This is a genomic window from Denitrobaculum tricleocarpae, assembly GCF_007004665.1.
Lineage (GTDB): Bacteria > Pseudomonadota > Alphaproteobacteria > Kiloniellales > Kiloniellaceae > Denitrobaculum > Denitrobaculum tricleocarpae.
Genome location: NZ_ML660060.1, coordinates 170,408 through 226,740 on the forward strand (window position 1 = coordinate 170,408; position 56,333 = coordinate 226,740).

At 60.5% G+C, this 56,333-nt stretch carries 54 protein-coding genes and 1 riboswitch (1 of these 55 cut by a window edge); of the genes, 33 read left to right on the forward strand and 21 right to left on the reverse strand.

What is annotated here, in order from left to right; all coding sequences use genetic code 11:
* The 5 genes from FKG95_RS23075 to FKG95_RS23095 form a co-directional block, all read left to right on the forward strand.
* Positions 1–274, forward strand: the 3' portion of a protein-coding gene (locus FKG95_RS23075; protein ID WP_246116881.1) for a GlxA family transcriptional regulator. It extends 689 nt beyond the left edge of the window; the window shows 274 of its 963 coding nt (coding positions 690–963); its start codon lies off the left edge, out of view; it ends in the stop codon at positions 272–274.
* Positions 275–355: 81 nt separating this feature from the next.
* Positions 356–1,237 (forward strand): pirin family protein, encoded by an 882-nt coding sequence (locus FKG95_RS23080; RefSeq protein WP_142898786.1) that lies wholly within the window; start codon positions 356–358, stop codon positions 1,235–1,237.
* A gap of 47 nt (positions 1,238–1,284) precedes the next feature.
* Positions 1,285–1,914, forward strand: a complete 630-nt coding sequence (locus FKG95_RS23085) for a MarC family protein (RefSeq protein WP_142898787.1) — start codon at positions 1,285–1,287, stop codon at positions 1,912–1,914.
* Positions 1,915–2,186: 272 nt separating this feature from the next.
* Positions 2,187–3,794 (forward strand): HAL/PAL/TAL family ammonia-lyase, encoded by a 1,608-nt coding sequence (locus FKG95_RS23090; protein WP_142898788.1) that lies wholly within the window; start codon positions 2,187–2,189, stop codon positions 3,792–3,794.
* A 35-nt stretch (positions 3,795–3,829) separates the two neighbouring features.
* On the forward strand, positions 3,830–4,222 hold the full coding sequence (locus FKG95_RS23095; RefSeq protein WP_142898789.1) for an SMI1/KNR4 family protein: 393 nt from the start codon (positions 3,830–3,832) through the stop codon (positions 4,220–4,222).
* A gap of 16 nt (positions 4,223–4,238) precedes the next feature.
* Here FKG95_RS23095 and FKG95_RS23100 read toward each other — a convergent pair whose 3' ends face one another.
* The 3 genes from FKG95_RS23100 to FKG95_RS23110 form a co-directional block, all read right to left on the reverse strand.
* The gene (locus tag FKG95_RS23100) at positions 4,239–5,111 is read right to left on the reverse strand and encodes a sterol desaturase family protein (RefSeq protein ID WP_142898790.1); all 873 of its coding nucleotides are present in this window, start codon (positions 5,109–5,111) and stop codon (positions 4,239–4,241) included.
* A 25-nt stretch (positions 5,112–5,136) separates the two neighbouring features.
* Positions 5,137–5,739, reverse strand: coding sequence for a TetR/AcrR family transcriptional regulator (locus tag FKG95_RS23105; protein ID WP_142898791.1), 603 nt, complete (start codon positions 5,737–5,739; stop codon positions 5,137–5,139).
* A gap of 309 nt (positions 5,740–6,048) precedes the next feature.
* Positions 6,049–6,555: a 6,7-dimethyl-8-ribityllumazine synthase gene (locus tag FKG95_RS23110; RefSeq protein ID WP_142898792.1), complete on the reverse strand. Its 507-nt coding sequence runs from the start codon at positions 6,553–6,555 to the stop codon at positions 6,049–6,051.
* 84 nt (positions 6,556–6,639) lie between these two features.
* Positions 6,640–6,793, reverse strand: a riboswitch (FMN riboswitch).
* Between the two features lie 222 nt (positions 6,794–7,015).
* Here FKG95_RS23110 and FKG95_RS23115 point away from each other — a divergent pair.
* Both FKG95_RS23115 and FKG95_RS23120 read left to right on the forward strand, forming a co-directional pair.
* Entirely contained in the window at positions 7,016–7,429 is a 414-nt protein-coding gene (locus FKG95_RS23115; protein WP_218940333.1) for a MerR family transcriptional regulator, read from the forward strand.
* Between the two features lie 149 nt (positions 7,430–7,578).
* Positions 7,579–8,064: a RidA family protein gene (locus FKG95_RS23120; RefSeq protein ID WP_142898793.1), complete on the forward strand. Its 486-nt coding sequence runs from the start codon at positions 7,579–7,581 to the stop codon at positions 8,062–8,064.
* Here FKG95_RS23120 and FKG95_RS23125 read toward each other — a convergent pair.
* Complete coding sequence (locus FKG95_RS23125) at positions 8,061–8,774, reverse strand: glutathione S-transferase family protein (RefSeq protein WP_218940334.1); 714 nt, start codon at positions 8,772–8,774, stop codon at positions 8,061–8,063. The two genes, FKG95_RS23120 and FKG95_RS23125, sit on opposite strands and share 4 nt — an antisense overlap.
* 152 nt (positions 8,775–8,926) lie before the next feature.
* Between FKG95_RS23125 and FKG95_RS23130 the strand changes: the two genes are divergently transcribed.
* Entirely contained in the window at positions 8,927–9,358 is a 432-nt protein-coding gene (locus FKG95_RS23130) for a winged helix-turn-helix transcriptional regulator (RefSeq protein WP_142898794.1), read from the forward strand.
* Between the two features lie 105 nt (positions 9,359–9,463).
* Here the strand turns inward: FKG95_RS23130 and FKG95_RS23135 are convergent, their stop codons facing one another.
* Complete coding sequence (locus FKG95_RS23135; protein WP_142898795.1) at positions 9,464–9,757, reverse strand: hypothetical protein; 294 nt, start codon at positions 9,755–9,757, stop codon at positions 9,464–9,466.
* 453 nt (positions 9,758–10,210) lie between these two features.
* On the reverse strand, positions 10,211–10,816 hold the full coding sequence (locus FKG95_RS23140; RefSeq protein ID WP_142898796.1) for an OsmC family protein: 606 nt from the start codon (positions 10,814–10,816) through the stop codon (positions 10,211–10,213).
* A gap of 163 nt (positions 10,817–10,979) precedes the next feature.
* Between FKG95_RS23140 and FKG95_RS23145 the strand changes: the two genes are divergently transcribed.
* The gene (locus FKG95_RS23145; protein WP_218940335.1) at positions 10,980–11,612 is read left to right on the forward strand and encodes a TetR/AcrR family transcriptional regulator; all 633 of its coding nucleotides are present in this window, start codon (positions 10,980–10,982) and stop codon (positions 11,610–11,612) included.
* 133 nt (positions 11,613–11,745) lie between these two features.
* Here FKG95_RS23145 and FKG95_RS23150 read toward each other — a convergent pair whose 3' ends face one another.
* Positions 11,746–12,639 (reverse strand): PEP-CTERM sorting domain-containing protein, encoded by an 894-nt coding sequence (locus tag FKG95_RS23150; RefSeq protein ID WP_142898797.1) that lies wholly within the window; start codon positions 12,637–12,639, stop codon positions 11,746–11,748.
* Between the two features lie 483 nt (positions 12,640–13,122).
* Here FKG95_RS23150 and FKG95_RS23155 point away from each other — a divergent pair, with 483 nt between their 5' ends.
* The 4 genes from FKG95_RS23155 to FKG95_RS23170 all read left to right on the forward strand — a co-directional run bounded on the left by FKG95_RS23155 (position 13,123) and on the right by FKG95_RS23170 (position 19,492).
* Positions 13,123–13,842, forward strand: coding sequence for a LysE family translocator (locus FKG95_RS23155; protein WP_142898798.1), 720 nt, complete (start codon positions 13,123–13,125; stop codon positions 13,840–13,842).
* Positions 13,843–14,002: 160 nt separating this feature from the next.
* A complete protein-coding gene (locus FKG95_RS23160) occupies positions 14,003–14,662 on the forward strand; it encodes a TetR/AcrR family transcriptional regulator (protein WP_142898799.1) in 660 nt (219 codons plus the stop codon).
* A 157-nt stretch (positions 14,663–14,819) separates the two neighbouring features.
* The gene (locus FKG95_RS23165; protein WP_142898800.1) at positions 14,820–16,055 is read left to right on the forward strand and encodes an efflux RND transporter periplasmic adaptor subunit; all 1,236 of its coding nucleotides are present in this window, start codon (positions 14,820–14,822) and stop codon (positions 16,053–16,055) included.
* Between the two features lie 272 nt (positions 16,056–16,327).
* On the forward strand, positions 16,328–19,492 hold the full coding sequence (locus FKG95_RS23170; RefSeq protein WP_142898801.1) for an efflux RND transporter permease subunit: 3,165 nt from the start codon (positions 16,328–16,330) through the stop codon (positions 19,490–19,492).
* Between the two features lie 14 nt (positions 19,493–19,506).
* On the opposite strand, the gene FKG95_RS23175 is transcribed toward FKG95_RS23170, so the two are convergent.
* A complete protein-coding gene (locus FKG95_RS23175; RefSeq protein WP_142898802.1) occupies positions 19,507–20,418 on the reverse strand; it encodes a LysR substrate-binding domain-containing protein in 912 nt (303 codons plus the stop codon).
* A gap of 132 nt (positions 20,419–20,550) precedes the next feature.
* On the opposite strand from FKG95_RS23175, the gene FKG95_RS23180 reads away from it, so the two are divergent.
* From FKG95_RS23180 to FKG95_RS23195, 4 genes are all read left to right on the forward strand, one after another.
* Positions 20,551–21,003, forward strand: a complete 453-nt coding sequence (locus tag FKG95_RS23180; protein ID WP_142898803.1) for a (2Fe-2S)-binding protein — start codon at positions 20,551–20,553, stop codon at positions 21,001–21,003.
* A gap of 2 nt (positions 21,004–21,005) precedes the next feature.
* On the forward strand, positions 21,006–23,189 hold the full coding sequence (locus tag FKG95_RS23185) for a xanthine dehydrogenase family protein molybdopterin-binding subunit (protein WP_142898804.1): 2,184 nt from the start codon (positions 21,006–21,008) through the stop codon (positions 23,187–23,189).
* Between the two features lie 151 nt (positions 23,190–23,340).
* Complete coding sequence (locus FKG95_RS23190; RefSeq protein WP_142898805.1) at positions 23,341–24,123, forward strand: sulfite exporter TauE/SafE family protein; 783 nt, start codon at positions 23,341–23,343, stop codon at positions 24,121–24,123.
* Complete coding sequence (locus FKG95_RS23195; protein WP_142898806.1) at positions 24,120–25,163, forward strand: D-cysteine desulfhydrase family protein; 1,044 nt, start codon at positions 24,120–24,122, stop codon at positions 25,161–25,163. Before FKG95_RS23190 ends, FKG95_RS23195 begins: the two co-directional genes overlap by 4 nt.
* Here the strand turns inward: FKG95_RS23195 and FKG95_RS23200 are convergent.
* The 7 genes from FKG95_RS23200 to FKG95_RS23230 all read right to left on the reverse strand — a co-directional run bounded on the left by FKG95_RS23200 (position 25,139) and on the right by FKG95_RS23230 (position 29,213).
* Positions 25,139–25,474, reverse strand: a complete 336-nt coding sequence (locus FKG95_RS23200) for a PEP-CTERM sorting domain-containing protein (protein ID WP_142898807.1) — start codon at positions 25,472–25,474, stop codon at positions 25,139–25,141. The two genes, FKG95_RS23195 and FKG95_RS23200, sit on opposite strands and share 25 nt — an antisense overlap.
* Positions 25,475–25,515: 41 nt before the next feature.
* Positions 25,516–25,974, reverse strand: a complete 459-nt coding sequence (locus FKG95_RS23205) for a GNAT family N-acetyltransferase (RefSeq protein ID WP_142898808.1) — start codon at positions 25,972–25,974, stop codon at positions 25,516–25,518.
* Positions 25,975–25,988: 14 nt separating this feature from the next.
* Positions 25,989–26,573, reverse strand: coding sequence for a TetR/AcrR family transcriptional regulator (locus FKG95_RS23210; protein ID WP_142898809.1), 585 nt, complete (start codon positions 26,571–26,573; stop codon positions 25,989–25,991).
* Between the two features lie 84 nt (positions 26,574–26,657).
* Positions 26,658–27,395 carry an SDR family NAD(P)-dependent oxidoreductase gene (locus tag FKG95_RS23215; protein ID WP_142898810.1) on the reverse strand — a complete coding sequence of 246 codons (738 nt, stop codon included), beginning with the start codon at positions 27,393–27,395 and terminating at the stop codon, positions 26,658–26,660.
* Positions 27,396–27,465: 70 nt separating this feature from the next.
* Positions 27,466–27,864: an MAPEG family protein gene (locus FKG95_RS23220; protein ID WP_142898811.1), complete on the reverse strand. Its 399-nt coding sequence runs from the start codon at positions 27,862–27,864 to the stop codon at positions 27,466–27,468.
* 394 nt (positions 27,865–28,258) lie between these two features.
* A complete protein-coding gene (locus FKG95_RS23225) occupies positions 28,259–28,606 on the reverse strand; it encodes a hypothetical protein (protein ID WP_142898812.1) in 348 nt (115 codons plus the stop codon).
* A gap of 4 nt (positions 28,607–28,610) precedes the next feature.
* Entirely contained in the window at positions 28,611–29,213 is a 603-nt protein-coding gene (locus FKG95_RS23230; protein WP_142898813.1) for a TetR/AcrR family transcriptional regulator, read from the reverse strand.
* A gap of 150 nt (positions 29,214–29,363) precedes the next feature.
* Here FKG95_RS23230 and FKG95_RS23235 point away from each other — a divergent pair, with 150 nt between their 5' ends.
* The 3 genes from FKG95_RS23235 (at position 29,364) to yghU (ending at position 31,867) form a co-directional block, all read left to right on the forward strand.
* Entirely contained in the window at positions 29,364–30,104 is a 741-nt protein-coding gene (locus FKG95_RS23235) for an SDR family oxidoreductase (RefSeq protein WP_142898814.1), read from the forward strand.
* Between the two features lie 134 nt (positions 30,105–30,238).
* A complete protein-coding gene (locus FKG95_RS23240; protein WP_142898815.1) occupies positions 30,239–30,934 on the forward strand; it encodes an SDR family NAD(P)-dependent oxidoreductase in 696 nt (231 codons plus the stop codon).
* Between the two features lie 60 nt (positions 30,935–30,994).
* The gene (yghU, locus tag FKG95_RS23245; protein WP_142898816.1) at positions 30,995–31,867 is read left to right on the forward strand and encodes a glutathione-dependent disulfide-bond oxidoreductase; all 873 of its coding nucleotides are present in this window, start codon (positions 30,995–30,997) and stop codon (positions 31,865–31,867) included.
* 105 nt (positions 31,868–31,972) lie between these two features.
* Here the strand turns inward: yghU and FKG95_RS23250 are convergent, their stop codons facing one another.
* On the reverse strand, positions 31,973–32,731 hold the full coding sequence (locus FKG95_RS23250) for an SDR family oxidoreductase (RefSeq protein ID WP_142898817.1): 759 nt from the start codon (positions 32,729–32,731) through the stop codon (positions 31,973–31,975).
* Between the two features lie 164 nt (positions 32,732–32,895).
* Here FKG95_RS23250 and FKG95_RS23255 point away from each other — a divergent pair, with 164 nt between their 5' ends.
* Positions 32,896–33,789 carry a LysR family transcriptional regulator gene (locus FKG95_RS23255; RefSeq protein WP_142898818.1) on the forward strand — a complete coding sequence of 298 codons (894 nt, stop codon included), beginning with the start codon at positions 32,896–32,898 and terminating at the stop codon, positions 33,787–33,789.
* Here the strand turns inward: FKG95_RS23255 and FKG95_RS23260 are convergent.
* Together FKG95_RS23260 and FKG95_RS23265 are read right to left on the reverse strand one after the other, a co-directional pair.
* Positions 33,765–34,151 carry a hypothetical protein gene (locus FKG95_RS23260; protein ID WP_142898819.1) on the reverse strand — a complete coding sequence of 129 codons (387 nt, stop codon included), beginning with the start codon at positions 34,149–34,151 and terminating at the stop codon, positions 33,765–33,767. The two genes, FKG95_RS23255 and FKG95_RS23260, sit on opposite strands and share 25 nt — an antisense overlap.
* 53 nt (positions 34,152–34,204) lie before the next feature.
* Positions 34,205–34,894, reverse strand: a complete 690-nt coding sequence (locus FKG95_RS23265; RefSeq protein ID WP_142898820.1) for a DUF2161 domain-containing phosphodiesterase — start codon at positions 34,892–34,894, stop codon at positions 34,205–34,207.
* Positions 34,895–35,019: 125 nt separating this feature from the next.
* Between FKG95_RS23265 and FKG95_RS23270 the strand changes: the two genes are divergently transcribed.
* From FKG95_RS23270 to FKG95_RS23295, 6 genes are all read left to right on the forward strand, one after another.
* Entirely contained in the window at positions 35,020–36,078 is a 1,059-nt protein-coding gene (locus tag FKG95_RS23270; RefSeq protein ID WP_142898821.1) for a DmpA family aminopeptidase, read from the forward strand.
* 195 nt (positions 36,079–36,273) lie between these two features.
* Positions 36,274–38,610, forward strand: a complete 2,337-nt coding sequence (locus tag FKG95_RS23275) for a BTAD domain-containing putative transcriptional regulator (RefSeq protein WP_142898822.1) — start codon at positions 36,274–36,276, stop codon at positions 38,608–38,610.
* Positions 38,611–38,773: 163 nt separating this feature from the next.
* A complete protein-coding gene (locus FKG95_RS23280) occupies positions 38,774–40,231 on the forward strand; it encodes a hypothetical protein (protein WP_142898823.1) in 1,458 nt (485 codons plus the stop codon).
* A gap of 176 nt (positions 40,232–40,407) precedes the next feature.
* A complete protein-coding gene (locus FKG95_RS23285; RefSeq protein ID WP_142898824.1) occupies positions 40,408–40,839 on the forward strand; it encodes a hypothetical protein in 432 nt (143 codons plus the stop codon).
* Positions 40,840–41,020: 181 nt separating this feature from the next.
* Positions 41,021–42,262: a mandelate racemase/muconate lactonizing enzyme family protein gene (locus tag FKG95_RS23290; RefSeq protein WP_142898825.1), complete on the forward strand. Its 1,242-nt coding sequence runs from the start codon at positions 41,021–41,023 to the stop codon at positions 42,260–42,262.
* A 443-nt stretch (positions 42,263–42,705) separates the two neighbouring features.
* On the forward strand, positions 42,706–44,763 hold the full coding sequence (locus tag FKG95_RS23295) for a methyl-accepting chemotaxis protein (RefSeq protein WP_142898826.1): 2,058 nt from the start codon (positions 42,706–42,708) through the stop codon (positions 44,761–44,763).
* A 66-nt stretch (positions 44,764–44,829) separates the two neighbouring features.
* Here the strand turns inward: FKG95_RS23295 and FKG95_RS23300 are convergent, their stop codons facing one another.
* Entirely contained in the window at positions 44,830–46,143 is a 1,314-nt protein-coding gene (locus FKG95_RS23300) for an Hsp70 family protein (protein WP_142898827.1), read from the reverse strand.
* Positions 46,144–46,863: 720 nt separating this feature from the next.
* Here FKG95_RS23300 and FKG95_RS23305 point away from each other — a divergent pair.
* Complete coding sequence (locus tag FKG95_RS23305; protein ID WP_142898828.1) at positions 46,864–47,586, forward strand: sulfite exporter TauE/SafE family protein; 723 nt, start codon at positions 46,864–46,866, stop codon at positions 47,584–47,586.
* Positions 47,587–47,931: 345 nt separating this feature from the next.
* On the opposite strand, the gene FKG95_RS23310 is transcribed toward FKG95_RS23305, so the two are convergent.
* Positions 47,932–48,507, reverse strand: coding sequence for a rhodanese-like domain-containing protein (locus tag FKG95_RS23310; protein WP_142898829.1), 576 nt, complete (start codon positions 48,505–48,507; stop codon positions 47,932–47,934).
* A 616-nt stretch (positions 48,508–49,123) separates the two neighbouring features.
* Between FKG95_RS23310 and FKG95_RS23315 the strand changes: the two genes are divergently transcribed.
* From FKG95_RS23315 to FKG95_RS23330, 4 genes are all read left to right on the forward strand, one after another.
* Positions 49,124–50,017, forward strand: a complete 894-nt coding sequence (locus FKG95_RS23315; RefSeq protein WP_142898830.1) for a glycosyltransferase family 2 protein — start codon at positions 49,124–49,126, stop codon at positions 50,015–50,017.
* A 504-nt stretch (positions 50,018–50,521) separates the two neighbouring features.
* A complete protein-coding gene (locus FKG95_RS23320) occupies positions 50,522–51,607 on the forward strand; it encodes a glycosyltransferase family 2 protein (RefSeq protein WP_142898831.1) in 1,086 nt (361 codons plus the stop codon).
* An 81-nt stretch (positions 51,608–51,688) separates the two neighbouring features.
* Positions 51,689–53,269: an alkaline phosphatase family protein gene (locus tag FKG95_RS23325; protein WP_142898832.1), complete on the forward strand. Its 1,581-nt coding sequence runs from the start codon at positions 51,689–51,691 to the stop codon at positions 53,267–53,269.
* Positions 53,270–53,305: 36 nt separating this feature from the next.
* Positions 53,306–54,811: a lipopolysaccharide biosynthesis protein gene (locus FKG95_RS23330; RefSeq protein ID WP_142898833.1), complete on the forward strand. Its 1,506-nt coding sequence runs from the start codon at positions 53,306–53,308 to the stop codon at positions 54,809–54,811.
* Between the two features lie 52 nt (positions 54,812–54,863).
* Here the strand turns inward: FKG95_RS23330 and FKG95_RS23335 are convergent, their stop codons facing one another.
* Positions 54,864–55,268, reverse strand: a complete 405-nt coding sequence (locus FKG95_RS23335) for a rhodanese-like domain-containing protein (protein ID WP_142898834.1) — start codon at positions 55,266–55,268, stop codon at positions 54,864–54,866.
* 99 nt (positions 55,269–55,367) lie between these two features.
* Between FKG95_RS23335 and ftrA the strand changes: the two genes are divergently transcribed.
* On the forward strand, positions 55,368–56,333 hold the full coding sequence (gene ftrA / locus FKG95_RS23340) for a transcriptional regulator FtrA (protein ID WP_142898835.1): 966 nt from the start codon (positions 55,368–55,370) through the stop codon (positions 56,331–56,333).

Sequence of the window (56,333 nt, forward strand, 5' to 3'; positions counted from 1 at the left end):
GGGCGTGAGCCTGCGCCAGCTGGAACGCCTGTTCAACCGGCATCTAGGCTTGTCTCCCGCATCTTATTACAAACGTTTGCGCCTCAATAAGGCCAAGCAGCTTTTGCACTATTCGTCGCTCTCCATCACGGAAATCGCGATCATCTGCGGCTTCACCTCCATGTCGCATTTCTCCAAGAGTTACCGGGAGTTTTTCGGTATCTCTCCAAAGTTCAGCCGGAAGGTCGGGCCGGTCATCGGGGGCCAGCGGCAGGAACTGCGCAGCGGTCTCTGAACGTCCTCAACCTCGTCTCCATTGACGAACAGGCCGCAGAACTGCATCTCTTGTTCTTAACGACTGAAGCGGGAGTGCGAGATGGACAGCAGTGAACTGGTTTCTCTCATCATTGAGCCAAGGGCCAAGGACGTCGGCGGGTTCGATGTCCGGCGTGTTCTTCCCTTCAGGAACCGCCGCACAGTCGGTCCTTTCATCTTCTTTGATCACATGGGGCCGGTCGATTTTCCCTCCGGACAGGGCATTGACGTCCGCCCGCATCCCCACATCGGCCTGGCCACCGTCACCTATCTCTTTGAGGGCGAGATCTTTCATCGCGACTCTCTGGGCGTTGAACAGGCGATCCAGCCCGGCGCGGTAAACTGGATGGTGGCGGGACGCGGCATCGTGCATTCCGAACGCACGGCCCCGGAAGAACGCGCCAAAGCAGGCCGCCTGAACGGCATCCAGTCCTGGATCGCCCTTCCGCTGTCCCATGAGGAGAGCGAGCCGTCGTTCCAGCATCACCCTGCCGACAGCCTGCCGGTGATCGAGGGCGAGGGTGTCCGTATGTGCCTGATCGCCGGTGCCGCCTATGGCAAGCGCTCTCCGGTCGAGACGCCTTCGGAGATGTTCTATCTGGATGCCCAGCTCTCGGACGGTGCCGAGCTGGTGCTGCCGGACGCCTACGAGGAAAGGGCGCTTTACGTGGCGGAGGGCGAGGTGCGGCTCAGTGATGGCAGCCTGGTCAAGGAGGGCACCATGGCGGTCTTCCATCCTTCGGTAAACGTCGGTCTCTCGGCCAGGGAAAAGACCCGGGTCATGCTGCTTGGCGGCGCGCCGCTGGATGGAAAGCGGCATCTCTGGTGGAACTTCGTGGCCAGCACGCCGGAGCGTCTGGAGCAGGCCAAGGCCGACTGGAAGAACGGCCGCTTCGATAAAGTGCCCGGCGACGATGAGTTCATTCCCTTGCCCGAAAACTGAACGCGTGACGTTCAACGGGCCCTGAAATGAAAAGAGTAGGCTGAGCTATGGGCGAAGCGGCACTGAGTACCTTCGTTGCGGCGCTGTTTTCCATGATGAATCCCATCGGCAACGTCGGAATTTTTGTTGGGATGACGACAGACAGAGACGCTGCCGAGGTGCGGAAAATCGCCTGGAAATGCGCTTTGGCCTGCGCCGTGACTCTCCTGACTGTCATCTGGACCGGTGGACTGCTGCTCACATTTTTTGGGATCACTGTCGACGAGCTACGTGCGGCTGGTGGGATTATTGTTATGCTCATCGGCTTGCACATGCTCTTCAACAAAAGTGGCCACAAAACCAGTGCGACCGAAACCGACGACGCCAAGACCCGGGACTCGATCGCCGTTGTGCCGCTTGCCATTCCGATTGTTGCCGGTCCGGGCACCATCGCCACGGTTCTGGTCGCGGCGGAACGCCACCCGGGCCTCATGGCGCGGGTCGATATCTCCTTGGCGGTGATCCTGCTTTCAATTCTGACCGGACTGCTGTTTGCTTACTCGAAGCCGGTCGCGGCTTGGCTCGGTGAGAGCGGAATGGCCGTGGTGACGCGCATTATGGGTATGGTCCTGGTTGCGATCGCCATGGGCATGCTGGCCTCCGGTCTTACTGGTCTGATCCCGGCATTGGCGGGTTAGGTCATGAGCTCGTAAAACGCGATTGTAATTCGCTTCCCGGAGCATCGTCATGTCGCCCATCCTGGATACACGGGGTCACGATGCTTTAGCGTCGCTCCGCTCCTGACTCCTTGCCAGAACAGGAATTATAACCGTCAGGACAGCCGCAGTTTACGGGTTCATGATCTGGAGCCTCACTCTCGGGGACACGTTGCCACTTCGACGCAAAGTGGCTTATCGTCTGCGCGGGTCCGTTCTTCGGCCCCAAATACATCCGAGTTCGAGGCAGTTTTATGATTCTGGACGGCGGCACTGTGACTTTGGAGCAGGTTATTGCTGTTGCCAAAGGTGGCGAGAAGGTCGAGCTCTCGGCGCAGGTTGCGGCAAGCCTCGCCGAAACACGTGCACTGATCGACGGTGCCTGGATGACGGACGATGCGCCCCTGATCTATTCCTTCAACACCGGGGTCGGGGCTTTCAAGGACCGCCGGATCGCGGTCGAGGACATCAAGCGGTTTCAGACCAATCTGATCCTGGCCCATGCCACCGGTTTGGGGGAACCTCTCACAATCGCCCAGAGCCGCGCGGTGATGTTCCTGCGTCTCAATGCTTTCTGTTCGGATCATTCCGGTGTGACCCTTCCGGTCGCCCAGCGTTTGATCGACTTTCTGAACAAAGGCCTGTCTCCGGTTATCCCCGTCCAGGGCTCGGTCGGCGCTTCCGGCGATCTGGCACCCCTGGCCCATATGACCGGAGCGCTCTGCGGCTTCGAGGAAGCCGAGGTGATCTTCGAAAGCCGCCGCCTGTCCGCACGTGAGGGGCTCGAGGCTGCGGGCCTGTCGCCGGAGCTCGACATGCAGTCGAAGGATGCTTCGGCGCTGATCAACGGCTCGACCGTCTCGCTGGCGGTGGCGGTCCTCGCCTTGGCGGAGGCGGGGGAGATTGCCCGTAACGCCGACATCGGGCTGGCTCTGTCGCTGGAAGCCATGCGCTGTGAAACCGATGCCTTTATCGCGCCGCTGCATGCGGCCCGTCCGCACCCCGGTCAGCAACTTGTGGCGCGGAACGTCTCGGCATTGGTGGCAGGCTCCAAGCGCATGTCGGAAGCGGCCCGCAAGACGGTCTTCCCGGAAGAAGCGCGTACAGAGGGGTGCGATCCCGCCCCGCGCGTTCAGGACACCTATTCCCTGCGCTGCGCGCCACAGGTTCATGGTCCCGCGCGCGAAGCTCTGAGCTATGCGAGGACCGTCATCGAGCGGGAGATCAACTCGGCGACCGACAATCCCCTGATTGTCGACGATGGCGGTCAGCGCCGCGCGGTATCCGGCGGACACTTCCATGGTCAGTACGTCGCCCAGGTGATGGACTTGCTGGCCATCGCCATGACCGATCTGGGTTCGATCTGCGAACGCCGTATCGCGCGCCTGATCGACCCCAACATGAGCTACGGACTGCCGCGCAACCTGGCGTCCGGCATTCCCGGCCTGAACACCGGCTACGGCACCGTACAGTGCTCGCTTTCGGCGCTGGTCATGGAAAACCGCACGCTCTCGACACCCGGCTCGGTCGATTCCATTCCCGGCAAGGGCAACGCGGAAGATCATGTCTCCAACTCCATGTGGTGCGCCCGCAAGGCGAGCCAGGTGGTCGAGAACCTCCGCGCCATCGTGGCCGGCGAGATCCTGGTTGCCGCCCAGGCCTTATCTCAGGTCGCCGAGCTCGCAAAAGGTCACGAGATTGCGCCCGCGACCGCCGCGGTCGTCGCCGCGGTGCGTAACGAAATCCCCGCGCGCCTCGAAGGCGATATCTGGTTCGCAAAGGATATGAACGCCATCATCGATCTGGTGTGCGACGGTCGCGTCGTCGCGGCCTGCGAGTCCGTCATCGGAAGGCTGGAGTAACAAAGAATATTGCTTACAAGTCTACGAGGAGACTGATGGCTTTCAATCTGGAAGAGAAGTATGTCGCCGCCGCCGAAGAAGCTCTCCAGGCCCGACTGCCTGACAGTTATCGGTCAGCGTTGCAGACGGAAAATGGCGGTGAAGTTTTTGCTGGAAATGATTGGTGGGAACTCCATCCCATTAGCGATTCGTCGAACCGAAAAAGACTAAGCCGGAGTTCCAACGATATTGTCAGAGAGACTGCCTCGATGCGGGAATGGACAAATTGGCCGGCGGGTGCCCTGGCGATTGCGCAAAACGGAACTGGCGACGCACTTGTGTTGCTCAAGAAAGCATCGAGCTTTGAGCCTCAAGTTTATGTTTGGAAACACGAAGATGGAGACCTGACCGAAGTTGCTGGGGATTTTTCGGAGCTTGAGCGTGCCTAACATGCGCTTTGATGGCTCATGATCGGCGGCGGGTGGTTGCTGGCGGCTCCCAACCCGGGCGCCTGACGGTGTAACCCCAGGCGTCACCCAGTGATTTTGCCCGTAGGCAATCGCGCGCGATGGCGAGGAACTCTCCGAAGTTGATGGTGAGCGGGTTGGCGGTCTCCAGCGGTTTGGTGATGCCGAAGGTCACGGGTTCGGTTTCCGGCTGATAGGTTCCGAAAAGCCGGTCCCACAAGATCAGGATGCCGCCGTAGTTTTTATCCAGGTACTCCGGGTTCGCGCCGTGATGTACCCTATGCACCGACGGTGTGTTGAAGACTCTGTCCAGCCAGCCGAGCCGCCCGATTTTCTGGGTGTGGATCCAGGTCTGATAGGCGACCACGACAAGGATCGCGACCAGCGTCTGCACCAGATCGAAACCCAGCAGGATCATGGGCAGGAAGAAGACCCACTCCACCAGACCTTCGACCCAGGCGAGCCGGAAGGCCGTGGTCAGATTGAATTCGGGCGAGGAGTGGTGGACGCTGTGGTACGCCCAGAGCGCGCGGATCTCGTGTTCGAAACGATGCATCCAGTAATAGGTAAAGTCGGCCAGCAGAAGGGCCGCGATCCAACTCCAGGCGTTCACCGGCAGGCGATACGGTACCAGGCTCTCCGCAATGGCCAGCGCGACGATGAAGACCAGGCCGTAGGCCGTGCGTTCCAGCAGGCTGTTAACCGCCGCGATCACGATATTGGCGGCGGTTTCTTTCCAGCCGGGGCGTTGTTTGAAGGCCAGGTCCCAGAGGATTTCGATCACCGCCAGGGCAATCATGGCCAGGCTGTAGAGGCCGAGAATTTCGAGCGTGCCGGAGACGGCTTCGAAACGGAGTTCCAGATCGTCCATTGTCTTTGATTTCCTTCAGATCCGGTTATGCGCGCGGTTGCAGCAGGCCGACGACAAAGGCGTCGATGGCGGACGCGAGCGCGACCGGTTTGTAATCCGGGTCGAGGATCGCGCGGGCGCAGAGGCCGTCGATCATGGCCAGCATGACCTGGGCGAGGGCGGGAGAGGGCAGGTCAGGAGTGATTTTTCTGGCCTTCTGTCCTCTGTCGAGCGCCGCGATCAGGGCCTCTTTGAGTTCGCGCTCGTTCCGGGCCAGCAGATCCCAGACGTTTTTGTTGCGGGCTCCCTCCGCGTGCAGCTCCAGGGCCAGCCGGCCGTGGGACTCATCCGCGAAGAACTTCAGGAGTTCGAAGAAAATGACCCGCAGGCTACCGACCGGGTCCTTCGTCTGCTTGAGTTCGTCGATGATCTCCTGATTGTCGCGCCGCTCTTCCTCGGCCATGGCGACAATGATTGCCTCCTTGCCTTCGAAGTAGCGATAGACCCCGCCGGGGCTCATAGCGGCTTCCGCGCAGATATCCTGCATGGAAGTCTGGTGGAAGCCTTTGCGCAGGACGCAGCGGGCCGTGGCCGCCAGGATCTGTTTGCGTCTGGTTTCGGATAGGTCCGGATCGAATTTGCGCGCCATGAGTCACCTGCTTTCCCGGCCGATAAGCTTTGCTTCGGTCGTGATAAATTAAAAGAGCGAATATTCGTTCTATTTATAAATGCTCGACGATCCTGTCAAGATGTTGCGCTGTCCGAAGGAGAAAAGAAGCCCGATAACAGGAGGGTGGCGGTCCTGCGATGCTTGCCGGGGTCACGGTCTCGAGCTGCATTTTTGCAGCGGAGGATCGGCTTTGAGCTCTAGCAGCCAAACCTGTCTTGACGCAAACTCAGGGGCTCGGACCAGGGCAGTGACGCCGCCCCGGTCTTCACGCCGGTCGAGACGGCTCGCTCAGGACGCCAAGGCGCGCTGGTTCTCCAGGGTCGCCACGCAGGCGCGGGCCGCTTCGGCGCCTTTGGTCACGAAGTGTTCCGTAAAGAACGCGATCTGCTCCGGGGATTCCTGGAAGGTCTTGGGGGTCAGCACCACCGACAGCACTGGAACCTCGGTTTCCAGCTGTACCTGCATCATGCCCGAGACCACGGCGTCCGCGACGAACTCGTGGCGGTAGATGCCGCCGTCGACCACAAAGGCGGCCGCGACCACGATCCCGTAGCCGCCCGTCTTGGCCAGGCGCTTTGCCTGCAGCGGAATTTCATAGGCGCCCGGCACCTCGAAGACGTCAATCCTGTCGGTGGGTTGTCCCAGCGCTTCCAGTTCACGCCGGAACCCGGCCAGACTCTGGTCGACGATGTCACTGTGCCAGCCCGCCTTGATAAAGGCGATGCGGGACTGGCCGCTGCCCCCGGCGAGGCTTGCGCCGCTATCGTTGTTGGAAACGGAAAGAACCTGACTCATCTCGCACCCCATCAAAATATCGGTTCAGGGCGCGCAGAACGCGAACGCGCACGAAGCCAAAGGGCCTTCGCACAACGATCGTATCTCTGCTCTCTACCATCCGGACTCTCACCGTCGGCTCCGGAATCACACCGGATCTGCTGACCCCGGCAAACAGGTTGCCGGGCGCTCGCGGGCTTTTGCGGATTTCTCCGCATTTACCGCCGGTGGGGAATTTCACCCCGCCCCGAGAACAATCGGAAGTCTGGCCCTTTTCACATCCCATGCGAAAAACGGAGACCAACCTCCACTTTATGTAACTTCCGTGATCAAAAACCTTCGCTGATCTCTGATCAAGTCATTTTTCATCTGACTGGTCACCATATGATTCGAAAGCCTTTTGTTTCAAGCCGGGCCTGAATGGGGGTTAAGCACCACAATCTCTACTTGACGTTAGGTTTTATTTTGCTTAGCAAGTTTCATGGCCAGATCAGACTCCCTCAACAAAGACCGTATGCAGATCGGCGAGCTTGCCGCGTGCGCGGGCGTCAGCCACCGGACAATTCACTACTACGAACGTCTCGGTCTTCTGGTGCCAAGCGAACGCGAAGGCGCGGGCTACCGCTACTACAACGAGGAAGCTCTGAAGCGCCTCGAGAAGATTGCGGCGCTGAAGCGTTTGGGCCTGAGCCTCGATGAAATTGCGTCGGTGATCGATCTCTATTTCGAAGACGACAGCGGCATCCGGGGCAAAGAGCGTGTTCTCGAGATTCTTGAGACGCAGCGGGAAAAGACCGACAGGCAGATAAACGAGCTTTCGCAGTTCCGGCGCGACATCGACAAAAACATTGCGCGCATGAAGCGGCTGATTGCCGAAGCGAAAGGCAAGCGGTGAGGAAGAGCTTCCTCCGCGCAGTGCGGTTCGAGCGTGGAGGACGGACGCGCTTCTATCGGGTCTGATTGACGCGTATTTTTCTATCTCAAACCTCTAGCTGACGTTGGTTTTAGTTTTGACAGAATTGTCTTATCGGGAAGGAAGAAAAGATGTTCACACTTGCGCGAAACCTATGGATTGCTGCGGCTTCGGCCAGTCTCTTTCTGCTTTCTGCGACTGTTTCCATAGCTGCCGAGGAGAGAAGGCTGCAAGCCGTCAATCCGCCGGGCGCCGATATACCGGGTATCTCCCAGGCCATGATCGTGCGTTCGGGCAAGCTCATGTATCTGTCCGGTCACGTTCCCTTTGGCGGTGACGGCAAACTAGCGGTCGCGGATTTCGAAGCTCAGCTCGATCAGGTCTTCGCGAACATGGGCCGGACCCTGGAAGCGGCGGGGACGGATTTCTCGGCACTGGCAAGGGTCACCTTCTTTGTCCGCGACTACGACATCAGCAAGCTCGAAGCACTACGCGTGATTCGCGACCGCTGGATCGACACTGAAAATCCGCCAGCCAGCGCATTGGTGGGCGTCGCGGCCCTGTTTCATCCGGATGTCCTGGTGGAAGTGGATGCCATTGCGGTTCTGCCGGATTAGCTGAAGCGCAGGCGCTCGCGCGGCCGCAGCGCGGCGCGCCAGTGTATCGGCGCAGTTGCAGCCACTCCGGGCAGATCCGAAACACGTCCGTACCATGCTGAGAGGTGCGGGAACCTCTGCTCCAGGCGAAGATACCCCAGTGAAGCCATGACATGGGGTTTGGTTTCGATCGCGCGCTGGACGCGGCCGATCTCCGCAAAGGCGACCGCGTCCGCCGCACTTGGATCTGGGCCGCAAAGGAAGCGTCTTTCGCCCAGTGTCCTCTCCAGGAATTCGCATTCTCCATCCAACACCTTGGCGGCGGCGCGTAGATTTTCCGCCGCTTGCGTATTGGCCGCCGACGCTTCGCCATCGCCCGCGAAAACCGGGAAAACCACGCCGTTCGTCGCGGGCTGCAGGTACTCGGCGCATTCCAGCAGCATCTGCCAGATCGCGGCTGTCTCCTCCGTTGTCCTGCCGAACAGCGGCCGCGCCGGGTAGGCGCTTTCCAGCCAGGCCAGGATTGCAATCGAGTCCCGCAGCACCAGGCCGTCAGCTTCCAGCACCGGCACCTTGGCCCTGGGGTTCAATTCCAGGAACGTTGGCGTTTCATGTTCGCGCCGGCTGCCGTCCAGGTAGCGCACCTCCACGTCGATCTGTTTGAAGGCAAAGCCGAGCAAGGCGCGCCAGCCACAGGGCGCGCCGCTAATGGTATGAAGGATCATCGTCATCGGGACTTCCAGCCGGTTCGTCAAGCTTGCTGGAAGGCTATGTGATTGGTATAAAAGAGCAAGTAGGCAGATTTTTCGTATATAGTATCGATTTTGATACTATAGGGATGCAGGATTCGTGACTGAACCCGCGCAGGAATCGAGGAGTGGTGATGACGACCAAGTCCGCGGCTGAGGTTTTGAAGCCTTCTGACGATGCGCCCCGTCCGCTGCCCGATACGGCGCCCATCCCCAATGCGGCCATCCCTGCGCCGGCCATTCCCGGAACCTGCCCGATGCCGGATATCGCGCAGCTGATCGGGGGGAAGTGGAAGCTCATTATCCTGCAGATTCTGCTCTTCCAGGGAATGAAACGCTTCAACGAACTCCGGCGGCAGATCGACGGCATCACCCAGACCATGTTGACCAACCAGCTGCGCGCCCTGGAACGCGACGGGCTGGTATCGCGCAAGGTCTACGCGGAGGTGCCGCCCCGTGTCGAATACCGGGCCACGCAGCGCGCGCAGGATCTGGAGGAGATGTTTCACGCCATGCACAACTGGTGGCTTAAGGGACAGGAGCAGCCGGAACCGGGCTCCAAATAAATCGCTAAACCCTGATATTCCGCTCAGGCGGTATTCTCCGAACCACGGGCAGCAATCACGTCAAGCCGTCGGTTTACATTCGCCGCGGGCCCGGGCTTCACTTTCCTACAGCTTGCTGAGGTAGCCCATGGTCGAGAGAGGAACAAGCGCGGCAACGCAGGCGAAGTAAGCGATCGAAAACATGAGCGTTGGTTTGGTCAAAGCCGGATTTTCCGCCATCTGATGTGCCGACACGGACATGGCCAGGCTGGTCAGGGCAACGATCAGAATTGCGATGTTTGTGATCGGCACCGTCAGGGCCGTCTGGTAACTCGGGCTCATCTGGTTGTGGACAATGACCCCTGCGAAAAGGGCGGCCGATCCGGCGGCCATGAAAAGGGGTATCAACAAAGCAATCATACTCAAACTTCCTGATCATCTGAACGCGCTTGCCGATAAGCACTGGATTGTGGGTGCCCTGGGGCGGGACAGGGCTTCGCGTACCGCAAGGCTCAGGCGAAACCTGCGCCGTGAGCCCTGCGGATAATCTTGCGGGTTTTGATCGACCCCGGTTCAAAGGAGCCTGTATCGGTCGATCCTGGCGAAAATTGGCCCCGGACCCGCTCGTGAAAGAGATTTGCTTGCTCTGAAAGCAAGTGACTATGTGCTTCTTTTAAAGCTTCTGAGGGTGGTGATGAAGCCGTACAGGCGCATAAACAGCATGTATTTTTGCATGTTTACCTGGGAATGAGGGTCTGATGTTGACCGTTGCCCTTGTTTCAATGCAGAGCTGTATTGATGCCTGGGCAGGACACACTTCACCGGTTCTCGAAGTAAACGGCTACTTCGTTGCTTCCAGGGATGCCGCCGGCATCAGATTTCCCTACCATTGCGGATCACGTGCGTTGCGGCAGGGACCGCATTGACGACTGTCTGTGCCGCCATGCAGGCCTTTTCGGCCGTCTCGACCATCTGAGCGATGGCTTCCGGCGTTTCGTCGCTCTCTATGTGCACAAAGGTTTCAACGCCCTTTGACAGCCCTTCCATATGGCGGCTGGCCCCTTTGGCGGTTGTCATGCCCGGGATTCGGGATTGGAACTTCATCCTCTGTTCGATCCTGATTGACGAGATCCTCAGCCTTTCGATCTCGGCATAGCCCTTCAGATGTGTCAGGAAGCAAAAGGCGATGCCTGCGGCCAGATAGGACAGGGGCGCCGGTGCGGTGTCGGTGCCGCCGATGGACGTGCCCTCGTCGCAGCGAAGCTCGAAGGCGCCGAAGCCCGGAATGTTGGGCTTAACGTAACCACGTTTCACAAGACCGGGACCGGGCAGGAGTTCGGCCAGAACACTTACTTCGAGATCCAGACCTTCTTTCGACTTCTTTGCCGGTTCAAGTGTAAAGGCGGTGGGTGCGGGCAGGCTGTCGATCTTTGTGACAATAGTCTCGTCATGCTGTGCGGCTGCGGTTTCTGCGGACATGTTCAATTCCTCATATTTGTAAAAAGGTACGGTACAGTACCGTTTACAAATATGCGTATGATGCTGTATCTGTCAAGTCGGTTCGCTGATCGCACAAACGCTCGCAATGGAGACGAACTGCGGAAGTCGCGGTTTGGTGTGAGCCGGAACGGGGAGACGGATTTTGAACGAAAAGCCCAATGGACACGCCCGGCGGCGAGCTGCCAAGCGCGCGGAAATTCTTACGGCGGCGACGGAAATCTTCTTTGAAGAGGGCTATGGGCGGGCCAGCATGGATGCGGTTCTGGTTAGAACCGGCGGCTCAAAACGCACGCTTTACAAGTACTTTCACAGCAAGGACGAGCTCTTCGCGGCGATTGTAAGCAACGTCTCGGACCGGGTGCTTGCTGCCCTTCGGCCCCCGCTCGAGGATGGGGATATCAGGGAAACACTGACCACCATGGGCGAGCGGTATCTTGGCGTTCTCCTCTCGCCCGAAGGACTCGCGCTTTACCGCAATATGGTTGCCGAAGCGCCATATTTCCCAGAACTGGCGGAGACTTTCTTCAGCAACGGGCCCGGCCGGGCCAGCTGTCATCTCGCCGCTTTTCTCCGGGATCGCAAGGCGCGGGCTGGTCTGCAGATCGAGGATCCGCAACGCGCCGCTGAACAATTTCTGGGAATGGTGCGGGGCGATGTGCATCTCAGCGCCGTCCTCGAGGTCCGCAGACCGGCAAAGACAGCGGTCAGAAAAGCCGTCGCAACGGCCGTTGACATATTTCTCGTTGGTACGGCGCCGGATGTCCGTAAAGGCTGATCCTGTCAAAGGAGAGAGACGCTGGCACGCCTGGGTGACAGGGAGCCGGGTGACAAGGAGCCCCGGGTGCGGGGCGGAGGGATCGCACCCTGCCGCCCCGTATTCGGCTGGTAAGAGGATCGGACGAGAGGCTTTAGCGACGCGCCCGGGTTTCCTGCGTGACAACCTGCATCTGCCGGCTTCCAAAAGCGGCCATCGCCAGCAGGGCAAACCCGAAGATGAAGAGCGTCGAGGGTTCCGGCACCCTGATCACCTCGACCGGCTGGTCCACGTCGATGAAAGGCGGGTTGAACACCGTATCGGGATCCGTGATCGGATCGTCGGGCCCGTCGCCGGGACCTTGGCCGCCCGGGTTATTTGGATTGCCGGGGTTATTGGGTCCCCCCGGGTTATTGGGATTACCCGGGTTATTGGGTCCGCCAGGATCATTGGGTCCACCAGGAGGGGAGCCCGGATTCCGGCCTGGAGGGGTGGAACCGGGGCCTCCAACCGGACCTGTAGAGAAGGCTTGTGCGGCGACCGGGCTCCCGGAAGTGTTGCCCGATCCGCCGGAGAAACGGCTCGCAAAGCGGCGGGTCGCGGGGGCACCTGTAAGGTAGGCCGTGTGAATCGACGGGCTGGGAAAGCTCTGCTGTCCGGATCCCTGGTCGCTGGTGAGCTCCAGGATGCCGGGGACGCCGACATGATCAGGATCGCTCGGTTGGCCGGGAATGAGGGTCACACAGATGCCCGACGCGCCACAGCCGACGGTCAGGTCAGGGTTTGATTTGGCGTGCCCCAGCATAACGTCCATCACGACCTTGTTTGACAGAGCATGGGCAGCCAGGTTCCGGGACTTCTTGTTTTTGAAGACGCTCCCAGCGGCTCCGGCGCACTGGCCTCCAGTGACTGCGCAGGCATGATCCTGCAGCGTGGCGGCCTGTCCGGGGGACGGCGTCAGTCCCACTGTTGCAATTCCTGCCAGGGTTGCTGCTGCAAGAGCCGTCGCGGTCAGTCCGGCCGATATGTTTGTTGCGAACAGTCGCATGATGTCGTCCCTTTAATCTGCGTTCTTAAACTGCCGATAGGACCTGAAAAGCAATTCGCGTGCCATTGGGATAAAAATTAATTATTACAATATGTTAGACCGATACTGTCAGCCGTATGCCTACGAAAATTTAACGAATTTGTAAGGCTTTCCGACAAAAACGGCTTTATATGTCTGTATGCAATCGAGTTGCACGCCATAGGGGATTAGGTGTTAACTATAACTCTCGTTACGGAGCCTTCCGTCCGTCCGGAACCGGTGGGTGTAAGGAAATTCGACTCAACCGCGGGCATCAGAAGGTTAAGAGGGCGGTTTCCGCTTCATCGCCATCTGCGCGCCAGCCGGACCGGGCCGGGGTTGCCCGTGACATGATCCCATCGGAACGGGAACGCTGCGCCGGATACGGCCCAAAAGCTTGATATCCCGCGCAAAGTCTTTAGACCGGACAAAGAGCCGCGATCAGAAACCGGTGGGACAGAGGTTATGGATACAGCGATCGTTATTCTCTCGATCATCGGTGCCCTCCTGATCGGAACCATGTCGCCGGGCCCGAGCTTTCTCGTGGTCGCGCGGATTTCCCTGGCCCAATCAAGGCACGAGGCGATCGCGGCCGCACTGGGTGTGGGGCTGGGTGGAGTCGTCTATGGTGGATTGGCACTTCTCGGCCTCCATCTGCTATTGGCGCAGGTGGAATGGCTTTATCTTGGATTGAAGATTCTGGGCGGATCTTACCTGATGTATCTCGCCTACCTTTTGTGGAAGGGGGCTGGCGACGACCTGCAGCTGTCTTCTGCACATAGCAAAGATGGGGCAAAGGGCAAAACTGCGGTCCGCGCCCCCGAACTCCACACCCCCGAACTCCGCGCCCCCGAACTCCGCGTCCCTGAACTCCGAGGTTCGAAATCCCGGGGTTTCGGCCGTGCGCTGCTGGTCGGTATGACGACGCAGCTCAGTAACCCGAAAACTGCAATCGTCTACAGCAGTATTTTTGCGGCTTTTTTGCCCGCGGCTTTCCCCCTGAGCCTCTCGGTTGTCCTCCTGAGCCTCATCTTTCTGGTCGAGAGCAGCTGGTACGGCCTCGTCGCCGTCACCCTGTCGTCGAGCGGCCCACGCGGGGTTTATCTGCGTGCCAAGCGCTGGATCGACCGTCTGGCCGGATCGGTGATGGGCTTCCTCGGGGTACGCCTGATTGCCGATAGCTGAGCTTCCCGCCGGCGGGGGGTGTCCATACCGGACATTAAAAGTTTCCTGGGAAAGCCTTGAAGATACCGAACGGTATGCTATCTCTCTACTAGGATTTAGTCCTGTACCGGTTGTCGTGTGTGGCAGCTGGTGATGGTTCGGTTCTGACGAGGTTGATGACATGCGAAACGCTGCTGAAACACGAGAAAAACTGCTGGAAACGGCAACGGGCCTGATCTGGCAAAGCAATTACAGCAGTGTGGGTGTCAACGAGATCTGCAAGCAGGCCGGCGTGACCAAAGGCGCATTCTACCATCACTTCGAATCCAAGGCTGACCTCTTCATCGCGGCTTCACGGCACTATTGGGACCGGATGAAGCGGGATATGGACGCGATCTATTCCCCCTCTTTCACGCCTTTGGAGCAGCTTGAAAACCTGATTCAGTTGATCATCGAAAAGCAGATAAACGAATGTTCTTCCAAGGACATGGAGGTCGCGGGCTGTCCGTTCTTTACCTCGGGAGGGCAGGCCGGCATCGATGAAGAGAAGATCTGCCAGGCCGCGCGGGAAATGGAAGACCATATGCAGCGCTACAGCGTTGCCCTGGTGCGCGGCCTCAAGGCCGATGGCGCGCTGAGGGGCGATCCCGACGTCGACCAGATTGCCAGATTTCTCCATCACTTTGTTCAGGGGCTGCTGATCTACGGCCGCCTGATGAACTCTTTGGATGCGGTTCGCGCCGATCTGCGCGAGGGTATTTATCGGCTGCTTGACCTTAAGGATGCTTACCGCTCCGAAGGGGCCGAACAGCCCGTCTCTTCTGCGGCGGATGCCGCATAAAACTGCGCTTTCGCTGGCCAAATGCATTAAACGCATGGCTAGGTCCCGAAAAAAAATGCGCCTTTCCATTGACAACATACCGATCGGTTTCTACCTCTATGCCAGCCAACTAAACTGATCAGTGTACCGATCAGGACTCCCCGGAAGGACGTGTGAGATGAGCGCAGGATCGAAACTCAAGACGGCATCTGTGACCGTGGCCCTGATTGGCGCTGTTGCAGCCGGCGGCTATTTTGCCAAGCCTTACCTGGTCGGGAGCATGGGCGCCGGCCCGGCGGTTGCGCAAACGGCACCGCAGGCGATGCCCGTGAAGGTCGCGCCGGTCGAGACCCAGCAGATCCGGCTCTGGAGCGAATTCTCCGGGCGGCTTTCCGCCATTGACCAGGTCGAGCTGCGTCCGCAGGTCAGCGGAACGATCCAGGAAGTGCGGTTCGAAGACGGCCAGATGGTTCAAAAGGGCGATGTCCTCATGGTGATCGATCCGCGCCCCTACGAGGCCGCGGTTGCGGAAGCCAAGGCCGAACTCAATGCAGCGGGTCATACCCTCAGGCTGGCCAAGAAGCAGCGTGTCCGCGCTGAACAGCTGGTCAAGAAGGGCCATGTGTCAAAGGCCGTCCGTGATCAGCGGGTCAGCGACCACACGGTTGCGGTCAGCCGGGTCAACAGTGCCAAGGCGCAGTTGATTCAGGCGGAAATCAATCTGAACTACGCCTATGTAAAAGCGCCGATCAGCGGACGTCTGAGCCGCGCCGAGATCACGGTCGGAAACCTCGTCGAGGCCGGACCGAATGCGCCTGTTCTGACCTCCATCGTATCGACCGACGAGATCTACGCCGACTTCGATGTCGATGAGCGCAACTACCTGCGCTACGTGCACGAGCTGACGAAAGTCGGCGGCGCCGTCAGTGAGCTTCCGGTCGAACTGACGATCGATGTCGGCGAGCTGCGGGTTTACAAAGGCCACATCCACAGTTTCGACAACCAGATCGATCCGGCGACCGGTACGATCCGTGCCCGGGCGATCTTTTCCAACGAAAGCGGCAGTCTTCTTCCCGGCATGTTTGCCGAACTCCGCCTGGGCGGCTCCGACGTCGAAGACCTGGTGCTCCTGAACCCGGGCGATATCGGAACCGATCAGGACCGCAAGTTCGTTTACGTGGTCGGTGAGGGCAGCACGGTCGAATACCGCGAAGTTGCGCTGGGTGCATCGGTCGAGGGCAAGCGTGTGATCACGCGCGGTCTCGCACAAGGCGACCAGGTCATCCTGGGCGGTCTCATGAAGGTGCGTCCGGGTGTTCCGGTCACCCCGATTCTGCCGGAGACGGCCCAGACCGCGGAAACGACTCAGCTTTCCGCGACGGCCGACACCGCCAAGGCCGAACCCTCAAACTGATGCCAGGCAGCCGCGTGATCTGCGGTGGAAGCCCCGAACCGGCTGCCTGTCACTCTCTTCATGAGCCAACGGGAGTGAGAGCACCCGACGGCTTACTCATTTTCGCAGACCCTGTTTTTACCCATCCGGCGGAACGCATAGCGCCGCCAGATCTTCTGTTTGTTGCGGCAGGATCCGTTCGGTTCGAGTGTCCGCACCAGGTACCGCCCGCCGTTCACATCAGCGTTTAACCGTCACGGTTCCTACTCGAGGTTCCAGGAGAGACCCGTCCCATGTCCTTCCCACGCTTTTTCATCGATCGGCCGATTTTTGCCGGTGTGGTATCGATCCTGATCCTGATCGGCGGCCTGATCGCCATGCTGAACCTGCCGATCTCGGAGTATCCCGAGGTCGCGCCGCCGTCGGTGGTGGTGCAGGCTCAGTTTCCGGGCGCCAATCCCTCGGTCATTGCCGAAACCGTCGCGACCCCGCTGGAGGAGCAGATCAACGGCATCGAGGGCATGCTCTACATGAACTCCCTGGCCACCACCGACGGCAATCTTTCGCTGACCGTGACCTTCGAAATCGGAACCGATCCGGATTTGGCGCAGCAGAAGATTCAGAACCGGGTATCCCAGGCCCTGCCGCGTCTGCCGGAGGTGGTGCGCCAACTCGGCGTTACGGTGATCAAAAGCTCACCCGATCTGACCATGGTGGTGCATCTGCGTTCGCCGAACGAACGCTATGACATGCTCTATCTGCGCAACTACGGAACCTTGAACGTCAGGGACGCCCTGGCGCGGGTCAAGGGCGTGGGGCAGGTCCGCCTGTTCGGTTCCGGCGACTACGCCATGCGGATCTGGCTGAACCCGGACCGGATCGCAGAGCGCGATATGACCGCCTCGGAAGTCCTGGATCAGATCCGCAGTCAGAATATCCAGGTGGCCGCCGGCCAGATCGGCGGGCCGCCGTACGACGACGGCATCCAGGTGCAGTTGCCGATCAATGTGAAAGGACGGCTCCAGAGCGTCGAAGAGTTCGAACAGATCATCGTAAAGCGGGATGTGGACGGCACGATCGTACGGCTTGGCGATATCGCGCGGCTGGAGATGGATTCCCAGCAGTATTCCCTGCGTTCCCTGCTCGATAACAAGCCCGCCGTGGCCATTCCGATCTTTGCGTCTCCGGGTGCCAACGCCCTGGATATCTCCAGCGGCGTGCGCGCGACCATGGCGGAACTCGCCGAGTCCTTCCCGGAGGGTGTCGACTACAGCATCGTCTATGATCCGACGGTCTTCGTGCAGAAATCCATCGAGTCGGTGATCATGACGCTGCTGGAAGCTCTGGCGCTGGTGGTGCTGGTGGTCATCGTCTTCCTCCAGACCTGGCGCGCCTCGATCATTCCTCTTCTGGCCGTGCCGGTTTCCATCGTCGGCACCTTCGGCCTGATGCTTGCTTTCGGGTTTTCGATCAACGTGCTGTCGCTCTTCGGCCTGATCCTGGCGATCGGTATCGTGGTCGACGACGCCATCGTTGTCGTGGAAAACGTCGAGCGCAACATCGCGGAAGGTTTGAAGCCGCGCGAAGCCACCATCGCCGCCATGAAGGAGGTGACGGGGCCGATCATCGCGACCTCGCTGGTCATCACCGGTGTCTTCGTGCCGATCGCCTTCGTCAGTGGATTGACGGGCCAGTTCTATAAGCAGTTCGCCCTGACCATCGCCATCGCCACGATCATCTCGACCATCAACTCCCTGACCTTGAGCCCGGCCCTTTCCGCCATCCTGCTCAAGAGCAAGGATGCTCCCAAGGACATCCTGACGCGCACGATGGACTTCGTGTTCGGCTGGTTCTTCCGGCTCTTCAACCGCTTCTTCGGGCGTGCCACGTCGCTCTATGCCAAGGGCGTGGGTGTCTTCATCGGGCGGAAAGGGGTCATGATGGCGCTTTACGCGCTGCTGCTGGGCGCGACCTACCAGGGCTTTCAGATGGTGCCTCCCGGCTTTATCCCGCTTCAGGACAAGCAATATCTTGTCGGCTTTGCGCAGCTGCCCCAGGGTGCGACGCTGGAGCGGACCGAAGAGGTCATGCGGGCCATGTCCGAGGCCGCGCTGGAAGAGCCGGGCGTGACCAGTGCCGTGGCCTTCCCGGGCCTCTCGATCAATGGTTTCGTCAACAGCTCCAGTGCCGGTATCGTTTTCGTGACGCTGGATGACTTCGCCGACCGCACGGATCCCTCGCTTTCGGGCGGTGCCATCGCCCAGAAGCTGCAGCAGAAGTTCGCCGGCGTCGAAGATGCATTCGTGGCGATCTTCCCGCCGCCGCCCGTGCAGGGCCTGGGCACCATCGGTGGCTTCAAACTGCAGATCCAGGACCGCCGCGATCAGGGTTACCTGGCCCTGGACGATGTCATGAAGCAGGTGCAGGGCAAGGCCTGGGCTGCGCCCGAGCTGACCGGGGTCTTCTCCAACTACAACATCAATATGCCGCAGCTCTTTGCCGACGTGGATCGGACCAAGGCCGAGCGCCTGGGCATTCCGGTGGACGAGATTTTCCGCACCATGCAGATTTATCTCGGCTCGCTCTACGTCAATGACTTCAATCGCTTCGGCCGGACCTATCAGGTCATCGCCCAGGCGGATAAGCCGTTCCGTTCGACGCCCGAGAGTATCGCGCAGCTGCAGACCCGTAACGCCGCGGGGCAGATGGTGCCGCTGGGCTCGGTCGTCTCGGTCTCAGAGACCTTCGGCCCGGACACGACCATGCGCTATAACGCCTTCCGTTCAGCCGATCTCAACGGCAATGCGGCGCCGGGTTATTCGAGCGGCGAAGCCCAGGCGGCGATCACGAAGATTCTGGAAGAGACCCTGCCTCCGGGCATGGAGTTCGAGTGGACCGAACTGACCTACCAGCAGATTCTGGCGGGCAATACGGCGATCTTCATCTTCCCGCTCTGCATCCTGCTGGTATTCCTGGTGCTGGCGGCGCAGTACGAGTCTTTGACCCTGCCGCTCGCGGTTATCCTGATCGTGCCTATGTCGATCCTCTCGGCGCTGATCGGGGTCTACCTGACCGGGGGCGACAACAACATCTTCACCCAGATCAGCCTTTTCGTGCTCGCGGGGCTGGCGTCGAAGAACGCCATCCTGATCGTGGAATTCGCCCGCGAACTGGAGCGTGAGGGACGGGAACTGGTGGAGGCCGCGATCGAAGCCAGCCGTCTGCGCCTGCGCCCGATCCTGATGACTTCCTTCGCCTTCATCATGGGGGTCGTGCCCCTGGTGCTGTCGAGCGGCGCCGGTTCCGAGATGCGTCAGTCCATCGGCATCGCGGTCTTCTCCGGCATGCTGGGTGTGACCTTCTTCGGCATCGTTTTGACGCCGGTCTTCTACGTGCTGGTGCGCAAGTTCGAGACGCGTAAGAGCGTGGGCAAGACGGAGCAGGCTCAGCTTTCGTGAGCCAGGTTAGGACCTCATATTCCTTGACGGTCTTGACGAGAGCGCTCCTTGAGAAAATCCAGCAGCGCCTTGAAGGCCGGGGGTGTCTGCCGCCGGCTTGGATAGTAGAGGTACCAGCCCGGTAGCAGAGGTGACCAGTCGGCCAGCACGCGCTCCAGGCGCCCGGCCTGAAGGTCGGCTTCGACATAGTGGAGGGGCGCCCTTGCGACGCCGACGGTCTCGCGCGCCGCGCGAATGGCGTGATGCGCGTCATTCACGGTGAGCCGGCCTTCAGGCAGGAAACTGATTTCTTCCCCGTTATGCGAAAAATGCCATTTGAAGATGGCGCCGCCCGGGAAGCGCTGGCGGATGCAATCCTGGTTCCGCAACTCCCCGGGATGCTTGGGGATGCCATGGGTTGCGAAGTACTCCGGTGCGCCCACAACCATATATTCGATGGGCGGACTGATCAGGGTCGCGATCATGTCCTGCGCGACTTCCTGTCCGAAGCGGACTCCGGCATCAAATCCTTCCGCGACGATGTCGACGTAGCTGGCGTCGGCGATGAGCTCGAGCGAAATGCGGGGGTAGCGATGCAGGAACGCCGACATGAGAGGCGCGAAGACGGACTCGATGGCCGGCGCCGGCGCATTGATCCGCACGTGTCCCGTCGGTTCACCGTCAAAGCTCTGAACCTCGTCGAGCGCGTCGCCGATATCGTCGAACGCCGGTTCCAGGCGATGGAAAAAGGCCTCGCCCGCCGGCGTGAGCGCGACGCTGCGCGTGGTGCGGTTCAACAGCCGCGTGCCAAGCCGTTCCTCCAAATTCCGTATTGTCTGACTTAAAGCGGAGGCGGACACGCCGCGTTCCGTGGCGGCGCGACGGAAGCTTCGTGCCCGCGCAACCGCGGCGAAAGCCTCCAGGTCGGCGAGCTTGGCCTGGCGCATTGTTAAGTTGTCCTTCACAGAGCAATTAGAAATGTAACTCTTATCGAAAGAGTTGGCCGCTGTCATCTGATTGAGAGCGCGGTGCGAAAGGCGCGAAACAGCGACAGCTTCACAAGCGGAAAGGATGACGACATGGTTCAACTCAGCGTCAACAATGAAACCTTCGAAGTCGAATGCGCTCCTGAAACACCCCTGCTGTGGGCGTTGCGGGAACATTTGGGCCTGACCGGCACCCGGTTTGGCTGCGGTGCAGGCATGTGCGGGGCCTGCACGGTGCATATCGATGGCGAGGCGGCGTACGCCTGCCAGCTTTCCGTCGAAGCTGCGGCCGGGCACCGGATCACGACCATTGAGGGTCTCTCTGAAAACGCGGATCACCCCCTGCAGCGGGCCTGGGTTGCCGAGCAGGTTCCCCAGTGCGGTTATTGCCAATCCGGCCAGATCATGCGCGCCGCGTCGCTGCTGGCGCGCAACCCGGCGCCGAACCGTGAAGACATCCGTGACGAAATGTCCGCCAACCTCTGCCGCTGCGGAACCTATCCGCGGATCCTTCGCGCCATCGAACGCGCCGTCAAGGAGGCTTGATCATGAATTCGCAAAACATCAGGCCGACACGCCGTGCCTTTCTGGCGGGAACCGGGGCCGTGGGTTTCGCCCTTCTTGCAAGCGGGGGCGTCAAGCTGTTCGACGGCTCTGCCGGGGCGCAGGCGGCGGATGAAAGCAACGTCAATGGATGGGTCGTGATTCGCGCTGATGGCTCGATCCTGATCCGCTTTGGCGCGGCTGAAATGGGGCAAGGCGTCAACACATCCCTGCCGATGATCGTTGCGGAAGAACTTGACGCGGACTGGAGCAGAGTTTCGGTCGAGCAGGTCAGCGCGGATCCGGACGGGATCTTCGGAAATCCGAGCTTTGGCGGAATGCTGTTTTCAGCCGGCAGTTCCTCGGTCGAGGGGTATTTTACGGCGCTGCGACTAGCAGGCGCGAACGCGCGCCGGGTGCTGATACGGACCGCGGCGGCGTACTGGGGCGTTGTGCCCGAAAGCCTCGCGACCGATGCAGGTCATGTCGTCAAAGCGGATGGAGAGCGGCTTGGCTATGGTGAAGTCATTCGCCTGCCCGCGCCGTCCGTGGCGATCGACGAGGTGAGCGAAGCCGACCTGAAACCGCGCGCGGAGTGGCGGATCATCGGGACGGACAAAGACCGGCTCGACATTCCTGCCAAAACGCGGGGAGAGGCCATTTACTCGATAGATCTGCGCTTGCCCGGCATGCTCTATGCAGCGCAGCTTCTTGCGCCCGTCGAGGGCGAAACGCCGAACCTGATTTCGGACGAGGCATCGCGGCAGGTTGCGGGGGTGACGGACATCGTTCCCTTGCGGAACAGTGTTGCGGTCTTGGCTGAGACCTGGGAAAGCGCCCTTGCCGCGCGCGACCTCCTGCAGGTGGAGTGGACCGAGACCTCAGGTTTTCGCAAAGCGGATAGCGGCCCTGAGATGTCGGAGCTGATCCGTGCGGCGGAAAGCGGCGAAGGCGACGCCGTCGTCTGGGAAGAGCGCGGCGATGCGTCGAAGGCGCTTGCGGCAGGCGGTCAAATCCTCAGCGCGCAATACCAGACAGTCCATGTCTATCATGCCCAGATGGAACCTCTGAACGCTGTCGCCTCAGTCGATGACGACGGTCTCGGCGCGGAAGTCTGGCTCGGAAGTCAAAGTCAAAGCGTCTCGATCGGGATTGCCGCCGGAGTGCTCGGTACGACGCCTGACAGAATCAGAATGCATGCGATGCAGATGGGCGGCGGTTTCGGGCGGCGCACCGTCTTTGCCAGAGATCTGCTGCGCGACGCCCTTTTGCTCTCGCGCCATGCCGGACGGCCGGTGAAACTGATGTGGACGCGCGAGGACGATGTAAAAAACGCCTGGCTTCGGCCGCCGACGGCACATCGTCTGGACGCCGTTCTCGATGCGGATGGCAACATCACGGCAATGCGGCACCGGGTCGCCGCTCCGTCCATTGTGGAATTTGCATTTCCCAACCGCTGGAACCCCGAAGTCCGGCGTGACCTTCTGGTCATGGAGGGCACCGAAAGCAGGGACTATGCGATCCCGGATTTCCGCGCGGAGCATTTGCTGACGCCGCGTCGTTCGCGTGTTGCGGCCTGGCGCGGTATCGGCTGGGGCCCCAACTGCTTCGCGCGCGAGTGCTTCATGGATGAGTTGGCACTGGCCACCGGCAGCGACCCTGTCGCCTTTCGCCGTCAATTGCTGCGCGAAAGCCCCCGCGGTCTCGCCGTTCTGAACGCCGTTGCGGAGATGTCGAATTTCGGCACGGCCACTGAAGGCCGCGCACTAGGTCTTTCCTTCGCAGGTTACAAAGCGACCATGGGAGCCGGTGTCGCGGAAGTGTCGATGGAAGATGGCCGGTTTCGCGTGCACCGCTTCTGGGCTGCCGTCGATCCTGGCATTGTGATCCACCCGCAGAACTATCTTGCACAGGTAGAAGGCGGCATCCTTTTCGGGCTTTCCAGTTTGATGCGCGAGCGCACGACCTTTACCGGGGGCGTGATCGACCAGAACAACTTCTACGACTACGAGCCAATTCGAATGGACGAAATTCCCGAGATCGAAGTGCGGATTCTGGAATCCGGCGGGCACCCAAGCGGAGGCGGTGAAATCGGCGTCCCGATGACCGGCGCCGCCGTCGTGAATGCCTTGCGGAGCCTGACAGGCAAGGCACCTACCGCGCTGCCCCTTGGAGAGGGGGTGCCATAAAAGCACTCAGGATCTTGGGTGGGCCGCGAAAGCAAAGGATTCCATGAAGCCCGGGCACAGGACCTGATCTCGACGCGGGGCTTTCCTTGGATCGTTTGCGCTGCCAAGATCGGCAAGTCTTTGCCTGCCCAATAGATCGGCCTCTGTCCTCTTGGAACAAGATCTCATTCTTCTGGCGGTTGCCTTTTTCAGCGCGTCGATGCTTCAGGCCGCGACCGGGATCGGCTTCGGTATCATCGCCGGGCCGGTGTTGCTGCTGGTTTTGAATTCGCCCGCGGCGATCCAGATCAGCGTGCTGCAAAGCTGGCTGATCTGCGCCGTGCTGGTGCCGGGTCTGCGCAGCGCGGTCCAGACCGATCTCCTGAAGACCTTCGCGAAGGGCAGCGTGATCGGTATTCCGCTGGGTGGCCTGGTCTATTTTCTGGTCTCGATCGGCCTGCTCAAATTCCTGGCCGGGCTCACGGTGCTCGGCACGCTGTTCTTTGTCCTGCACAGCCATAACGAGGGCCGCAAAAGAAGCGCGAACGGTGATGCTGAAGCGGTGTCACCCGTGACCGCGGGTCCCTGGCCGCTCTCCATGGGTTTTATCTCGGGCGCCATGAACAGCAGTCTGGCCATGCCCGGTCCGATCCCGGCGGCCTGGATGTCGGGGGCTGGGCATGCGAAGGACAGGGTCCGTGCGACGGTTCTTGCGCTGCTGCTCTTCACCTATCCTGCCGCTTTTCTGCTGCAGTGGTTTCTGGTCGGGCTGGAATGGAATACGGTTTGGCTCTGCGTGGGGCTGGCGCCCGCGACCTTGCTGGGTATCATGGTCGGGAGACTCCTGGTGCGGCGTGTCACGGAAGAGGTCTTCCGCTGGTTTCTGGCGCTGGTTCTGATCTCGACTGTGGCCGGCCTCTTCTATGACTCGTTCAAACCTCTGGTGGAGCTATGACCGACCGGGAAAAAACACCATCCGGGGCGCTTGGCAGGTTGGCCGAATTGCCCCGCGCCAGGCTGTTTCATGCCCCGACCCATCTGGAGTTCATGCCCAATCTGACGGCCGCCTGCGGCGGAAAGCGCGCGCTTTACGTCAAGCGTGACGATCTGACCGACATGGCTTTCGGCGGCAACAAGGTGCGCCAGCTGGAGTTCTATCTGGGCGAGGCGCAGGCGCAGGGCGCGGACACCGTCCTGATTACCGGGGCGGTGCAGTCGAACTTTGCCCGCCTGACCGCTGCCGGCGCCCGCAAGCTCGGGATGGAGAGTCACATCCAGTGGGAAGAGCGGGTCGCCAAGCAGGACCCGCGCTACCGTAACTCGGGTAACGTGCTGATTGAACGCATTCTGGGCGCGACCCTGCATTCCTATCCGCTCGGCGAAGACGAGACCGGTGCCGACCGCAGGCTGGGTGAGATTGCCGAGGAATTGCGCCAGGCGGGCCGCAAACCCTACGTCATTCCGCTCGCGCCCGGCCATGCGCCGCTGGGTGCGCTGGGCTACGTGGTGGCCGCGCGGGAGCTGCTGCAGCAGATCACTGCGGCGGAACTCGCCGTTGACGGCATTGTCGTGGCCTCTGGCAGCGGCGCGACCCATGCCGGCCTGCTGTTTGGGCTTCGCGCCCTGGGTTCATCGATCCCGGTCACCGGCATCTGTGTGCGCCGCGATGCCGCCGCGCAGGGACCCCGTATCACGCAGCGCTGCGCCGAAATTGCAGAGCTGCTGCAGATCAAGAACCGCGTCGCCGTCGAGGATGTTGTCGTGACCGACGCCTTTCTCGCGCCGGGCTACGGCCGGGCCAGCGAAGAGGTTCTCGACGCCATCCGGCTGGCCGCCCGTACCGAGGCTCTGATGCTGGACCCGGTCTATTCCGGCAAGACTATGGCTGGCTTTGTCAGCACCGCGAGGCAGGCGGAGGGAGAGGGCGCGCTGATCTTCATCCACACCGGCGGCACGCCTGGAATCTTCGCTTACGAGGATGATCTGACGGCGTAGCCGAATGAGCGTGTTTGCGCCTTCACCCGCCTGCGGCCAAACACCAATCCGGCGAGGCCGAAACCGAACAGCAAGAAAGTCTCAGACTCCGGGACCTGGGTTTGCGGCGGCTCCTCAGGTGGGATGAACATGATGAAGCCCGAGATACCGACCGCGGGGGCCAGGTCGGGCGGGAAGCCGCTGCTAGCAACGTTGAAGTTTACGAGGTCGACGAAGCTGTCGAAGCTGAAGAGGTTTACATTGTTCAACCCGCCCGGATCGGACTCGGTGATGAAATGGAACTGATTGCCGTCGTAGGTCAGGCCAGGCATGCTGACGGCCGGAGCCAGTAAGTGGCGGATCGGGTACAGGCCTAGGTCTCCTCGAGAGGGATCAGGAAACTGTAGCCGTGCCGCTCGAAGCCGATCGCTTCGTAGAAGCTGTGGGCGGCGTCGCGTTTCAGGTTTGCGGACAGCGAGAGCTTATAGCACCCCTTCGCGCGGCAAACCTCGAAAGCGGCCGACATCATGGCCTTGCCGACTCCCTTGCGGTGGATCGTGGGATCGACAACCACGTCTTCCATGACGCCGGACTTCGCGCCCATGTGCCCGAGGTTATCCATGATCAGCAGGGCAAAGGAGCCGACGACCTTTTCTTCAAGAAGGGCGACATAGAGCTTGTAGTCCGGATAGGCGGCAAAGCGCGCCAGCAAGGTCTTGGCATGCTCCAGATCAAGCACCACCCCATCGTCGATCTCAGGCTGCGCATAGAGCTGCAGCACCTGCGCAAGGTCGTTTTCCGTGGCTTCCCTGACGTTGGCTTGTTGCTCCATGGATCAGCCCTGCCTCATCCGCGCAGCAAAGCCTGAAGACTCTCGGTGACCTGATTGACGTGCTTGTCGTCGCCGGTGATGCGCTTGATCAGCATGGCACCCTCGATGGCGCTGAAGGAGAGCTTGGCCATGCGGGCCGGACTGCCCTGGAAATGAAACGCACCGGCCTTTCGTCCCGCTTTCAGAAGCTTGGTCAGCCAGGTGAGTTGCTCGTCGAAAAATTTTTCGACCTCGTCCTGCATGTCTTTGGGCAGGCCGGGATACTCCCCGCTCAGGATACCGCAGAGGCAGGCGTGAACGGGATTGCTGGCGAGCGTGAGGATCGGCTCCAAATAGCGGGCCAGGGCGGCCCAGTAATCGACCTCCTCCCGGCTATCGCGTTTCGGGATTTCGAGATCGGTCATGGCCGCCAGCATCGTCTGGCGGTAGCGCGCGACGATGGCCTTGCCCAGTTCCGCCTTGGCCGGGAAGTGATAGTAGATGCTGGCTTTCTTGATCCCGACCCGGTCCGCCACCTCCTGAAAGCTGAAGGCGTGAAAGCCCTTCACCTGTATCAGGGCTTCAGCGGTATCCAGGATCTGCGTTGCGGTTTCTGCCATGGCTTGTCTCGGTGCTGCTGTCTGTCGACGTGATGCGGGTGGCGTGATGCAGGTCCCCCTGTATAGCGGCTGTTTCCGGCGGCGTCAGAATTTTTCCGAGAAGGGCCGCAGATCGATCTCCTGCGACCAGGCCGAGCGGTCCTGGTTGATTAACTGATAGTAGGCCTCGGCGATGGCGTCGGGCTCCAGGCAGGCTTCGCGCGCCGGGTTGAAGCGTTCGACGGTCTTTTCGCTCCAGATCAGGCCGTCGACGACGATATGGGCAACATGAATGCCGTCGGCGCCGTGCTCCCGGGCCAGGGCCTGGGCCAGTCCGCGCAGGGCGAACTTGGCGGAGGCAAAGGCCGCGAATTTGGCGCCACCCCGCAAAGCAGCCGTCGCGCCGGTAAAAAGGATCGCGCCGCTGCCCTTCTTTTGCATCCCTGGGATCACCGCCTTGGCCGCTGTCATCCCGCCCAGGCAGGTGACCCGCCAGACGGATTCGAACTCTCTCGCCGTGATCTCCAATGCAGGCTTGATCAGGATCTGGCTGGCGTTGTGGATCAGGACGCCGGGCGCGCCCCAGAGGCGTTCCACATCCTCGATGGTTTCCCGCACCGCCATGGGTTCGGCGAGATCGCAGCAGAAATGCCTGAAGTCGGTGGAGCCTGCGGCAACTTCGGTCCGGCCCCGTTCGCTCTCCAACGCAGCCTCCAGTTCCCTACCGAAGCTTTCCGAGCGCGCCAGACCGGCGACCTTATAGCCTTCCCGGTGCAGACGCCGGCAGAGGGAGGCGCCCAGGCCCGGGCCAACGCCCGTGATGACGGCAACTTTCTCGCTCATATCCTGGACCCTCGCTCTAAACGCGTGATTTTCAAACACATCGCCCGGTTTCAGGGCGCATGGGGCTCTCTTACATAAGGCCCATCACGCGCAGCGCAAGAAGTGCCTGCACGATAAAGCCGACGGTGAAAGCGATGGTGCGCAAACCCGGAATGCCCGCCGTATAGACCACGAAGTGCGCCAGCCGCGCGAAGAAATAGACCATGCAGGCGGTTCCGGTCAGCGCATCGCCGATGCCCAGAGCCACCACGGCGAGGGCCAGCGGCGCAAAGATCGTAAAATTCTCGACGCCGTTCTTGTGGGCCTTGATGCTGCGCTCCGCCCAATCGGCGTGGGGCGCATCGTCTACTGCCGGATTGCCCAAGGTTCGCATCAGCCCGCGTACGGCCATGCGGTTCATGGTGTAGGGAGCCCAGAAGAGGGCGGTCATTAGGGCGGTGGCCGCCAGCCAGAAGATCTCTTGCGGCATGATTTAAGCCTTTCTTTGAAGGAAGAATTCTACCTGATGAATGGTAGGTAATTATTATCTACCTTACGAAAGGTAGATAAAGCAAGGAAATTTTTGGAATGCGGGTGCTGTCCCTGACAAGTCTGGTGCTTCTGAGGCGTGACGCTAAAGATCAAATTTGACTGATAGTCTTTATGGAGACCCTAATCGGGCGAAATTGCTTTTTCCCGCCACTTGGCTGGGGGGCGTGGATTGCGAATTCGCGGATGCGCTCAAGAGGAGCCAAAGCGGATAGCGAGAGAGTTTACTCCGCGTGAAGCGCTTCAATTTTTCATGGAACTTCGAGTCTAAATCCTCTTTCATCTTTACTCATGAGTTTTCGAGTTCAAGGTAAAGAAAACCAATCAAAAAGAATTTATGCAGATACCACAGCGTCAATTCCCCCAATTTCGCGAACGTACCTTGCCAACCAGGGAGAGATATCGAGCATCCTGTCACTCATGATTTCTGGATCACAGTGACAGGTTTCCATGCGAAGCTCGTAATTGTAGCCACTCGTTCTTTCCGAATGATTGAGCCACATCTCAAAACCGAGCGCTTCACACATCGCAAATTCGACATGAGGTGGATCCATATCTGTCTCAAAATGGAATGCAGCGTGGAACAGTTCATCGCTCAGTTTCGATGTTAATTTCTTTAAGCTGCCATCGTACCTAATTTGGACAGCGGCTCTCGTGCCGAATAGTTGATCCCCACTATTCATACCCTCACGCGCCCTCTGGCAGCACCGTCATTGCCACATCGATAAAGCTTTGCAGCGCTTTTTTGTCCGCGCCGCTGCGGGCCATGACACCCAGGGCCAGGCTTTGGCCGGCGAAGAAGTCGGCCAGAGCCTTCGGATCCGTCTCGTCGGAGAGCTCGCCTTGCTTTTGCGCTTCGCGGACGCGCTTGAGCAGCGCAGCTTGGCGTTTTTTATGAAAATCACGCCCCAGGCTCTCCAGCGATGAGGGCTGGCTGGCGCAGTCGATCATGGAGTTCACCATGAAGCAGCCGCTCGGACAGTCTTCTTTGTTGAGCGATGCGGCGATGGTCTCCAGGTAGCGGCGCAGGAAATCCTTCACGGGTCCCGGCGTGTTAAAGATCTCGTCGAACACCGGTTCGCTCTGGTCGAAATAGCGCGTAATGGCCTTGGCGTAGAGCGCTTCCTTATCGCCGAAGGTGGCGTAAAGACCGGGCTTGGCCATGCCGGTCGCGCTGGCGAGATCGTTCATGGAGGTGCCTTCGAAGCCCTGTTCCCAGAACAGCGCCATGGCCTTATCCAGAACCTCGTCCGGGTCTGATTTCCGCGGCCGGCCGCGTCCGATTCCCACTGCCTGAACCCTCACTTTCACAAATTAAATTACCGATCGGTATTTAAATATCTTGACATTCCATCATCCATCTTCATTTAAATACCACTCGTTACTAAAAAATTCAATGGCCCTGTCCCATGGGCTGACTCAACTTCAGGAGATCACGTCGTGAGCAAGATTAAAGGAAAAGTGGCCTTTGTCACCGGTGCTAATCGCGGTATCGGCCGGGCCTTCGTCAAAGAGCTGCTGGCGGCGGGTGCCGCCAAGGTCTACGCGGCTGCGCGGAACACGGCGGCATTGGCCGATCTGGTCGAGACCAGCGGCGGCCGTGTGGTGCCGGTCACGCTGGACGTCACCAGGCCGGAGACCATCCGGGCCGCTGCCGATGCCCACGGCGACGTCGCGGTTCTGATCAACAATGCGGGAATCGCGGCCTTTGAAGGCCTGATCTCGGCCGATGGCATCGAGGCAGCCCGCAATGAGATGGAAATCAACTATTTCGGCGTCCTCAACGTGACCCGCGCCTTCGCGCCGATTCTCGCGCAGAACGGCGGTGGCGCGATCGTCAACATGAGCTCCATTGCCGCCTACGTGAACTTTCCCGTTCTCGGCTCCTACAGTGCCTCCAAGGCCGCGGTGCATTCCCTGACGCAGGGGGTGCGGGCCGAGCTGGCCGCACAGGACACGCTGGTGGTGGGTGTCTACCCCGGTCCCGTGGACACGGATATGGCAGCGAACTTCCCTGCCGAGAAGGCAACGCCCGCATCGGTCGCCCAGCGAATCCTGGCGGCCGTCGAAGCCGGTGAAGAAGACGTCCACCCGGACCCCGCCTCGGTGGAGACCTATGCAGGCCTGATCGGGGACCCGAAAGCCGTCGAAAAGCAGGTCGGCGAGATGCTGCCGGCTTAAAGCTTTGTGGCCGGTGATTGCGCCCTGCAATTCGTGGGCGGTCACCGGCCATCTGCCGAAGAATTGATCCGGCCGATCTGGCGGGTCCGGTCTTTTTACGTCAAGATCGCCGCAGATTTGAGAGGAACTGACCAATGGGAACGGCTGTCATCATAGGCGCGGGCGAGGGCTTGTCCGCCGCTCTTGCGCGCAAGCTTCATGCGCGGGGGCACAAGCTGCTGCTGGCGGCACGCAACACCGGCAAGCTCGCGGAGCTGCAGGCGGAAACCGGCGCGACGATGGTGACCTGCGACGCTTCCGAGGCGGCCGACATGGAAAAGGTCTTCGCTGAGGCCGACGCCTTGGAGGGGCCGCTGGATGTCGCGATCTACAATCCCTCGGCCCGGGTGCGCGGCGGCATCACCGACCTGGACCCGGCGGCGGTGAAGTCCGCCGTCCTGATCACAGGCTACGGCGCTTTCCTGATGGCGCAGCAGGCGGCCAAACGCATGATCCCGCAGGGCAAGGGCGCGATCCTCTTTACCGGCGCTTCGGCGGGTGTGAAGGGCTATCCCAATTCCTCGACCTTCGCCATGGGCAAGTTTGCCCTGCGCGGTCTGGCCCAGAGCCTGGCGCGGGAGCTGCATCCCCAGGGCATTCACATCGGCCACTTCGTGATCGACGGCGGCATCCGCAACGCCAGCCGCCCGGAGCGCGTGGAGACCGCGGAAAATCCGGACTCCATGCTGGATCCCGACGCGATCGCCGAGAGCTACCTGCACTTCCTCGATCAGCCCCGCTCCAGCTGGGCCTGGGAAATCGAACTGCGGCCCTGGGTCGAAAAGTTCTGAATGCGGACTACCTTTACCTTCGTTTCAAACACACACCGACAAGAAACTGGAATTTGAGAGATGACTGAGACTTCACCCTACGTGCCGCCCAAGGTCTGGAAATGGGAGGCCGAGAACGGCGGTAAGTTTGCCAAGACCAACCGGCCCATCGCCGGTGCCACCCATGAGCAGGAGCTGCCGGTCGGCAAGCACCCCCTGCAGCTTCATTCCCTGGCCACGCCGAACGGCGTGAAAGTCACGGTCATGCTGGAGGAACTGCTGGAGGCCGGACACTGCGGCGCGGAATACGACGCCTATGTGATCAAGATCGGTGACGGCGATCAGTTCGGCAGCGGCTTTGTCGAGATCAATCCCAATTCCAAGATCCCGGCCCTGGTGGACCGCAGCACGGAAACGCCGACGCGGGTTTTCGAGTCGGGTTCGATCCTGCTCTATCTCGCCGAGAAGTTCGGCGCCTTCCTGCCGAGCGATCACGCGAAGCGGACCGAGGCCCTGAACTGGCTCTTCTGGCAGATGGGCAGCGCGCCCTACCTCGGCGGCGGTTTCGGGCATTTCTATGCCTACGCGCCGGAGAAGTTCGAATACGCCATCGACCGCTTCGCCATGGAAACCAAGCGCCAGATGGACGTGCTCGACAAGCATCTGGCCGAGAATCGCTACATGGCGGGAGATGAATACTCCATCGCCGACATGGCCATCTGGGCTTGGTACGGTGCGCTGGCTTTGGGCCGTCTCTATGATGCCGGTGAGTTCCTGGACGTCACCTCCTACAAGAATGTCGTGCGCTGGGCCGAGGAAATCGGCGCGCGTCCCGCCGTGATCCGTGGCCGCAAGGTCAACCGCGTCAACGGCCCGCTCGAGGATCAGCTCCACGAGCGTCACGCCGCCAGCGATTTCGAGACTCAGACCCAGGACAAGGTCGCGGCGGAGTAAACTCCCGCACAGTTTGTTCGCCTCTTTCGGGCGTCTTCTCAGATCTGAGGGGACGCCCGAATGCTTTGCGCTTCCAGAACGCCGGGGCGGGGTCAAGCTATGGGATCAGCTCTGCGGGATCAGCCCGACCAGGCGCTTGTTTTCGTCGGTCTTGAGAGAGAAATCGCCGCCGTCATAGGCGCGCGCGGCCTCCGTCGTCAGCCAGGCGATGGCCTCTCCGACCCACTCGGGCGAAATATGGGCCGACCAGTTGAGTTGGCTCACCGGGTTCACGCCGGAGGTCCTGATGGACTGTTGCATCTCCGTGGCCACCGTGCCGGGCGAGAGGCCGACCACACGGATGCCCTGATCGGCCCATTCCTGATGGGCACAGCGGGTCATGGACAGGACCGCGGCCTTGGTGGCGCAATAGTGGCTCCAGCCCTCCAGCGCGCCGGTTGCCGCCCCTGACGAGATATTGATCGCCACGCCGCTGCGTTCCCTCAGCGCCGGATAGGCCGCGTGCAGGCAGTGATACACCCCCTTGAGGTTGATATCGACGACCTGCCCCCAGGCGGCGGGATCGGAGTTTTCAATCCGGCTGATGGGATCGATGGTTCCCGCGTTGTTGACCAGAATCTCCAGCCCGCCGAAATGGCTCCGGGTCTTTTCGATGGCGGACTTAACCTCGTCATAGGAAGTGACATCGCAGGGCAGGGCGAGGGCCTGTGGGCCGATCTCCGCGGCAAGGCGTTCGATATCCGCACGGCTGCGCGCAGCGAGGACGACATTCGCGCCGTAGCCTGCCAGTTTCCGCGCCGTGGCCTCACCGATGCCCCGGCTCGCGCCTGTGATAAAGGCTGTTTTCTCTGAAAGATCGATCATTGCGGCTCCTGTTGCCTTCGGGTTTCGATCGGCGGGGACGGAGGCATCTCTCTCGGCGCAGGCCTGTGACGATGCCTCTTCATCCGCCCTGGGACAGAATTAGATCCAAATCTCACCGCGGGACAGATGGATTTTTAACCTTCATTCGTGCAATAACTGCATGAATGAATCTCACGCACCTTCAGATCTTCCTGGACGTCGTCCGCTTGGGCTCCTTCGCCGCCGTTGCCCGCAGGCAGGACACGGACCCTTCCTCCATCTCCCGCCAGATCGCGGCGATCGAGGCGGAGCTTGGCGTTCGGCTCTTCGAGCGGACAACCCGGCGTCTGGTGCTCACGGAGGCCGGGCAACTGACCTTCGACCGGATCCAGGCCCCCATGGAAGAGATCGGCGAGATTCGGGAGCTTGCCCGCGATGTCGTGGCGGTGCCCCAGGGAAACCTGCGTGTCTCTACCTCGGTTGCCTTTGGCGAAAGATGGCTGATGCCGCGTTTGCCCGCGTTCCGTGGGGCCTATCCCAAAATCCGGCTCGAACTGATCCTGAGCGACGAGACGACGGACCTTGTCGCCGACAAGATCGACCTGGCGATACGCCTGGGTGCCCGTCCCTCAGGCCCCTATGTCGCCTCCAAATTGCTCACGACCCGCTATCACCTGGTGGCCAGCCCGGCCTATCTGGAAAAAGCGGGATGGCCCGCGACGCCCGCCGAGATTCCTGCTCACGAGACCATCGCCTTTCCTTTTCCCGGCTTCCGCTCGCAGTGGAAATTCAGATCGGCGCGGGGGCGCGTCCAGAAAATCGAGATCGAACCCTCCCTGATCGTCTCCAACGCCCTGGCGCTCCGCCGCGCCGCGCTGGAGGGACTGGGGGTCGCCTTGCTCAGTGACTGGACGATCCAGGCAGACCTTGCAGCCGGCCGATTGATCGATCTCTTTGGCGGGCAGGAGGTGACCGCCACGGATTTCGGCACGGCAGCCTGGATCCTCTATCCTTCGCGATCCTACGTCCCCGCAAAGACACGTTGCCTAATCGACTATCTGAAATCTGCGTCGGTTTGAGGGTAGCCCGAATACTCAATTGTTATTGACCCGCTCACGATTTCCAGTGAGGGGGTGCCGTTGAGATCACGAAACTGATAGTGCTTGTGAGGATGATCAGCAGGCACTGGTGCTTCATAGCACCAATTCAAAGCCTGCTTTAAAAAATCCGAGAGACCCATCACTTCATGAAGTGAAGTAACATCACCGATGCTGTGATCGAAAACGGCGATTACCTCCTCAAATAAAAATGTAATACGCGAACCATTCCAGGCTTGAATTTCGACGCGTAGTACATCGTTTTCACCTCTTGTGTAGGATAGAAATTCTGCATCGTCGAGACCGACGCGCGTCTCAATCGCTTGCGTTTTCAGTTCAGTCACTTCGACAAATCTCCAGCAGGGCTCGATTGACAAAACGAGCAGAGCGCTAAAATCTAATCCGCACCCGGCAGCGCGTGGGCGTAAGCCTCAAGCGCTTCCCGGCCTTTCGGCGTGACCGCGTAAACACCCGTCTCGATCCGTTCGAACCAGCCGTAGTGATCGTCCGCCATCAGGCGCGTGGCATTGGTGACGCCGGTGGCCTTTGCGACAACGGCGCCCTTCAGCGGACCCTTGGCCGCCAGATGCGTGGCGCAGCGCAGGGCGTCCTGGCGATAGGCGGTGACCAGGCCCGCGCGGGTCGCACCGCCCTGGTTCGGATCGCCGACGCGGCGGGCGAACTCGCGCAGCAGGCGGGCGCGCCTGGGTTTGGATTGCCGTGGACGGTAGGGGCCGGGGTCGCAGTGCACCTCGACGAAGCCATCCCGGAGACGCAGGGTGATCAGCCCCAGACCCAGCCGCCGCGCGAGCTTGATATTGTCGCGCAAGGCCTTGGCAAAGCGCCCGCCGCTGCTGTGCTCCACTGCGACATAAACCAGATCCGTGATTGCCTGGCGTGCGACCGCCTGATGAAAGAGCGTGAGGGAAAAGCCGACCTTCAGCTCGACAATGACCGGCTCTTCCTCCCCACGGCAGGCGACGATATCCGCCGCACCGACCTCCGACTTCACCACGTAGCCCTGCCCCTCCAGGTAGGTCTTGAGGGGCGCATAGAGGTCGGTCTCGCGGGTTTTCGAATCGGCCATGAGCGAAGACTAGCTCATGCCCGGGGCAGGCGTAAGCACCTCCGGGCAGCCTCAAAATCATTCCCTCTCTCCGGCACATGCTCTATCTCTGGCGATGAGCGATTAACAGACAGAGTCTTCCCGATATGCCCAGCGCACGCGACCTTGGACTTGAAATCGGCAGCCTGCCGCCCGGCCCACTGAATGCCATCACCGATGTCGAGGGGGTGGCGGTCGGGCAGGTGACCTTGAGCGCGGGCGCGGTGCAGACCGGCGTGACCGCGATCCTGCCCCACGGCGGCAGCCTCTTTCGTGAGAAGTTGCCCGCCGCCGTTCGGGTTTTCAACGGTTTCGGCAAGTCCATCGGCTTCGTGCAAATCGAGGAACTGGGCACGCTGGAGAGCCCGCTGATCCTGACCAACACCCTCTCCGTGGGGACGGCGGCGGAGGCACTGGTGGGCTACATGCTCGCGCAAAATCCGGAGATCGGCGCGGCCACGGGCACGGTCAATCCGGTGGTTTTGGAGTGCAACGACGGCGCCTGGCTGAACGACATCCGCGGCCTGCATGTCAAGAGCGGGCATGTGGCCGAGGCTCTCGCGGCGGCAGTTCCCGGCAGCTTCGCACAGGGCGCGGTCGGGGCGGGGACGGGCATGAGTGCTTACGGCCTGAAGGGTGGCATAGGCTCGGCCTCGCGGCTGATCAGGATCTCGGGACAGGATTACAGGCTCGGCGCACTGGTGCTCAGCAACATGGGCCGTCTGCAGGATCTCTGCGTCGCCGGGCGGGCCCTTGGCTCCCTGATTTCGGAGCGTATGAAGCAGGAGGCGTCGCCACCAGAACAGGGCTCGATCATCGTGATCCTGGCCACGGACGCGCCGCTTTCCGACCGCCAGCTGCGCCGTCTTGCAGGGCGGGCAGGGGCTGGCATCGCCCGCACCGGCAGCCATTTCGGCTCCGGCTCCGGCGACATCGCCCTGGCTTTCTCCACGGCGCAGCGGATCCCTCATAGCCAGCCCAAGGAGAGCCTTCTTCAGTTGAGCCAGGTGCACGAAGATGGCCTCGATCCCCTCTTCTGTGCCGTCATCGAGAGCACGGAAGAGGCCATCCTGAATTCGATGCTACAAGCCACCGCGACCGCGGGGCGGGAGGGCCGCAGCCGTGCCTCGCTGGCTGATTTTCCGGACCTTCTGGTGGCCCGCTAATGTCTTGAGACACGGGCTCATGCGGCGGGTAATCCCGTGCTTCCGGCTGCCGCTTCCAGCCATGTGACGCCTACGCTCTTCGTGGCACTTCATCATCGCTATGGCCCTCCGGGCAGACTCTGGTTTATTCTGTGTTTCGCGTGACTTACTGGGGCATAGCTGCGCGGCTCTGAAGGCTTGAGGGCGGGATGTCCAATGGAAACGCTGGATCGCAGGCAACGTACCACGGAACGAAGGCGGCAGACCGCCAGCGATGACGCGATCATCGACATCCTGCTGTTTGGCCCCTTGCAGATCCGCTGTGACGGCAATGCCATCCGCCTGGCCGGCGTCAAGGACAGCGCCTTTGTTGCCGCGCTGGCAACAACGCCCACCCTGCGTCTTCCCCGTGACCGCCTGGCCGGATTGCTCTGGGAAAACAGCAGCGAACGTCACGCGCGCGATAGCCTGAAACAGTCTCTCCTGCGGCTGCGGCGGCGCCTTGCGCCCTTTGGAGCAGACGTCCTCTGCTCGGACCGCACCGCCATCTGGTTCAATCGCAGCAGGGTCCGCGTTGACGTTACGGAGCTGCAGGAACTGCTCGCGGACGCGACTCTGAAATCCGTCGATAAGGCGATGAGCCTGCGGCGCGGGGTTTTTCTGGAAGGGCAGGCCCCGGTCGGACAGGACTATGACGGATGGCTGCACGCGGAACGGACCCGGCTCGACCGGCTTTATGTCGATGCCCTGCTCGGCGTGATGAAGCAGGCCGAGCAGACCGGGCGCTCCGAACGGGCTCTTGAGCTTGCGCAGCGGATACTCTCCGCCGACAAGGAAAACGAGCGGGCGGCACGCTGCATGATGCGCGTTCTCTCCCAGAACGGCGATCGGCGCGCCGCGCTGATGCTCTATGAGTCCCTGCGTCAAAGACTAAGCGATGACTTTGCCATTTCCCCCCAGCCCGCGACTGTGGACCTTTATAACGCGATCCGCACGCCGCCCGGCCGGAAACAGGAGGCGCAGGAACAAAAGGCCCTAAACCAGGCCTCGCAAGACCAACTGCGGGGCGCACCGCCCGCAAAGACCACGACATCCGAACTGACCGGGGCGGTACTGCCATCACCCAATGCGCCATCACCCAATGCGCCATCGCCCGACGCGCCATCGCGCAACGCAGCTTCAGCCGCTGCAGAACCGCCGGGCGCGCCGCCTTCACCGGACATCTCCATTGCGGTTCTGCCCTTCGATAATCTGGGGCCGGAGCTGGTCGACGATTTCTTCACCGATGGTCTGACCGAGGACATCATCACCGAGCTTTCCGGCGCTTTTGGCATCTCGGTTGCGTCCCGCAACACCACCCTGGCCATGAAGGAACATGCCATCGACGCCGTTCAGGCGGCCCGGCACTTTTCCGTCAGCCACGTTCTGGAGGGCAGCGTCCGGCGCGAGCATGCGCACCTCAGGGTGACGGTACGGCTGATCGACGGGCAGAACGGACATCAGATCTGGGCGCAACGCTACGACCGCGGCGCCCAGGCCGTTTTCGCGCTTCAGGACGAGTTATCCCGGGACGTGGCCGAAGTCCTGAAGGTGAAGCTTTCGGCGGTGCGCGGCGAAGCGGGCAATTTCGGCGGGCGGGCGCCGGGCACGCAGTCGCTTGAGGCCTACGAGGCTTTTCACAAGGGCCGCGCCTTTTACCTGCGGGGCATGAATTCGGTGAGCCTGCGGGTGTCCCGCATGCTGCTGGCACGCGCGATCGAACTCGACCCGGACTACGCGCTGGCTTATGCGCAGCTTGCAATCTGCGAGTCCTATCTTGCCATGAGCCTGGTCAACACCAACGCGGACTCCTGTTTCGAGACCTGCATGGCGCACAGTCTGCGCGCGCTGGAACTGGATCCTTTCCTGGCCGAAGCCCATGCCGGGAAGGGCCTCGCCCATTACGCCGCCGGCGCATACGACGCGGCCGGGGTTGCGCTGGAGGCGGCGATCCGGCTCGACGACAGCCTCTTCGAAGCGCATTTTTTCCAGGCGCGCAACAAGCATCTTCTTGGCCAACGGGAAGAAGCCGCGAAGCTCTTCGAGCGCGCGGCTGCGCTGCGGCCAAACGACTTTCGCGCCATCGGCCTGCTGGCCGAGGAATATGCCGCGCTGGGCTGTGCGGAGAAAGCACGGTCCGCCTTCGAGAGCTGTCTCATCCGCCTGAAAGCTGAGGTCGAGAACCATCCCGACAACGCGGGCGCCCTGGCATTCGGCAGCGCGGTGCTGGCCCACCTGGGCCATGCCGGGCAGGCGGAGGATTGGGCCAACTGGGCTTTAGCCATCGGGCCGGATGACTGCCTCATTCACTACAACTCCGCGCGCACCTGGATGCTGCTCGCACGGCCGGATGACGCGCTTGAAGCTCTGGAGTCCGCTTTTGCCATGCCGAATGTCGTGCGCAGGCGCCTGGCCATGTGGATGGCCTTCGACACGGACCTGAAGCCACTGACCGGCGATCCCGGGTTTGACGCCCTTCTGGCTTACCGCCGCCTTCCTGAAACTGAAGTCTGACCCTCCTGCGGCGTGACCGCGGAGCCGTCAGAAAAAATGCCGCCCCGTTCGTTTCACGCTGATTTCACGCAGCACGTCACGCAAGCCCGCAAGGCACCGTGAGACTGTCTCGTCATTGACGCCGGGAAAATAGATCCGGCTGGTAGATGAGGAGTCTCTTTTTATGTCTATTCCTTCAAGGCCCGTCTCGTTAAGGCCCGTTTATTCAAGGCTGCTGGCGGCAGCGGCTTTGGCTGCGCTTTCGATCCCGGCACTTACGCCGCAGGCAAACGCGAAAAACTGCGACTGGCGGATTTCGGGAAGCTTCAATGTCGAGCATCAGCTCGATGAAATGGCCGATAAATTCGGCAAGAAGCAGCCCCTGCGGAACATTCAGGTCAAGGTATCAGGCAAAACCGGAACGGCTTTGACCTGGGGCGAATGGGGCACCGTGCGCACCAATGGCGACGGCGAATTCACCCTCTCGAAAAACAAGTCCTGCGCCGACCGCTATTTCAAGGTCGAGGTGAAGTTCGAGGACAGTGAAATCGAACTTCGGCACGAGCATTCGACCGTTCCCACCAACAAGAAGGTTCTCTGGTACGAGGCCTGGAACAGCGCCAATCTGGGCAACAAAAAGCCGCCCGCGCTGGTCGAGCTCGGCACCCTGACCTTCGGGCCGGGCGCGGGCATCTCGGGCAATCATGAGCGCGCGGATTTTCAGGTCTACCGTCATGCCGAGCTCTGGACGGTCTACAAGTTCCTGAATGACGTGCTCGAAGGTTACGGGCCGGAATACGACTTCGAGCGGAAGCTGGTGGTGAAGTATCCCCATAACTCCGCGCTCGTGGGCGAGGCGGAAGCCAGCTACGTGAACCCGGTCACCCGCGTGACCTACATTCATAAGGATGGTGCCCATGACAGTTTCAGAATGGACACCCTTATCCATGAGGCCGCTCATGCGCTTTTCTATGACAAATTCCATGGCGAAGCCTGCTTGACCTGGGATCTGGTCCTGACTCACGACACCCACGACCTCGCACCCAACTCCTGCTCGGCGTTTCACGAGGGTGCCGCGGATGCCTTTCAGCAACGCTTCAGTTTCGAGCAGTTCGGCACGGCGATGGACTTGCCCGACAACCGGGCCAGTCTCGCCAGCGGTGTCGGCCTGGGTGAGCCCGTGCCGCGTCCGAACCTGGTCGAGCGGCTGGACGAAGGCTGGACATCGATCTTCATGGCCATGATGTACGAAGACCTGGGCCGCCTGAAATTCGGCAGCGCCGAAGACACGCCGGGTTCCGCAAAGCGCGTTGCTTTTGTCGGCGCCTGCAGCCAGCCGAAGGTCAACCTCAAGCGCATGATCAAGGTCTTCCTCTCCAACAGCGAAAAGGGCTTTTTCAAGGATCTGACCCAGGATGAAACCCGCATGGATCCCTTCCTCTCGCGCGCGGCCGCAATCCTGGCGAATTTCGATGAAGAGCACGCCAACGCCATCGCCGCCGTCCACGACAGCCGCCTGGACAGCGAACCCTCGGACTTCCTCTGCGAGGGCGTGGAGGTGGTGAAAGGCGATCCCCTGGGCGGTGATCTGCTGAACCCGAGCAGCGGCCCGCCCCGGCGGCGCGGAAGCTTTAACAACTAGGGGGTCGAAAAGAAGTTACATCTGTCGCGCGGGGTTCCTCCCGCGCGACTATTTTTTCCAATGTTTGATTGGCCTGCCGAAACGCAAATTTATAAATTGCGAGAGTGTTTGAAGTGAGTTCGTTAAATGGAAGGTTTCGCCCCAAGCAGTTTAGGCGGATCGAGAGAGGTGCTGCCATGCAGGTCAAATTTCACACCAAGCATGTTTTTCTGGGTTGGGAGTACGCCTGGATGGCTGTCGATGAGGTTGGGGCCGTTGGTTATTTTTCGACAGCGGGATTCGGACCCATACCCGAAACGTGCACCCGAAACGAAAACATGTTCGACGAAGCTTTCGAAGAAATCGTGCGAGAAGAAAAACGCTGCGAATATGAGCAGTTCAGCGGATTTGATGCGAGCATATCCACCTGGGGGGATGTCGCGCGCAGAGGTATTTTTAGTTTCGATTGGGAAAGTCAGACGTCAAGATTCATGCTCGTCTGCAAACCGCTGAACCCAATCAGGCTCGAAAACATGCGCGGGCGTCTTTACCAAGAGACCAAAGAAATCAGACTGCCATGCAGGTTCGCTGAAAGAACCGGAATGCGAGAGGTCATAAACTTTTGTTAAGCCGGACCGTAAGAGGCATCACTTCGCGGGAAACTGCTCTGAAGTTTGTCGAACGCGAGTGTGCGTACCTCCTCGGAGCCAGGCAGCCTTGGAAAGTGGCGACGACCATGCCAGTCTCTGATTATCAATTCTGCATATCGTAGCAGCTCATTACCACCCGTTCCCCCGAAAGGACGCATTCGTGAAAATCGAAGCCATCGAAACCCTGCGCCTCGACGATCATCCCAATCTCCTCTGGGTACGAGTTCGCACCGACGAAGGCCTGACCGGTCTGGGTGAGACCTACTTCGGAGCCGGGCGCTGCGAAGCGGATATTCACGACCGGATCGCGCCGATCCTTCTGGGGCAGGACGCAAGCCGGATCGAATTCCTCAACATGAAGATGCAACCCTACACCGGCTTCACCGGCAGCGGCGCCGAGGTGCGCGCCCTGGCGGCGGTGGATGTGGCGCTCTGGGATCTGGCGGGGAAGGCGGCGGGCAGGCCGCTGTGCGATCTGCTGGGCGGGCGGACGCGGGAGTCGATCCAGGTTTACAATACCTGCGCGGGGCCGAACTACGTTTCCAAGACCTCCGCCGTGCGGCCCGACAATTTCGGGACGGCCAGCGGCGCGGCGGGCAGTCCGGCGGGCAGTCCGGCGGGCAGTCCGGCAGGTCGTCAAACCCATGAAGATCTGGAAGCCTTTCTCCATCACCCGGAAGAGCTCGCGGCCTCGCTCATGGAGATGGGCATCTTCTCCATGAAGATCTGGCCGCTCGATCTGGCGGCCGGTGCCGCGGATGGCATGGACATCTCAACCGCCGATCTGAAAAAGGGCGTCGCGCCCTTCGAGAAGATCCGCGCGGCCCACGGCGACAAGATGCGCCTGAAGGCCGAACTGCATGGCCTCTGGAGTCTGAACGCCGCCAAGAAGATTGCGGCGGCGCTCGAGCCCCTCGACATGGACTGGATCGAGGACCCGGTCTGGATGGACCGAACCAGGGAAGTGGCTGAACTGGCACGCGCCACCCGCGCTCCCTTGGCGGGCGGTGAGACCCTGGCCAGCCTCGGCCAGTTCGAGGCTCTGATCAACGACGGCAACATCGGCACGCCGATCCTGGACGTGGTCTGGGCGGGCGGTGTCACCGCCGCGCGCAAAGTCGCGGCCCTGGCCGAAGCCCGGTCCCGGCCCATCTCCTTTCACGACTGCTCCGGCCCGGTCACCCTGGCCGTCTCGACCCATCTGGCGCTCAGCCTGCGCAATGTCCGCGAACAGGAAATCGCCCGTGGCTTTTATTACGCCTGGTACCAGGATTTCGTCGACCAGCTGCCGCCGATTAAGAACGGTATGATCACCGTCCCCGACGGCCCGGGCCTTGGAATGGATCTGGTTCCGGGGCTGGAAACGCGCGCCGACGCGACCTACCGGATTTCGAAGACTTAGGCTTCGTTCGGGCGGTTCAAACCAGTCCAGTCTTGTGAAACTTCAGTTCCACCAAACGAGGTCCTGATCCCGCACGCGGAGGAGCCGGCTTGGCCTCCGGTCTCCCTTTCTGCGATGCATAGTGTGCTCCCGGACTCCGGCGTTCGCGGGAGTCGAATCCTGAAATCCAAGAGGTGTGCGGATTTGCCGCTGCCCGGATCCGCATCATGGGCGACCTGATTCGGGCCGTTCAAGCCATTAAGTAAAGCAGGAATCCAATATTTCCGGCCTTCTCCAGAGGATAGCAACAGACAGTACAGGTAAATATAGAAACACAAACAATACGTAATTTATTAAATGGTTTAGTTGTATGGTCGTTTCGGTTTTCGCGACTTTCCAACACTGGTTATCCAGCGGAAGCGGTTCGTTGAGAGGGCTGGAGATTCCAGCCGAAGAGAGGAACTGTGGACTTTCTGAACAACCTAAAAACCCGAAGCAAGATTGCTCTTGCGCTTTTGCTGCCTGTTCTGGGGCTTGTATTGTTTTCGGGTATCGCGCTTGTCGGACAAAGCCGGACAGCATCCGAGATGAGGCATATCCGCGAACTGGCGGAATTGGGGCCTGAGATCAGCGCACTGGTTCATGAACTGCAGAAAGAGCGCGGCACCTCCGCGGGCTTTATCAGTTCCGACGGATCTGAGGATTTCGAAATACGCCTCGAGGCGCAATGGGGCGAAACCGACACCGTACTGAGCCACTTCAACCAGGTGATCGATCCGTTTCCGGCCGATACCTATGGCGCGGCCTTTGCCGCGAAAGTCGCGACAACGCGTGAAGCTTTGACACAGCTTCGGGCTTCGCGGGACGGGGTCAGTGACCTGGCGTTCTCTCTTGGCGATATGTCCGAATACTATACCGGTACGATTGCCCGGCTTCTGAGCATTGTGGCCGAAATGGCGGTCATCAGCAGCGATGCTTCGATCGGGCGCAGTATCTCGGGCTATATCAATTTTCTGCAGGCCAAGGAACGCGCCGGGATCGAACGTGCCATGGGCGCAAGCGGCTTCGGCCTGGGTTTCTTCGCGCCCGAGATCTATCGGGAGTTCATCGCCCTGATCGCGCAGCAGGAAGCTTTCCTCTCGGTCTTTGACGCCTATGCGACGGAGGCGCAGCGCAGGCTGCTCCCCGGAACACTTCGCAGCGAGGTTGTCGCGGAGGTGCAGCGGATGCGCGAGATGGCCATCACAAGTGCCTTCACCGATGAGCACGATTGGGTTGAGGGTGGATACTGGTTCGATATTACGACCCAGAGAATCAACGACATGAAAATCGTCGAAGACCGGATCGCCTCCGACCTTGTCGCGAAGGCAAATAGGCTCGAAACCGATGCCCGGTCCAGTTTTATGATTGCTGGCGGTTTGTCGTCGCTTCTGCTCCTGATGACCGGCATTCTCGTTGCGGTCATCGTGCGCAGTATCACGGCGCCGATTGCCCGCATGACGGATGCCATGTGCGCCCTGTCCCGGGGTGACTATGCAACGGAAGTCTTCGGAATCGCGCGCAGCGACGAGATCGGAGAAATGTCGCGCGCGGTTCAGGTCTTCAAAGACAACGGCCTGGAAGCACAGCGTCTGGCTGCTGCGCAGGCAAAAGAGCAGGACGAGAAGCGAAAGCGCGCCGAATACCAGGCGGAGCGCAGCCGCAGCTTCGATGAGGAGGTTTCCGCGGTCCTCGAAACCGTGGGCAAGGTCTCCGCCGAGATGCGCGCCACGGCCAAGTCCATGACGGACACGGCCGAGGAAACCCGTTCGCAGGCGCAGATCGTGACGTCCGTGGCGGAGCAAACCTCGGAAAATGTCGAGAGCGTTTCTTCTGCGTCAGGCGCGTTGACCGGATCGGTCGGCGAGATCAGCCGTCAGGTCACACAATCCACCGAGATCGCGAAGCGCGCGATTGCGGAGGCGGAGCAGGCCAACAAAACCGTGGAGGGTCTGGCCGGGGCTGCCAAGAAAATCGGTGAGGTGGTCAATCTGATCCAGGATATCGCTGAGCAGACGAACCTGCTGGCGCTCAACGCCACGATCGAGGCTGCCCGTGCCGGCGAGGCGGGCAAGGGTTTCGCCGTGGTCGCATCGGAGGTCAAGAATCTGGCGAACCAGACCGCCAAGGCAACCGAAGATATCTCCGCGCAGATTGCGTCGATGCAGGGGGCCACGTCGGAAACCGTCGGCGCCATCAATTCGGTGCGGGGCATTATCGATCAGATCGGAAGCAATGCGACGGCCATTGCGACTTCGGTCGAGCAGCAGGCCACCATGACCAGCCATATCACGCAGAATGTCGACGAAGTCGCCGAGGGCACCAAAGAGGTCACTGCAAGTATCAACGAGGTCAACGGCGCGGCGACGCGATCCGGCGAAGCCGCCGCCCAGGTCCTCCGCACGGCCGAGGAACTCTCGCGCCAGTCCGATGCTCTTCGGGATCAGGTCAAGCGCTTCCTCGAGGACGTCAAAGCCGCCTGACCCGGCGGAGGGGGAAACACTTATTTTTTCTTCGGCAGGGAACAACGTGCGGATGCTCTCCTCGCTCTAAATCTCCTCCGGTGCGCACCAGCGATCGATGTCGTCGCTCTCGCCGATCAGGGCCAGTCCGTGGGCGATGGAGACCAGCTCGTCGCCGGTTTCGATTCTTTCGGCACCGAAGCGCGCTTCGAACATGCGGCGCACGGCGGGGACGAAGGAGCTGCCGCCGGTCAGGAAGACTTTGTCGACTTCGCTGTTCTCGAGCTTCGCCCGCCGCATGGCTGTATCCACGGCGCCGCTCATCTTTTGCAGATCACCGGCGATCCAGCGCTCGAAGTCCGCGCGCCGGACCGTGAATCCGAGATCGACGTCTTCCCAGGTGAAGCTGAGTTCAGTTTCCTCGCTGCTGGAGAGCCGGGCCTTCGCCTCCGAGACTGCCTTATAGAGTGCGTAGCCCTGGTCGCCCTCGACAAGATCGATGAAGTTCTGGAGCCGCTCCGGCTCGTTGCTGGTTCGGAGAAGCTTTTTGAGCTCCCGGAAATCCCGTGATGTTTTGAGGACCGAGAGCTCGCTCCAGCGCGCGAAGGCGGTGAAGAAGCGGTTGGGCAGCAGGAGGTCCTGGCTGCCCGAGCTGTAGGTCGTGCCCTTGCCCAGGCTGGGTGAGATCAGCTTGTCGATGATATGGAAGTCGAAGGTATCGCCCGCGACCCCGACCCCCGAAGAGGCGAGCGCGCGGGTTTGCAGGGTTTTGCCTCTGACCTCGAAGCGCATGAGCGAGAAGTCGCTGGTACCGCCGCCGAAATCCGCCACCAGAACCGTGGCGTCGCGCGTCAGGCGCTGGGCGAAGAAGAAGGCCGCCGCGACCGGTTCATAGACAAAGCGCACGTCTTGCGCGCCGAAGCGCGCCAGCGCGGCGCGGTAACGCTCCAGGGCGAGTTTGGGGTCCGGCGCGCTGCCGGCGAACTCCACGGGACGGCCCACGACCAGGCGGCGCGGCAGCTTTTCGATCTGCGATCCGGCACGGGCCTGCATCAGCGTCAGGAATTTCGCCATCAGGGCTTCGAAGCCAAAGCGCTGCCCGTAAATCCGGGTCTCGGAAAAGAGCGGACTGGCGGCGAAGGACTTCAGGGATTGCAGAAAGCGGCAATCGCCCGGGTTCTCGATGAAGTGTTCGATGGCCCAGGGACCGGCGTCCGACTCGATGGGGCTGTTCGGCAGGCTCTCGTCGGTCCAGAAGGAGAGAACCGAGCGGAAGGCCGAGAATTCCTGCCGGTTATGCTCGAAGACCAGCGGCGCCGCGCCGTCTGTGCTTCCCGGCGCGGCAGGCAGGGCGACCACGGTGTTGGTGGTGCCGAAGTCGAGGCCGAGGCTGGACGTCATGATTCGCTCCCCCTGATATGCTCTCACCTGCCGCAATGGCGTCTCCGGGCCGGCGATTACGCACAGGCCGAGCCTCCGTCAGCCCTTGCCGCGGGTTTTCCGCGCGTGGCCTCCGGATCGATCCCACGGGCGTGATCTTAAGAACGTCACGCGCGCCGAGGGGCGGATCGTTTCTCACATTCTGATGGCGGGATCAAGTTCCGGCTGACTTCGGGATCGAATTCCGGCTGAGGCGCGTCAAGCGCCCGGGAGGATTGAGATGACCGCCAGCAGACCCGCAACGACGATCAGACCCGTGGTGATGAACTTGTCCAATCTGTCGCCTGGGCTTTTGGGTTCGGGCATGGTCGGTCTCTTCATCGGCGGGCGCTGGCATGGGAAACCTCGCAAGTGATTTCCTGCCCTGCGCTGTGGCATTTGTATGTCATGTTGACATGCAAACATGAATTCGCGGTTAGCGGTGGTGACTTTTCCGAGGCAAAACTTTGGGGATAAACGGATGCGTGCCGTCCGGCCTTTCTGCCGTCGCACCGAACCAGGACGACCGCCGCAGATGTCACCGGAACGATCGCCGCAACCATCAAAATGATGTCCAACGCCGGGAGGCTCATCTAGGATGCTGCGGCGCGCGGAGTCGCGGTCGCAAACGGACGGGGCGAGGCCGGCATGCCGGGGTGCAAAGCTCGCAGCCGGTATATTTTTTTAAGGAATTTCAAGGTGATGATGGGTATTTTGGGTGTGGGCTTTCTGATCGGTATGCAGCACGCTTTGGAGGCCGACCACGTGGCGGCGGTCTCCAGCATCGCCGCCCGGCGCAGCGGGGTGCGTGACATCGTCAAGCACGGCGTCACCTGGGGTGTCGGTCACACCCTGACCCTCTTTCTCTTTGCCGGCGCGGCCCTGGCGCTGGGCGCGACCATCAGCGAAGGGATGGAGCGTTGGCTCGAAGGCACCGTCGGTATCATGCTGATTCTGCTCGGGCTTTATGTAATCTGGCGCATGCTGCGTGACCGGGTCCACTTTCACGTCCACCGTCATGACGGTGGAGTCCGCCACATTCACGCCCATAGCCACCGCGGCGAAACCGGGCCGCACAGCCCGGTCAAACACGATCACAGGCATAAGCACGCGGCTAAAAATCCCGGCGGGATTGCCTGGCGCAGTCTTTTCGTCGGTTTGATCCATGGCATGGCGGGATCGGCGGCCTTGCTGGTTCTCGTGGTCTCCAGCGTTGAGTCGCCCTGGATCGGACTCGGTTACGTGATGCTCTTCGGTGCCGGCTCGATCGTCGGCATGGGACTTCTTTCCGCCGCCATCGCCGTTCCGCTGGTCTGGTCCGCCCGGGCCATGACCCAGACCAACCATATCCTGCAGGGCGCCATCGGCTGCATCACGATTCTGGTCGGCTCCATCACGCTGTTTGAAAGCGCGGGCTGGATCTAGACCATAGAGTTAGATCAGATAAACCTGATCTCTAGGTTGGGAACTCATGATCTTTGACGGTCCTGACGATAAAATTATGTTTTCTGGCAAGGAGTTAAGAGTGGAGCTATGCTGAAGCATCGTGACCCCATAGCTGAAAGAAGGGCGACACGACGCTGTCCAGAACTTGGTTCCCAGAACGTGGTTTCCAGAACTCATAGTCTTATCGCCTAGGCGGGTCGTATTTTGCCGGGTTTTAGGTGCGTTGACGCCTCTTACCGGGCCTTCAGGCCCGCTTTCGAGCCCTCGCCTGCCTAAAACCCGGCAAAATACGATCAAGACCGTCAAGGAATATGAGTTCTCAACCTAGCGCGCGGCGGCCTCGGGGGATGAGTTTGCTGTGGTGGAAATTTCCCTGCGATTGTAAGGCATTAACGCCAGGATCCTCGCCAGGGCGCAGGTGTTGGACAGGCCGGCGAAAATCAACCCGGCGCCAACGAAACCGCTCAGGAGCGCGAACCAGGGCGAAACCAGCCACGCCAGGAGAAGGCCGATCACGACCATGCTGCCCGCCGTGATCTGGACCTGTCGTTGCAGACTTATAGGCGCTTTGCGGTTCAGTTCCGTTGTCAGGCCCGCTGACTTCCAGGCGGCCAGGCCACCCTTCAGCGCATAGACCTCCGGGTAACCGCAGCTCTGGATCTGTGAGCCGGCCTCGCGTGTGCGCTGCCCGCTGCTGCAATGGAAGACCGCGATCGTTGTCCCGGTCTCGTCCTGGCCGGGCTTCCAGCCCTCGAGTTTGGCACGCGGAATCAGCTGGGCACCGGAGATGTGCTCTCTATGAAACTCATCCGCTTCGCGAATGTCGAACAGCCGCGCTTTGCCCTGATCCAGCCAGCTTTTCGCTGTGACCGCGTCGACTTCCTGTAAAGCGCCTGACATTGATATCTCCTCCGGCCATGCAGCTGATGCTGACACCACGCTATCATAACATATTCGAAAATTAATATATGATGGATCGATCAGAATGCAAGGGTCTGTAGGACCCGGAAAGCGCATGCGCTTGTTGCCGGCGGATAGGACTTGGCTCACTGCGGGTAAAAGTCGCGGGACGTCGCCTTCCGGTCTTGGCACGACCTCAGGGGCCTCGCCTTGGAGGAGCCCCGGGCGGTTTATAACTTGGAAAACTCCAAGCTTGGCTGCGCCGAATCTAAAGCGAATTCGGTCATACCGGCGCAGACGCGTAATTGCCCCAAGGCTATGGCGGAATCGCAGCGAGACGACTGAAACCTGACAGATATGATGGTGAGCGCGGATCCCGAATCGAGATTGAGTGTTGTTCAATAGTCTCGTTGTTTATGTCTGGGAGAGACTGTTCCTGCTGTGTATTATTTGGGCGCAGGGCTGTATTGACTGGAGATCGGCAAGGGAGACTTGTATGGGGTTTGGTATTTCCGTAAATGTTTTCATGCTACTGGATGCAAAATTCAGAGTGCTCAGTGTTCCCGTTTTTTTCCGCAATCTGTAGCCGAGGCCTTCTGAGGCGAAGTCTGTTATTATGCCGCAACATAGCACGAGTTCGGTCTCTGTCGTTATCGCCACGCTTAATCGCTCTGCGCAAATTGCCAAGTGCATCGAGCGGTTTCGCGATCTTGCGCCTAAACCGGGCGCAGCCTGGGAACTGATTGTTATCGACAACGGCTCAAGTGACGACACCGCCGCACGCATCAGAGCGCTGCAGGCAGAGTGTGACTTTCCCTTGAGTTATATCTTCGAACCTACGCCCGGGGTATCAGCTGCCCGTAACGCAGGCATTCGCGCTGCGCGTCATGACATCCTTGCTTTTACGGACGATGACTGCCGTGTCGACCCGTCCTGGCTTCATTCGATTCAGCAGGTTTTTGCCGATGACCCGGCTGTGGCCATGGTCGGTGGGCGCGTCGATCTTTTTGATCCGGAAGACTACGAGATTTCGATCCGCCGTTTCGACGACCGTTACGAGATAAAGACCATAGACGACATGTTTACCCGCCTGATCGGCTGTAACATTGCGATATCGGCAGCTGCCCTCGCCGGGGCGGGCGCTTTCGATACTTCGATGGGGCCGGGGACACGCTTCAAGGCTGGCGAGGATCACGAGCTTTTCTATCGCGTTCTGAAGTGCGGAGGGAAGGTCATCTACGAACCCTCCGTGCGGGTCGAACATGCCCATGGGCGGCGCGCGCAAGACGAAGTGAGGGCTCTTAAGGCAAACTACGTCAAGGGCCGGGCTACGATCTTCGGAAAGCATATCCGGGCCGGCGATCGCAGGTTGATCAAGCGTGCATATTGGGAGCTCTGCGCCTATCTTTCGTCGCGCCAACGGCCCGATGGAGTCCGAACCACGCGGGAGCCCGAATCAGCCCGCATCTACCTGACCAGTCTTGTGCGGAGCTTCCTTTTCCTGCACTGAACCAGCTTCAGCCTCGGTCTCAGGTCTGGCCCCGGTCTGGCCCACGTCTGGCCCCGGCCGCACCAGACTCTCGCGTCAGTTCTGTTGAAAGGCGGCGCATTTTCGTTCGAATCTGGCCTTGCGCACGCGCTATTCGACCTTCCCCGGCCGCTGTTCTCTGCGCTTTTTCCGCCCTTTTCTCTGCAGTTTTCTCTGCGCTCTCGAAATAGGAACTGAAGCGCTGAGCCACCCTCACCCTGCAGACTGCAGATTCCTGCGCGGACTTTTGAACCCTTTGGCTGTTGAACCGACTTATGGAATGGACCAAATGCTGTTGCTGGCCGACCACATACAATTTCGCCTTTTCTCGTCATGTTTATAGTAGAAAATGCGTAATTACGCTTGTCAGATAACTGTAGAATTTATTTAATATTTAGAAAATTTTGCTACGCATCGATTATCGACGGCGAGGTATTGGTGTGGGCACGTCTGGGGAAACAGCGTTTTCTACTCGGCAGAACGCGATTGACCGTTCTGATTGGAGATTCCCTTGTTGACCGGCCGACCGGGGGAGCCTTCACGGCTCTGAGAGCCAATCCATCCTCGCCACGTTTTGTTATCTCCGCGCAACAGCGGGGCGATGCGGCTTTGGGTGTCTCGAATGGCTCGGCGATGTCAAGAGAACTGGAACCTGACTTCCATCGAAATCATGAGGCGACCAACCGTAGGGTGCCGCCGATGATCTCGGTTGTCATTGCCACGCGAAACCGCGCATCCCAGCTTGAAAAGTGCTTGCGCCGCTTCGAACAGCTTGATCTGTCTGGCGTTGCACAGTGGGAATTGATCCTTGTCGACAATGGCTCCAGCGACGACACCGCAAAGCTCGTCGAGGATCTGATTGCCAATACCGGGTTGCCTTTGCGGTACATTTTTGAGCCGGTTGGGGGTGTCTCCTCGGCCCGGAACGCCGGCATTCGTGCGGCGCGGTACGAAATTCTGACCTTTACCGATGATGACTGCATGATCGATAAAGGGTGGCTCCAGGCAATTGCTCACGTCTTTCAGGAGGATCCCGATCTCGCGCTCGTGGGCGGCCGGGTCGAGCTTTACGATCCCAAAGATCACGAGATCTCTGTCCGGCGATTTCAGGATCTCTGCAGTGTGCAAACACTTGATGATCTCTTCAGCCGCTTGATCGGCTGCAATTTTGCAGTTTCAGCCGCTGCAATCAGCCGGGTTGGTACCTTCGATGCCTCAATGGGAGCGGGCGGCCGCTTCCAGGCTGGCGAGGATCACGACTTTTTCTACCGGGTCCTTAAGAGCGGCGGCAAGGTCATCTACGACCCCCGAATACTGATCGAGCACGCGCATGGCCGCAGGGCGGAAGCCGATATCCAGGCCCTCAAATCCAATTACACCCAGGGGCGGGCCGCGCTATTCGCGAAACATATTAACGCCGGTGACCGAGACCTGATTAGACAGGTTTACTGGGAGCTTCATGCGCTCCTGCTGCCCCGAAAATGTGCCGATGGCTCTAAGGTTGCATCGAATTTTCGTTTCTTCTGCATTTACAGCTTTCACCTTTTACGGGGACTCGCGGTCCTGCGTTGAACAGGCCCCCGGGACTGCGCAGAGCGGCTCCGGGAGGTTCGCATCAAGCCTGATCGTGGGCTAACATTGGATATTAGAGTTATGACGAAAAAAAATAAGGTCGCCTTTATCGGCATTTGTTCCGGTGACAAGGATCTGATCAACAAATGGGTCGCATCGGGTGACCTGCCAAACATCAAGAACCTTCTTGAGACCGGACTGGTTGGCGAGACGACCGGTCTGCCCGGCGTTTACGTTGGCGCGCACTGGCCATCCTTTATCACCGGCTGCACCCCTGCGACAAACCGGGTGCATTCCTGGGAACAGCTTCGGCCGGGCAGCTATGAAAGCTATCGCTGCAAAGCCGGTGACCACATGCAAAAGCCGCAGTTCTGGGAGACCTTGAGCGCACAGGGTGTCCGCTCTTGTATTCTCGATATTCCCCATAGCCGGGTTTCGCCTGATATCAACGGTCTGCAGACCGTCGAGTGGGGCGCTCATGACGCAGCGTACGGTTTCCACGCGTCAAGTGACGCCTTGCGGCGGGAGATTGTCTCACGTTTCGGCCTGCATCCGGTCAGCGGCAACAGCGATGCGGACCGCCCGATCGGTGAACTGAACCGCTTTGCCGATGAGTTGGTGCGCGGTGCCGAGATGAAGGCAGAGCTGTCGGAGGACTTCGTGCAGCGCGAAGACTGGGATCTCTTTGCCCAGGTGTTCACCGAGGCTCATTGCGGCGGCCATCTGCTTTGGCATCTGCACGACTCCAAGCATCCCCGCCACGCTGAAGCGGTCGAGGCCGGCGTCGGCGACCGACTGAGAGATGTCTACGTCGCCATTGACGAGGGTATCGGGCGTATTCTCGAGCGTCTTGACGATGACACCACGATCATTTTTTTGGCCAACCACGGTATCGGGCCCAAGTACAACGCGGATTTTCTGCTGCCCGAGATTCTGATCGCACTGGGCGTCGCGGCGCCCGCCGACATACCGGTTGAGGTGCCCGGCGCGATCGATCATGTCGATGACCTCGTCACCAAAGCCTGGCAGAAGCTGCCTCAGGCCTTTCGGGATTCCGTGCAGCCTCTTAGAGACCGGGTCCGCGGTGCGATCCATACCGAAAAAACACCGCCTCCTAAAATCGTACCCTCCGAGGGCAAGTGTTTCTTTGTGCGCAACAATACGGCGCATGCAGGCATCCGCGTCAATCTTGTGGGCCGGGAACCCAACGGTCAGGTGCAGCCGGACGCCGAGTACGAGGCGTTCCTGGATGAATTGACCAGCGATCTCAAAGGCATCATCAATCTTGATACCGGCAAGGCCGTGGTGAACGAGGTTTACCGTTGCGACGAGATCTACGACGGCCCCGAACGCGATCATCTGCCTGATCTCTTTGTCGACTGGACCAACGATGCTCCCATCGAGAGGCTCTGTTCCAACAAGATCGGGCATGTGTCCGGGACGTACAGTTACTGCCGGACCGGCGAACACAGGCCTGATGGTCTCTTTGTTGCCAAGGGCCCCGGGATTTCGGCAAAGCGGCTTCCGCGGAAGGTGACCTGCATCGAATTCGCCCCCACGATTGCGGAGCTGCTGGGCGTGGAGCTGCCGGATGTCGATGGAAGGCCGATCCATGAACTCCTGCAGGCGGTAAAGCCGCTTGCGGAGCAGCGGCAAGGATGACACTAAGTCTCTTCCTCCAGGTGGCCGGGGGCTCACGTGTCCGCCGAGATTAAAAAACGTATCGCGGTCGGCGCAGGCTGGATGGTTTTCATGCGGTTCGGCGATCGGCTGATCGGCCTGATCAGCATGGCGGTTCTGGCGCGTCTTTTGCTGCCGGAGGATTTTGGCCTTGTGGCTTATGCCATCCTGCTGCTGGCAATCCTGGAGATTTTCGCCGAACTGGGGGTCGAGAATGCGCTGATCCACGATCAGGCCGCGCCGCGGGAGAGTTACGACACCGCCTGGACGATGAATATCTGCAAGGGCTTGGCGCTCTCGGCATTTCTCCTGATTGCGGCGTCTCCGGCGGCGATATTTTTCGATGCACCAGATGCAGAGCTCGTGATTTACGTCCTCGCGGCCCTGCCGGTGGTCAGGGGGCTGGAAAACATCGGGACCGTCGATTTTCGCAAGGATCTGGCGTTTCACAAGGACTTCGTCTTTAACTTTGCGACCCGCCTCAGCGGCGCCGCTGTGACGATCGTTCTGGCGTTTGTCCTGCGCGATCACTGGGCGCTGGTGATCGGAATGATCTTGCGGGCCACGCTCAGGGTGCTCCTGAGTTACCGTATGAGCGACTTCCGGCCCCGGCTGACCCTGTCGCGCTTCTCCACAATTTTCAATTTCTCCAAGTGGATCATGCTGCAGAATCTGCTGCATGGTTTTAATGAGCGGCTGCCGGCGCTGGTGATCGGCCGGATGACCGGGACGCAGGCCCTGGCGTTTTTCAACATCGGTTTTGAAATAGCCAATCTGGCCTCGACGGAACTGGCGGCGCCGATCCGCCGGGCGCTCTTCCCGGGCTTTGCCAAAATGAGCCAGGATCGGGCGCAGCTGGCGGACTCCTTCCGCTGGGCACTTGCCGTCATCGTGCTGGTGGGATTGCCTATTCCGGTGGGGATCGCCGCCACCGCGGATTACATTGTTCCCGTCTTGCTTGGCTGGAACTGGCTGGATACGGTCCCGATCATTCAGGTCCTCTGCCTGCAGGGTGCGATCGTGATTCTGGGAACCAATAGCCATTTGGTGTATTTGGCGCTCGGCAAACCTGTGATTACCGTCTGGTTGTCGGCCCTGCGCCTTGCGGTTCTGGTGCCCTGTTGCATCTACTGGGTTGCTGTTTACGGCGCGGTTGGAGCAGGGCTGGCGCTGGTCGTGTCTGCCGTCGTCACACGGTTTGTCGACTACGCGATTGTTCTGCCTATGCTCCGGATCCGCATCGCAGATTTTCTGGCTCAGATCTGGCGGCCTGTGGTTGGCGTTGCGGCCATGAGTATGAGCGTTCGACTGCTCCATGATTGGCTGGAGCAGTCGGCGCTACAACCTTATCTGCTGGTCAAACTGGCGGGCTGCGTGATTCTGGGCGCTGTGATCTATCTCGCGAGCATCCTCGGCTTGTGGATCATCACAGGCAGGCGCGATGGCGCCGAGTCCTATATCCTCGGCCTCGTGAGAGACTTTCTCACCTCGCGCCGGATGCTGCCGTCACGGGACGGGGCTTAGAGGCCCCGCTGACGACAGCGAAGCCCCGGCGCGTCACTCGAAGACCCGGTCTTTAGGCCGATGCCCCGGTCTCCAGGTCGAAGCCCTCATCCTGCCATCCGGTTATTCCGCCGATCATCTCCTTGACCGGCAGCCCTAAGCGCGCCAGGCGGACGGCGGCCCGGTTCGCACCGTTGCAATGGGGACCGGCGCAGTAGACGACAAAGAGGGATTCCGCAGGAAATTCCGCCATTCGTTCCGCGTCCATGGCGGCATGGGGTAGGTTTTGCGCCCCCGGGATATGGCCGCGGGCGAAGGCATTGGGGCCGCGCACGTCCAGCAGGAAAAAATCCGCCGCATTCTCCGCCATGCTCTGATGGACGTCGGCGCAGTCGGTCTCGACGCGCAGGCGCCGTTCAAAGTGGGCGATGGCTTCTTCGGGCGCGGCCGCGGGGGCGTCTGTAACCGGGTTTTTCATGCATTTTTCCTCAAAGCTAGAGACTCAATGCCCCTAGATCGCAGTTTTAAGGCGAAATCCGCAATTGGCTGAAAAGACAATATACGTTAAAAACAAGCCATGTCCGGCTCAAACCCACTTTCCGTCGCCGTTCTGGCCTACGACCGTCTCTGCGCTTTCGAGTTCGGAATCGCGACCGAGCTGTTCGGTTTGCCGCGACCTGAATTCGAACAATGGTACGACTTTTCCATCTGCGGACTGGAAACGGGGCTCTTGTCCTCGCTTGGAGGTCTCAAGATCCTGCCTGACCGGGGGTTGGAGGGGCTGCGGAAGGCGGACCGCATAATCATACCCGGCTGGCGGGATCTGAACGAACGTCCACCGGAGGGACTGCTCTACGACCTGCGGGTCGCGCATGCGCGTGGCGCGGAGCTGCTTTCCTTCTGCTCCGGGGCCTTTGTTCTGGCGGCAACGGGACTGTTAAACGGGCGGCGTGCGACGACACATTGGCGGTATGGCGAGCGCTTTAAAAAACTCTTTCCCAAGGTCAGTTTTGTACCAGACGTGCTTTACATCGATGAAGGTGGTCTCGCGACGGCAGCGGGCAGCGCCTCGGCCATCGATCTTAGCCTGCATGTCATCCGGCGCGATTTTGGTTCGGGCATAGCGAATGCGGTCGCGCGCCGGCTGGTTGTCCAGCCGCATCGCGAGGGTGGGCAGGCGCAGTTTATCGAGCAGCCCCTGCGCACCGAAGAAAACAAGCTTTCTTCGGTGCTCGATTGGGCGCGCGAGCATCTGCAGAGAGATATCGGGGTCGATGAAATGGCCGATTTGGCAGCGATGAGCCGACGCACCTTCGACCGTCAGTTCCGGCAAAGCACCGGCGTCAGCCCCAAGCAATGGCTGATCAATCAGCGGGTGGCCGCCGGTAAGGAGCTTCTCGAGACCACAAGCCACTCGGTCGAGGAGATCGCAACCCGGGTCGGCTTCGGCACCGCGATGACTCTGCGGCACCATTTCCGCGGTCAGGTCGGGGTTTCACCGACCCGATACCGCCAGAGCTTTAGCCGGTCGCTGCCGGTCTGA

Excerpts from the sequence above, each read along its gene's own strand:
- FKG95_RS23080 (WP_142898786.1), top strand. The coding sequence starts at position 356 with ATGGACAGCAGTGAACTGGTTTCTCTCATCATTGAGCCAAGGGCCAAG.
- FKG95_RS23085 (WP_142898787.1), top strand. The coding sequence starts at position 1,285 with ATGGGCGAAGCGGCACTGAGTACCTTCGTTGCGGCGCTGTTTTCCATG.
- FKG95_RS23090 (WP_142898788.1), top strand. The coding sequence starts at position 2,187 with ATGATTCTGGACGGCGGCACTGTGACTTTGGAGCAGGTTATTGCTGTT.
- FKG95_RS23095 (WP_142898789.1), top strand. The coding sequence starts at position 3,830 with ATGGCTTTCAATCTGGAAGAGAAGTATGTCGCCGCCGCCGAAGAAGCT.
- FKG95_RS23100 (WP_142898790.1), bottom strand. The coding sequence starts at position 5,111 with ATGGACGATCTGGAACTCCGTTTCGAAGCCGTCTCCGGCACGCTCGAA.
- FKG95_RS23105 (WP_142898791.1), bottom strand. The coding sequence starts at position 5,739 with ATGGCGCGCAAATTCGATCCGGACCTATCCGAAACCAGACGCAAACAG.
- FKG95_RS23110 (WP_142898792.1), bottom strand. The coding sequence starts at position 6,555 with ATGAGTCAGGTTCTTTCCGTTTCCAACAACGATAGCGGCGCAAGCCTC.
- FKG95_RS23115 (WP_218940333.1), top strand. The coding sequence starts at position 7,016 with ATGGCCAGATCAGACTCCCTCAACAAAGACCGTATGCAGATCGGCGAG.
- FKG95_RS23120 (WP_142898793.1), top strand. The coding sequence starts at position 7,579 with ATGTTCACACTTGCGCGAAACCTATGGATTGCTGCGGCTTCGGCCAGT.
- FKG95_RS23125 (WP_218940334.1), bottom strand. The coding sequence starts at position 8,774 with ATGACGATGATCCTTCATACCATTAGCGGCGCGCCCTGTGGCTGGCGC.
- FKG95_RS23130 (WP_142898794.1), top strand. The coding sequence starts at position 8,927 with ATGACGACCAAGTCCGCGGCTGAGGTTTTGAAGCCTTCTGACGATGCG.
- FKG95_RS23135 (WP_142898795.1), bottom strand. The coding sequence starts at position 9,757 with ATGATTGCTTTGTTGATACCCCTTTTCATGGCCGCCGGATCGGCCGCC.
- FKG95_RS23140 (WP_142898796.1), bottom strand. The coding sequence starts at position 10,816 with ATGTCCGCAGAAACCGCAGCCGCACAGCATGACGAGACTATTGTCACA.
- FKG95_RS23150 (WP_142898797.1), bottom strand. The coding sequence starts at position 12,639 with ATGCGACTGTTCGCAACAAACATATCGGCCGGACTGACCGCGACGGCT.
- FKG95_RS23155 (WP_142898798.1), top strand. The coding sequence starts at position 13,123 with ATGGATACAGCGATCGTTATTCTCTCGATCATCGGTGCCCTCCTGATC.
- FKG95_RS23160 (WP_142898799.1), top strand. The coding sequence starts at position 14,003 with ATGCGAAACGCTGCTGAAACACGAGAAAAACTGCTGGAAACGGCAACG.
- FKG95_RS23165 (WP_142898800.1), top strand. The coding sequence starts at position 14,820 with ATGAGCGCAGGATCGAAACTCAAGACGGCATCTGTGACCGTGGCCCTG.
- FKG95_RS23170 (WP_142898801.1), top strand. The coding sequence starts at position 16,328 with ATGTCCTTCCCACGCTTTTTCATCGATCGGCCGATTTTTGCCGGTGTG.
- FKG95_RS23175 (WP_142898802.1), bottom strand. The coding sequence starts at position 20,418 with ATGCGCCAGGCCAAGCTCGCCGACCTGGAGGCTTTCGCCGCGGTTGCG.
- FKG95_RS23180 (WP_142898803.1), top strand. The coding sequence starts at position 20,551 with ATGGTTCAACTCAGCGTCAACAATGAAACCTTCGAAGTCGAATGCGCT.
- FKG95_RS23185 (WP_142898804.1), top strand. The coding sequence starts at position 21,006 with ATGAATTCGCAAAACATCAGGCCGACACGCCGTGCCTTTCTGGCGGGA.
- FKG95_RS23195 (WP_142898806.1), top strand. The coding sequence starts at position 24,120 with ATGACCGACCGGGAAAAAACACCATCCGGGGCGCTTGGCAGGTTGGCC.
- FKG95_RS23200 (WP_142898807.1), bottom strand. The coding sequence starts at position 25,474 with ATGCCTGGCCTGACCTACGACGGCAATCAGTTCCATTTCATCACCGAG.
- FKG95_RS23205 (WP_142898808.1), bottom strand. The coding sequence starts at position 25,974 with ATGGAGCAACAAGCCAACGTCAGGGAAGCCACGGAAAACGACCTTGCG.
- FKG95_RS23210 (WP_142898809.1), bottom strand. The coding sequence starts at position 26,573 with ATGGCAGAAACCGCAACGCAGATCCTGGATACCGCTGAAGCCCTGATA.
- FKG95_RS23215 (WP_142898810.1), bottom strand. The coding sequence starts at position 27,395 with ATGAGCGAGAAAGTTGCCGTCATCACGGGCGTTGGCCCGGGCCTGGGC.
- FKG95_RS23220 (WP_142898811.1), bottom strand. The coding sequence starts at position 27,864 with ATGCCGCAAGAGATCTTCTGGCTGGCGGCCACCGCCCTAATGACCGCC.
- FKG95_RS23225 (WP_142898812.1), bottom strand. The coding sequence starts at position 28,606 with ATGAATAGTGGGGATCAACTATTCGGCACGAGAGCCGCTGTCCAAATT.
- FKG95_RS23240 (WP_142898815.1), top strand. The coding sequence starts at position 30,239 with ATGGGAACGGCTGTCATCATAGGCGCGGGCGAGGGCTTGTCCGCCGCT.
- yghU (WP_142898816.1), top strand. The coding sequence starts at position 30,995 with ATGACTGAGACTTCACCCTACGTGCCGCCCAAGGTCTGGAAATGGGAG.
- FKG95_RS23250 (WP_142898817.1), bottom strand. The coding sequence starts at position 32,731 with ATGATCGATCTTTCAGAGAAAACAGCCTTTATCACAGGCGCGAGCCGG.
- FKG95_RS23255 (WP_142898818.1), top strand. The coding sequence starts at position 32,896 with ATGAATCTCACGCACCTTCAGATCTTCCTGGACGTCGTCCGCTTGGGC.
- FKG95_RS23265 (WP_142898820.1), bottom strand. The coding sequence starts at position 34,894 with ATGGCCGATTCGAAAACCCGCGAGACCGACCTCTATGCGCCCCTCAAG.
- FKG95_RS23270 (WP_142898821.1), top strand. The coding sequence starts at position 35,020 with ATGCCCAGCGCACGCGACCTTGGACTTGAAATCGGCAGCCTGCCGCCC.
- FKG95_RS23275 (WP_142898822.1), top strand. The coding sequence starts at position 36,274 with ATGGAAACGCTGGATCGCAGGCAACGTACCACGGAACGAAGGCGGCAG.
- FKG95_RS23280 (WP_142898823.1), top strand. The coding sequence starts at position 38,774 with ATGTCTATTCCTTCAAGGCCCGTCTCGTTAAGGCCCGTTTATTCAAGG.
- FKG95_RS23285 (WP_142898824.1), top strand. The coding sequence starts at position 40,408 with ATGCAGGTCAAATTTCACACCAAGCATGTTTTTCTGGGTTGGGAGTAC.
- FKG95_RS23300 (WP_142898827.1), bottom strand. The coding sequence starts at position 46,143 with ATGACGTCCAGCCTCGGCCTCGACTTCGGCACCACCAACACCGTGGTC.
- FKG95_RS23305 (WP_142898828.1), top strand. The coding sequence starts at position 46,864 with ATGATGGGTATTTTGGGTGTGGGCTTTCTGATCGGTATGCAGCACGCT.
- FKG95_RS23310 (WP_142898829.1), bottom strand. The coding sequence starts at position 48,507 with ATGTCAGGCGCTTTACAGGAAGTCGACGCGGTCACAGCGAAAAGCTGG.
- FKG95_RS23315 (WP_142898830.1), top strand. The coding sequence starts at position 49,124 with ATGCCGCAACATAGCACGAGTTCGGTCTCTGTCGTTATCGCCACGCTT.
- FKG95_RS23325 (WP_142898832.1), top strand. The coding sequence starts at position 51,689 with ATGACGAAAAAAAATAAGGTCGCCTTTATCGGCATTTGTTCCGGTGAC.
- FKG95_RS23335 (WP_142898834.1), bottom strand. The coding sequence starts at position 55,268 with ATGAAAAACCCGGTTACAGACGCCCCCGCGGCCGCGCCCGAAGAAGCC.
- ftrA (WP_142898835.1), top strand. The coding sequence starts at position 55,368 with ATGTCCGGCTCAAACCCACTTTCCGTCGCCGTTCTGGCCTACGACCGT.